The sequence below is a fragment of the Blastococcus sp. TF02-09 genome (genome assembly GCF_003319105.1).
Lineage (GTDB): Bacteria > Actinomycetota > Actinomycetes > Mycobacteriales > Geodermatophilaceae > Blastococcus.
Genome location: NZ_QOHH01000002.1, coordinates 1 through 56962 on the forward strand (window position 1 = coordinate 1; position 56962 = coordinate 56962).

53 protein-coding genes (1 of these 53 cut by a window edge) are annotated in these 56962 nt (G+C 74.8%); 15 read left to right on the top strand and 38 right to left on the bottom strand.

The annotated features are described in order from the left end of the window. Positions 1-415: 415 nt before the first annotated feature. Complete coding sequence (locus DQ239_RS20075; RefSeq protein WP_147251971.1) at positions 416-1522, top strand: hypothetical protein; 1107 nt, start codon at positions 416-418, stop codon at positions 1520-1522. 69 nt (positions 1523-1591) lie between these two features. Here the strand turns inward: DQ239_RS20075 and DQ239_RS02485 are convergent, their stop codons facing one another. The 9 genes from DQ239_RS02485 to moeZ all read right to left on the bottom strand — a co-directional run bounded on the left by DQ239_RS02485 (position 1592) and on the right by moeZ (position 12485). Next, positions 1592-2086 (bottom strand): GNAT family N-acetyltransferase, encoded by a 495-nt coding sequence (locus DQ239_RS02485; protein WP_113832704.1) that lies wholly within the window; start codon positions 2084-2086, stop codon positions 1592-1594. 21 nt (positions 2087-2107) lie between these two features. Then, positions 2108-5425: an ATP-dependent DNA helicase gene (locus tag DQ239_RS02490; RefSeq protein WP_113832705.1), complete on the bottom strand. Its 3318-nt coding sequence runs from the start codon at positions 5423-5425 to the stop codon at positions 2108-2110. Further along, positions 5422-8613: an ATP-dependent DNA helicase gene (locus DQ239_RS02495; protein ID WP_233488666.1), complete on the bottom strand. Its 3192-nt coding sequence runs from the start codon at positions 8611-8613 to the stop codon at positions 5422-5424. Before DQ239_RS02495 ends, DQ239_RS02490 begins: the two co-directional genes overlap by 4 nt. Before the next feature lie 85 nt (positions 8614-8698). Beyond that, positions 8699-8869 (bottom strand): hypothetical protein, encoded by a 171-nt coding sequence (locus DQ239_RS20525; protein ID WP_199582538.1) that lies wholly within the window; start codon positions 8867-8869, stop codon positions 8699-8701. 82 nt (positions 8870-8951) lie between these two features. Further along, complete coding sequence (locus tag DQ239_RS02505; RefSeq protein WP_113832707.1) at positions 8952-9449, bottom strand: GNAT family N-acetyltransferase; 498 nt, start codon at positions 9447-9449, stop codon at positions 8952-8954. A gap of 22 nt (positions 9450-9471) precedes the next feature. Continuing rightward, positions 9472-10215, bottom strand: a complete 744-nt coding sequence (locus tag DQ239_RS02510) for a biosynthetic peptidoglycan transglycosylase (protein ID WP_158544774.1) — start codon at positions 10213-10215, stop codon at positions 9472-9474. A 4-nt stretch (positions 10216-10219) separates the two neighbouring features. Then, positions 10220-10600, bottom strand: coding sequence for an MGMT family protein (locus tag DQ239_RS02515; RefSeq protein WP_233488667.1), 381 nt, complete (start codon positions 10598-10600; stop codon positions 10220-10222). A 32-nt stretch (positions 10601-10632) separates the two neighbouring features. After that, positions 10633-11214, bottom strand: coding sequence for a TIGR03086 family metal-binding protein (locus DQ239_RS02520; protein ID WP_113832709.1), 582 nt, complete (start codon positions 11212-11214; stop codon positions 10633-10635). A 110-nt stretch (positions 11215-11324) separates the two neighbouring features. After that, on the bottom strand, positions 11325-12485 hold the full coding sequence (moeZ, locus tag DQ239_RS02525) for an adenylyltransferase/sulfurtransferase MoeZ (RefSeq protein WP_113833272.1): 1161 nt from the start codon (positions 12483-12485) through the stop codon (positions 11325-11327). Between the two features lie 225 nt (positions 12486-12710). Between moeZ and DQ239_RS02530 the strand changes: the two genes are divergently transcribed. Further along, on the top strand, positions 12711-13595 hold the full coding sequence (locus tag DQ239_RS02530) for a hypothetical protein (protein WP_147251973.1): 885 nt from the start codon (positions 12711-12713) through the stop codon (positions 13593-13595). Between the two features lie 59 nt (positions 13596-13654). On the opposite strand, the gene DQ239_RS02535 is transcribed toward DQ239_RS02530, so the two are convergent. Together DQ239_RS02535 and DQ239_RS02540 are read right to left on the bottom strand one after the other, a co-directional pair. Further along, positions 13655-14590, bottom strand: coding sequence for a DUF3152 domain-containing protein (locus tag DQ239_RS02535; RefSeq protein ID WP_233488668.1), 936 nt, complete (start codon positions 14588-14590; stop codon positions 13655-13657). Between the two features lie 87 nt (positions 14591-14677). After that, positions 14678-15709: an alpha/beta hydrolase gene (locus tag DQ239_RS02540; RefSeq protein ID WP_113832711.1), complete on the bottom strand. Its 1032-nt coding sequence runs from the start codon at positions 15707-15709 to the stop codon at positions 14678-14680. A 70-nt stretch (positions 15710-15779) separates the two neighbouring features. On the opposite strand from DQ239_RS02540, the gene DQ239_RS02545 reads away from it, so the two are divergent. Beyond that, the gene (locus DQ239_RS02545) at positions 15780-16427 is read left to right on the top strand and encodes a TetR/AcrR family transcriptional regulator (RefSeq protein ID WP_113832712.1); all 648 of its coding nucleotides are present in this window, start codon (positions 15780-15782) and stop codon (positions 16425-16427) included. 96 nt (positions 16428-16523) lie between these two features. Further along, the gene (locus DQ239_RS02550; protein ID WP_113832713.1) at positions 16524-16766 is read left to right on the top strand and encodes a DUF3107 domain-containing protein; all 243 of its coding nucleotides are present in this window, start codon (positions 16524-16526) and stop codon (positions 16764-16766) included. 103 nt (positions 16767-16869) lie between these two features. Here the strand turns inward: DQ239_RS02550 and DQ239_RS02555 are convergent, their stop codons facing one another. Next, positions 16870-17520, bottom strand: coding sequence for a ferritin-like fold-containing protein (locus DQ239_RS02555; RefSeq protein ID WP_199582541.1), 651 nt, complete (start codon positions 17518-17520; stop codon positions 16870-16872). A 482-nt stretch (positions 17521-18002) separates the two neighbouring features. On the opposite strand from DQ239_RS02555, the gene DQ239_RS02560 reads away from it, so the two are divergent. The 4 genes from DQ239_RS02560 to DQ239_RS02575 are packed head-to-tail and all read left to right on the top strand — an operon-like array spanning position 18003 to position 22489. Continuing rightward, positions 18003-19535 carry a DEAD/DEAH box helicase gene (locus DQ239_RS02560; protein ID WP_233488669.1) on the top strand — a complete coding sequence of 511 codons (1533 nt, stop codon included), beginning with the start codon at positions 18003-18005 and terminating at the stop codon, positions 19533-19535. Next, entirely contained in the window at positions 19535-20659 is a 1125-nt protein-coding gene (locus DQ239_RS02565) for a PQQ-binding-like beta-propeller repeat protein (protein ID WP_233488670.1), read from the top strand. The genes DQ239_RS02560 and DQ239_RS02565 overlap by 1 nt, the downstream gene beginning before the upstream one ends. Before the next feature lie 49 nt (positions 20660-20708). Beyond that, positions 20709-21617: an alpha/beta hydrolase gene (locus DQ239_RS02570; protein ID WP_113832715.1), complete on the top strand. Its 909-nt coding sequence runs from the start codon at positions 20709-20711 to the stop codon at positions 21615-21617. Beyond that, positions 21614-22489 carry an oxygenase MpaB family protein gene (locus DQ239_RS02575; protein WP_113832716.1) on the top strand — a complete coding sequence of 292 codons (876 nt, stop codon included), beginning with the start codon at positions 21614-21616 and terminating at the stop codon, positions 22487-22489. Before DQ239_RS02570 ends, DQ239_RS02575 begins: the two co-directional genes overlap by 4 nt. Before the next feature lie 4 nt (positions 22490-22493). Here the strand turns inward: DQ239_RS02575 and DQ239_RS02580 are convergent, their stop codons facing one another. The 5 genes from DQ239_RS02580 to DQ239_RS02595 all read right to left on the bottom strand — a co-directional run bounded on the left by DQ239_RS02580 (position 22494) and on the right by DQ239_RS02595 (position 25887). Then, positions 22494-23360, bottom strand: a complete 867-nt coding sequence (locus DQ239_RS02580; RefSeq protein WP_113832717.1) for a PD-(D/E)XK nuclease family protein — start codon at positions 23358-23360, stop codon at positions 22494-22496. A 36-nt stretch (positions 23361-23396) separates the two neighbouring features. Beyond that, entirely contained in the window at positions 23397-24254 is an 858-nt protein-coding gene (locus DQ239_RS02585) for a PHP domain-containing protein (protein ID WP_113832718.1), read from the bottom strand. Between the two features lie 40 nt (positions 24255-24294). After that, the gene (locus DQ239_RS02590; protein ID WP_113832719.1) at positions 24295-24924 is read right to left on the bottom strand and encodes a PH domain-containing protein; all 630 of its coding nucleotides are present in this window, start codon (positions 24922-24924) and stop codon (positions 24295-24297) included. Between the two features lie 7 nt (positions 24925-24931). After that, entirely contained in the window at positions 24932-25090 is a 159-nt protein-coding gene (locus tag DQ239_RS20260) for a hypothetical protein (protein WP_233488672.1), read from the bottom strand. 173 nt (positions 25091-25263) lie between these two features. Next, the gene (locus DQ239_RS02595; RefSeq protein WP_113832720.1) at positions 25264-25887 is read right to left on the bottom strand and encodes a DUF6758 family protein; all 624 of its coding nucleotides are present in this window, start codon (positions 25885-25887) and stop codon (positions 25264-25266) included. Between the two features lie 96 nt (positions 25888-25983). Between DQ239_RS02595 and DQ239_RS02600 the strand changes: the two genes are divergently transcribed. Beyond that, the gene (locus tag DQ239_RS02600) at positions 25984-26397 is read left to right on the top strand and encodes an NUDIX domain-containing protein (RefSeq protein WP_113832721.1); all 414 of its coding nucleotides are present in this window, start codon (positions 25984-25986) and stop codon (positions 26395-26397) included. A gap of 30 nt (positions 26398-26427) precedes the next feature. Here the strand turns inward: DQ239_RS02600 and DQ239_RS02605 are convergent, their stop codons facing one another. After that, on the bottom strand, positions 26428-26937 hold the full coding sequence (locus tag DQ239_RS02605) for a MaoC family dehydratase (RefSeq protein ID WP_113832722.1): 510 nt from the start codon (positions 26935-26937) through the stop codon (positions 26428-26430). A gap of 216 nt (positions 26938-27153) precedes the next feature. Beyond that, the gene (locus tag DQ239_RS02610) at positions 27154-27447 is read right to left on the bottom strand and encodes a WXG100 family type VII secretion target (RefSeq protein WP_091766067.1); all 294 of its coding nucleotides are present in this window, start codon (positions 27445-27447) and stop codon (positions 27154-27156) included. A 154-nt stretch (positions 27448-27601) separates the two neighbouring features. On the opposite strand from DQ239_RS02610, the gene DQ239_RS21250 reads away from it, so the two are divergent. After that, entirely contained in the window at positions 27602-31774 is a 4173-nt protein-coding gene (locus DQ239_RS21250) for an FtsK/SpoIIIE domain-containing protein (protein ID WP_113832723.1), read from the top strand. A 6-nt stretch (positions 31775-31780) separates the two neighbouring features. Here DQ239_RS21250 and DQ239_RS02620 read toward each other — a convergent pair whose 3' ends face one another. From DQ239_RS02620 to DQ239_RS02635, 4 genes are all read right to left on the bottom strand, one after another. Beyond that, positions 31781-32293, bottom strand: a complete 513-nt coding sequence (locus DQ239_RS02620) for a hypothetical protein (protein WP_113832724.1) — start codon at positions 32291-32293, stop codon at positions 31781-31783. Positions 32294-32349: 56 nt separating this feature from the next. Beyond that, complete coding sequence (locus DQ239_RS02625; RefSeq protein WP_113832725.1) at positions 32350-33729, bottom strand: wax ester/triacylglycerol synthase family O-acyltransferase; 1380 nt, start codon at positions 33727-33729, stop codon at positions 32350-32352. A gap of 69 nt (positions 33730-33798) precedes the next feature. Next, positions 33799-35094, bottom strand: coding sequence for a chromosome partitioning protein (locus DQ239_RS02630; protein ID WP_113832726.1), 1296 nt, complete (start codon positions 35092-35094; stop codon positions 33799-33801). After that, positions 35094-35837 carry an SAF domain-containing protein gene (locus DQ239_RS02635; protein ID WP_113832727.1) on the bottom strand — a complete coding sequence of 248 codons (744 nt, stop codon included), beginning with the start codon at positions 35835-35837 and terminating at the stop codon, positions 35094-35096. The genes DQ239_RS02630 and DQ239_RS02635 overlap by 1 nt, the downstream gene beginning before the upstream one ends. 200 nt (positions 35838-36037) lie before the next feature. On the opposite strand from DQ239_RS02635, the gene DQ239_RS02640 reads away from it, so the two are divergent. Further along, positions 36038-36262: a helix-turn-helix domain-containing protein gene (locus DQ239_RS02640; RefSeq protein WP_113832728.1), complete on the top strand. Its 225-nt coding sequence runs from the start codon at positions 36038-36040 to the stop codon at positions 36260-36262. 36 nt (positions 36263-36298) lie between these two features. Here the strand turns inward: DQ239_RS02640 and DQ239_RS02645 are convergent, their stop codons facing one another. After that, a complete protein-coding gene (locus tag DQ239_RS02645; RefSeq protein ID WP_113833276.1) occupies positions 36299-36865 on the bottom strand; it encodes a hypothetical protein in 567 nt (188 codons plus the stop codon). 98 nt (positions 36866-36963) lie between these two features. Between DQ239_RS02645 and DQ239_RS02650 the strand changes: the two genes are divergently transcribed. After that, positions 36964-37695 (top strand): hypothetical protein, encoded by a 732-nt coding sequence (locus DQ239_RS02650; RefSeq protein WP_113832729.1) that lies wholly within the window; start codon positions 36964-36966, stop codon positions 37693-37695. A 46-nt stretch (positions 37696-37741) separates the two neighbouring features. Beyond that, complete coding sequence (locus DQ239_RS02655; RefSeq protein WP_113832730.1) at positions 37742-38287, top strand: Rv3235 family protein; 546 nt, start codon at positions 37742-37744, stop codon at positions 38285-38287. Between the two features lie 104 nt (positions 38288-38391). On the opposite strand, the gene secA is transcribed toward DQ239_RS02655, so the two are convergent. After that, entirely contained in the window at positions 38392-41373 is a 2982-nt protein-coding gene (gene secA, locus DQ239_RS02660; protein WP_113832731.1) for a preprotein translocase subunit SecA, read from the bottom strand. An 83-nt stretch (positions 41374-41456) separates the two neighbouring features. Between secA and DQ239_RS02665 the strand changes: the two genes are divergently transcribed. Together DQ239_RS02665 and DQ239_RS02670 are read left to right on the top strand one after the other, a co-directional pair. Continuing rightward, positions 41457-41849 carry a PPOX class F420-dependent oxidoreductase gene (locus tag DQ239_RS02665; protein WP_113832732.1) on the top strand — a complete coding sequence of 131 codons (393 nt, stop codon included), beginning with the start codon at positions 41457-41459 and terminating at the stop codon, positions 41847-41849. Between the two features lie 60 nt (positions 41850-41909). Then, positions 41910-42404 (top strand): GNAT family N-acetyltransferase, encoded by a 495-nt coding sequence (locus tag DQ239_RS02670; protein WP_113832733.1) that lies wholly within the window; start codon positions 41910-41912, stop codon positions 42402-42404. A gap of 90 nt (positions 42405-42494) precedes the next feature. Here the strand turns inward: DQ239_RS02670 and raiA are convergent, their stop codons facing one another. The 13 genes from raiA to DQ239_RS02735 all read right to left on the bottom strand — a co-directional run. After that, positions 42495-43175: a ribosome-associated translation inhibitor RaiA gene (gene raiA / locus DQ239_RS02675; RefSeq protein WP_113832734.1), complete on the bottom strand. Its 681-nt coding sequence runs from the start codon at positions 43173-43175 to the stop codon at positions 42495-42497. Positions 43176-43215: 40 nt separating this feature from the next. Then, on the bottom strand, positions 43216-44007 hold the full coding sequence (locus DQ239_RS02680; RefSeq protein WP_233488674.1) for a ComF family protein: 792 nt from the start codon (positions 44005-44007) through the stop codon (positions 43216-43218). Positions 44008-44093: 86 nt separating this feature from the next. Then, complete coding sequence (locus DQ239_RS02685; protein WP_113832735.1) at positions 44094-45821, bottom strand: LpqB family beta-propeller domain-containing protein; 1728 nt, start codon at positions 45819-45821, stop codon at positions 44094-44096. Then, the gene (mtrB, locus tag DQ239_RS02690; RefSeq protein ID WP_113832736.1) at positions 45818-47536 is read right to left on the bottom strand and encodes an MtrAB system histidine kinase MtrB; all 1719 of its coding nucleotides are present in this window, start codon (positions 47534-47536) and stop codon (positions 45818-45820) included. The genes DQ239_RS02685 and mtrB overlap by 4 nt, the downstream gene beginning before the upstream one ends. 59 nt (positions 47537-47595) lie before the next feature. Continuing rightward, the gene (gene mtrA, locus DQ239_RS02695; protein WP_091765714.1) at positions 47596-48312 is read right to left on the bottom strand and encodes an MtrAB system response regulator MtrA; all 717 of its coding nucleotides are present in this window, start codon (positions 48310-48312) and stop codon (positions 47596-47598) included. 154 nt (positions 48313-48466) lie between these two features. Continuing rightward, positions 48467-49963, bottom strand: coding sequence for an adenosylhomocysteinase (gene ahcY / locus DQ239_RS02700; RefSeq protein ID WP_113832737.1), 1497 nt, complete (start codon positions 49961-49963; stop codon positions 48467-48469). Positions 49964-50130: 167 nt separating this feature from the next. Continuing rightward, positions 50131-51021 carry an HNH endonuclease family protein gene (locus DQ239_RS02705; RefSeq protein ID WP_199582544.1) on the bottom strand — a complete coding sequence of 297 codons (891 nt, stop codon included), beginning with the start codon at positions 51019-51021 and terminating at the stop codon, positions 50131-50133. A 219-nt stretch (positions 51022-51240) separates the two neighbouring features. Further along, positions 51241-52416: a mannose-6-phosphate isomerase, class I gene (gene manA / locus DQ239_RS02710; protein WP_113832738.1), complete on the bottom strand. Its 1176-nt coding sequence runs from the start codon at positions 52414-52416 to the stop codon at positions 51241-51243. A 9-nt stretch (positions 52417-52425) separates the two neighbouring features. After that, complete coding sequence (locus tag DQ239_RS02715) at positions 52426-54270, bottom strand: glycerol-3-phosphate dehydrogenase/oxidase (RefSeq protein WP_113832739.1); 1845 nt, start codon at positions 54268-54270, stop codon at positions 52426-52428. A 19-nt stretch (positions 54271-54289) separates the two neighbouring features. Then, entirely contained in the window at positions 54290-55240 is a 951-nt protein-coding gene (locus DQ239_RS02720) for a DUF808 domain-containing protein (protein WP_113832740.1), read from the bottom strand. 61 nt (positions 55241-55301) lie between these two features. After that, positions 55302-56444: an SIS domain-containing protein gene (locus tag DQ239_RS02725; protein WP_113832741.1), complete on the bottom strand. Its 1143-nt coding sequence runs from the start codon at positions 56442-56444 to the stop codon at positions 55302-55304. After that, on the bottom strand, positions 56441-56629 hold the full coding sequence (locus DQ239_RS02730) for a Trm112 family protein (RefSeq protein WP_113833278.1): 189 nt from the start codon (positions 56627-56629) through the stop codon (positions 56441-56443). Before DQ239_RS02730 ends, DQ239_RS02725 begins: the two co-directional genes overlap by 4 nt. A 26-nt stretch (positions 56630-56655) precedes the next feature. Then, positions 56656-56962, bottom strand: the final stretch of a protein-coding gene (locus DQ239_RS02735; RefSeq protein ID WP_113832742.1) for a phosphomannomutase/phosphoglucomutase. The gene runs 1058 nt beyond the window's last position; only the last 307 of its 1365 coding nucleotides appear in the window; the start codon falls outside the window, past its right edge — the gene reads right to left on this strand; it ends in the stop codon at positions 56656-56658.

A 56962-nucleotide genomic window follows, 5' to 3' on the forward strand; every position in this document is an offset into this window, starting at 1 on the left:
GCTCGGACACCGTCGAGGCCTTCCGGTCGGGCAGCTTGGTCGCTTCCGATCTTGGAAGGCCTCGACCCGTTCCCGGCCTCAGCTCCCACGCGCGAGTCCCTCACACCCACCGCAGGTACGAAGAGCCGGAATGATGCACCTTCGACGCGGTGGCGACGTGGACGCTCTGAAGTTAACCGTGCGACACACTTGGACCCACGGTCCGCTCGAGGCGCAGACCCGACTCGCGGACGCCATAACTCCACCCCGCTGGACTCACAGTCTCGCGCGTATTGATCTAAGCATCTGGGAGCACGCAGGTGACTGCATATCGCCTGACTTGGCCGGCCAAGCCATTGACGCGTGCCTGCACATCCTGAAGAATCCCGACGAATTCAGACAGCGCGTTCGCCCTACATTCTTAGTGACTTCCGCAGTGATTGATGCGCTGACCGGTCTCGTGAGGGCGGGAGACCCGAACGACCGCGCCCGCATCCTGCATCACCTGTCGAACCTCCCCGACGTGGGCAACGGACTCGACGAGCAGCGTTTCGCACGACTCGCGGCGCGGCTAGTGCCGTTCGACCAAGAGGTTGCTTCAGACATCGCAACCAACTTGATCGACACCAGCCGCCGCCAAAGCGGGCGCCTCCTGTCGGCGGCGCTGCTGGAGTTATCGGGCACGCAATCTGCAACCGAAGAACTTCTTGCCAGGGCAGAACAAGGTGACGCAGAAGCGATGGACGCCCTCGGAGATGTCACGAAACTATCTCCGGCTACCGCCCGTTCTGCAATCCAACGTCATGCGCTACAGCTAGAGGAGAGCGTGAGGGACGCCCGCAAGCTCAGCTGGGGATTTGGCGGGCGCGACAGTGGCAGCATCTTGGCCGTCCTCAACTTTTACTGGCCGAGGGAAGCCAACTGGGATCCCATATTCACTCTTCTCGAGGAGCCTCTCGTTTCCGGCGAGGACAAGCGTGGGGTCGCGGACTTTCTGTCGCGCTACTACACCGAGCTACCGCCAATGGTCAAGGATTGGCTACGTGACCATGCGGAGTCCTTAGCAAGCCAACCGCAGATCCAACACGCGAAGTTCCAGCAGCCCGTCGGTGCAACTTTGACTGCTCTCGCCATACAGAGTGGCGGCCTGAGTGAACAGCAGTCGGCACGCGCGCTTGCCAACGCTTTCGCTCGGCCGTCGCAATCCCGAATTGACATGACCGGCTCCTTGCGCAACGGTTTGCACTCGAAGGATCCACTGATCTTTATTCCACTGTTGGGAGACGCCGACCCAAAGGTTAGGCGCCAGGCGGCGGAGGGTCTCATCGGCCTTGTCTCCGACGACCAACCTAGCGACACCGTGATGGCTGCGCTGGAAGTCGCAATTCTGGGAGAAGGCGCGTTGGTTGCGCTCACGGTCGCCGCTCGCCTTCGTCAGCGGGCGAGCGCTGGCGCGTCATGGCCGCTAACCCTCTTGGAGAACTGCGAACAACATCCATCCGCAGCCGTTAGGCTCGCTGCTCGCGTCGGCAGGACGCTGTAAAAGTGCACGTCTCTGCGCCCATACGTAGAGGGGACGCGGTCGTGAAGCGCATCGCCTCCAGCTAGCCGATTACAGCATCCGGTAGTAGCGAACCTGCGGGAACGGCCGGAAGCCGGCCTTCTCGTAGGCGGCCCGGGCAGGGGCGTGGCCGGGGTCGCCGCCCGTGCCGATGACCGCCAGCACGGAACCGTGGGCGCGCGCCTGCTCGACGGCGTGGGCGATCAGCGCGTCGGCGACACCTCGCCGCTGAGAGTCCGGGTCGACGGCAATCATCTCGATCTCGCTGCTGTTCGGCTCGCCGTGGCTCTCGTCGTGGTGCACGACGGCGACGAATCCGACCGGCCGACCCGCGTCGTCCGCGACCCAGGTGCGGGTCGCCTCGTCCCGGATGACGCCCTCGACCGCGGACGCCTGCATCGCGGCCCAGTCGGGGTAGAGGTGCCGGAAGACGGCCTCCCCCATGACGGTGCGGAACGACTCGAACACCGGTGCCCACGCGCGCAGCGAGAGCTCGACGACAGGGGCGATGTCGGACTCGGCGAGCGGTCGGATCGACGTCGGCACGGCCTCACTGTCCCGGCGCGGTCAACCGCTTTCCAGGTCAGCGCCGGCGCCGGTGACCAGGTCGAGGAGGGCCTGCTCGTCCAGCAGGTCGACGGGGCGGACGGTGAGCCCGTCGGCGACGTGGTGGAAGCCTGCGCTGACCTGCTCCACCGGGACGCCGGTCAGCCGCGACCAGCCCAGCCGGTAGGCGGCCAGCTGCACGCCCGCCGCGGCGAGCTCGCTCCCCGTCGGCAGCGGGCCGGTCTTCCAGTCGATGACCTCGAAGCCGCCGTCCTCCCGCACGAAGACCGCGTCGATGCGCCCACGCAGCGTCAGCGGGCCCAGCGGCGTCTCGAAGGGCACCTCGACCTCGAGCGGCTGGCGGTCGGCCCACTCGCTGGCGAGGAACGCGGCCTGCAGCGTCTCCAGGTGGGCGTCGGGGGCGGCCCCCTCGTCGCCGGAGCCGGGCAGTTCGTCGAGGTCGACCAGCCGCGCGGCTCCGAACCGCTCCTCCAGCCAGGTGTGGAAGGCGGTGCCCCGGCGTGCCTGGGGCGCCGGCGCGGCAGGCATCGGGCGGCGCAGCCGGCGGGCCAGCTCGGCCGGGTCGCGGCGCAGCGTCACCAGCGCGGAGACCGACAGGTGCGAGGGCAGCGGGACGTCGACCGTCGGCGCGGAGTGCCGGGCGCGCTCGCGCAGCAGCAGGTCGGCGTCGCGGACCCAGGAGGCGATCAGCGGGTCGTCCTCGCCGAGGGACAGCTCGCGGTCCAGCGGGTGCGGGGCGGCGGACTCCACCAGCTCGGCAGCGGCGGTGAGCGAGCGGCGGCGGCGGGCGGAGAGGGGGTCGGCCGGCCACGTCCCGATCGGCCACTCCTCGAGCGCGGGGTTCGTCGCGTCGTCGGCCGGAGCGGGCGCCCAGTGCACGACCTCGCCAGCGCCGTCCTCGCACGCCTGCCGGGCGGTGTGCAGCAGCACCGACGGCCCGCACGGCTTGACGCCGTCGCGCCACCAGCTGCCCGAGCACAGCAGCAGGTGCCGGGCCCGGGTCACCGCGACGTAGCCGAGGCGGATCTCCTCGTCCTGCCCGAAGTCCTTCCAGTCCTGCACGTACTGCTCGAGGGCGTCGCGCACCGCGGCCTGGTCGCCCGAACCGGGCACCGGGAGCTTCAGCGCGGGCAGCTCGGCACGGTCGGTGAGCCGCAGCTCGGCCGGCACGGCGCCCGGGTCCTTGATCCACGAGTCGCTGGCGTTGCTGCGCGCGGGGAACTGGTCGACGGTCATCCCGGGCACCGCGACGACGTCCCACTCCAGGCCCTTCGCGGAGTGCCCGGTGAGCAGCTGCACCGCCTCCGGGTTGACCGCCACCTCGCCCGGCTCGAGGCCGCGCTCGCGCTCCTCGGCGTCCCGCAGGTAGCCCAGGAACGCCGGCAGCGACGGCAGCTCGGCCAGCTGCGTGAACTCCGCGGCGACACCGTGCAGCGCATCGAGGTGGGCGCGGGCACCGGCCGGGCTCGCCTCGGGGGCGCTGGCCAGCTCGGTCTCCAGCCCGAGGGTGCGGGAGACCTCGTCGACCAGGTCGGGCAGCGACTCCCCCAGCCGGTTGCGCAGGTGCGCCAGCTCCGCGCCCAGGCGGCGCAGCCGGCGGTGGCCCTCCGAGGAGTAGCCGGCGGGGTCGCCGAGGTCGTCCAGCGCCTCGACGATGCTGCCCCGCTCCACCGGGGCCTCGACCTGCCCCTGCTCCGCGGGCCGGGCCGGGCGGCGCGCGTGCACCAGCGCCCGCGCCCGCGCCTCCAGCGCGGCGAGGTCGCGGGGGCCGATCCGCCAGCGGGCGCCGGTGAGCAGCCGGCCCAGCGCGTCGCCCGCGGTCGGGTCGACCAGCACGGTCAGCGTGGCGACGACGTCGGACACCTCGGGCACCTCGAGCAGGCCGCCGAGCCCCACCACCTCGACCGGCAGGCCCCGCTCGCGGAGCGCGGCGGCGATGCCGGGCAGCTGCTTGCGGGTGCGGGCCAGCACGGCGACCGTCGGGCGCTTCCCGTCCGCCCGCGCGACGAGCGGGTCCTCGCCGCGCCAGCAGGAGGCCAACCGGTCGGCCAGGGCGGCGGTCTCGTCGGCGATGGTGTCGTACAGGCCGACGGTGACGGCACCGCGGCCGGCCGTGGGCGCGGGCGCGAGGTCGGGCAGCGGGTGCTCGGGCGCCGGCAGCATCGCCGAGACGGCGTTGGCGACGGCGAGCACGCTCTCGTCGTTGCGCCAGCTCGTGGCCAGGGTGAGCCGCTGCGCACGCCGGGGACCGCGGCCGGGGAAGGTGCGGTCGAAGCGCTCGATGGTGCCGGCCGAGGCGCCCCGCCAACCGTAGATCGACTGCCGCGGGTCACCGACGGCGAGCACGGCGTGGCCGGTGCTCCCGCCGAACAGCGCCTCGAGCATCCGCAGCTGCCCGACGCTGGTGTCCTGGTACTCGTCGAGCAGCACGACCTTCCACCGCGCCCGCTCCCGGCGGCCCACCTCCGGCGCGGCGGTGGCGATGCGCGCGGCGTGCGCCACCTGGTCGGCGTAGTCGATGGAGCCCATCGCCCGCTTCCAGGCCTCGAACGCCTCGACGAGCGGCAGCAGCGCGACCCGGGCCCGCTGCCGGGCCAGCATCTCGCTCACCGCCGCGTAGGGCCCGCGCTTCTTCGGCGCGTCCGCGTAGCCGGCGATCTGCGCCTCGAGCCTCGCCGTCCACGCGCGCAGCGCGTCGGGGCTGACATCGTGCTCGCCCATCTCGGCGGCCAGGGCCAGCACGTCCTCGACGGTGGTCAGCGGGGTGAGCGGGACGTCGCTCATGTCGCCGGTCCACGCCGTCACCACGGTGGCCGCCTGCCCCCAGCACATCGCCGGGCCCAGCACCCCGGCACCGGGCTCCACGCCGATCCGCAGGCCGTGCTCGGCGACCAGCGCGGCGGCGTAGCCGTGGTAGGTCGAGACGGTCGGCTGGGCGACGGAGAGCCGCTCGCGCAGCGCGGGCTCGGTGTCCGGGTGGCGGGCCAGGGCGCCCAACCGCAGGTGGACCCGCTCGTTCAGCTCGCTGGCGGCCTTGCGGGTGAACGTCAGCCCGAGGATCTCCTCCGGCGCGACGACCTGGTTGGCCACGAGCCAGGACACCCGGGCGGCCATCGTCTCGGTCTTCCCGGAACCCGCACCGGCGACTACCACGAGCGGCCGGTCGGCAGGCGCCTCGACTACGCGGGCCTGCTCGGCGGACGGCGCGTAGGACAGCCCGCACCGGGCGGCGACCTCGGCCGGGGTGAGCAGCCGCCGCGGGCCGGCCGGTGCCTGCGCGGGCTCGGCCAGCAGGTCGTCGAACGAGAGCTGCGTCATCCGGTCACCTGCCGGCCGCGCTCGTGCATCGGGCAGCTGCGGCGGGCCGGGCAGCGGGAGCAGTGGCTGCCGGTGCGCACCTCGAAGGTGGCCGCGCCCATGCCCGCGCCGACGTCGGTGATCAGCTCGCCCGCCCAGGTGGCCGCCAGCGGGACGTCGTCCGGCAGCGGCTGCTGGTGCTGCTCCTTGGCCTTGGCCCCGCTGCCGACCTGGAGCAGCGCCGCCCCACCGGGCACCGCACCGTGGTCGCCGAAGCCGCCGGCGGCGACCGCCACCTGGTAGGCGGCGAGCTGGCCGTGCTCCTCGGTGTTCTTCGGGACCGTCTTCCCGGTCTTCAGGTCCACCACGACCAGCCGGCCGTCGGCGTCGCGCTCGAGCCGGTCGACCTGGCCGCGCAGCCGGGCACGGCCGACGACGACGTCGAAGTTCTCCTCCACGCCGACCAGCTCGCGGTCGTTCGCGGCGTGCCAGCGGAGGAAGCGGCCGAGCATGTCCTGCGCCGCCTGCCGCTGACGCTGGTCGGCCCAGCCCGGTCCCAGGTCCAGCTGGTCGAGCTCGCCGTCGAGGGCCGCGGGCGCCTCGGCCGGGGGCAGCCCCTCGGCGACCTGCTGGGCGACGGCGTGCACCGCCGTGCCCACCGTGCGGGTCGAGTCGGGCGAGGCCTCGGCCCCGACGGCGCCCAGCACCCAGCGCAGCGGGCAGCGCTGGAAGGTCTCGATGTGCGAGGGGCGCACCCGCACCTCGTCGTCCTCGGGCACGAGTGGGGCGTCATCGGACAGCGGGGCGAGCCCCCACCACGATCTCGGCGAGGCGCCGAGAACGCCCTCGTCGGCCAGCCGTCGCAGCACCGAGGCGGCGGCCGACCGGCGGGCCGACGGGGTGCCGGGGTCGGTGACCGCGCGGCGGAGCTCGGCGACCAGCGCCGGCAGGGTCAGGGAGCGGGGCAGCTCGGTGAGCGCCCGCCCCTCCTCCGGCGGCGGCTGGACGAGGTCGAGGAACCGCGAGGCGGTGGCCCCGGCGTCGGCACCGTCGAGGGCGCCCTGCACCGCGCTGACGATGAGCCGCCGGCGGGCCCGGGTGACGGCGACGTAGAACAGCCGGCGCTCCTCGGCCAGCGCCAGCGTGCGCCGGTCGACGACTGCGCCGTCGATACCGGCGGCCCGCTCCACCAGCACCTCGGCGCCCAGCAGCGAGGACCGCTCGCTCAGGTTGGGCCAGACGCCCTCCTGCACGCCGGCGACGCAGACGAGGTCCCACTCCAGGCCCTTGGACGCGTGCGCGGTCAGCAGCCGGACCGTCTCGCCCGACGCGGCGCGGGCGGCGCCGGTGTCGCCGGGCAGCTCCTGGGCGGAGAGGTGCGCCGCGAAGGCACGGACGTCGGCCGAGGGCAGCCGGTCCACGAACCCGGCGGCCGCGTCGAACAGCGCGACGACGGCGTCCAGGTCGCGGTCGGCGACGGCGCCCGTCGGCCCGCCTGCGGCGCTGGCGCGGGCCCACGTCGAGGCGAGCCCGCTGGCCTGCCACATCGCCCAGAGCACGTCCTCGGCGGTGCCGTCCTGCGCCAGCGCCAGCCGCCCGGCGCCGAGCACGGCGGCCACCCGCAGCGCGGGGCGGGCGACGTGCTCGGGCAGTGCCTCCAGCAGCGCGTCGTCCTCCAGCGCCATGGCCAGCGGGGCGCCGCGCTCGGCGGCGTCGACACCCTGCCGGGCCAGCGCCACGCGCACCGCGCGGCGCAGCCGGCGCAGGTCCAGCACGGTCGCGCCGCCCAGCGGCGAGGCGAGCAGGGCCTCGGCGGCGGTCTCGTCCAGACCGGTGGCGACGCCGTCGGCCGGGTCGCTGCCCGGCCGCGGGAGCAGCGCGGTGAGCGCACCGAGGAACGGGGCGACGGCGGGCTGGCCGGCCAGTGCCACGTCGTCGGAGGAGACGGCGAGCGGGACGCCGGCCGAGGCCAGCGCGCGGCGCAGCGGGCCGAGGGCCGCGGCGGCGCGGACGACGACGGCCATCTGGGACCACGGGATGCCGTCGAGCAGGTGGGCGCGGCGCAGCCGGTCGGCGAGGTAGGCGGCCTCGATCGCCGCGGACCCGAAGACGTGCACCTCGGCCGCACCCGGATCGGGCGACTCCCCCGCCGTCAGCCGGCGGTGCTCCCACGGACCGGGCAGCCCCTCGGCCACCTGCCGGCTGATCCGCAGCAGCTCGGCTCCCGACCGGCGGGAGACCCCCAGCGAGACGCGGGCAGCGGGGCGCCCGTCGGTGTGCCGGAACCGGTCGGGGAACTCGGTCATGCCGCGCGGCTCGGCCCCGCGGAAGGCGTAGATGGACTGGTCGGGGTCGCCGACGGCGACGACGTTGCCGCCCCGCCCGGCCAGCAGGGCGAGCAGCTCGACCTGCGCCGGGTCGGTGTCCTGGTACTCGTCGACGAACAGCCAGCGGGCGCGCTCGCGCTCCTGGCGCAGCAGCTCGGCGTCGCCGTCGAGCTCGGCGATGGCCTGCCGGACGAGCTCGGCCGGGTCGTACCCGGACGCGTCACCCCGGCCGAGGGTGGAGAAGGCGGTGACCGCCTCGTACTGCTCCTGGAACGCCGCGGCGTGCACCCAGGGCTCCCGGCCGCTCTCCCGGCCCCATGCGGCCAGCTGCTCGGGGGCGACCCCGCGCTCGGTGGCCCGCAGCAGCAGCTCGCGCAGCTCGGTGCGGAAGCCGGCCGTGCCCAGCGCGGGCGCCAGGTCCGCCGGCCAGCGGACCGCACCCTCCTCCTCGACGTCCCCCCGGAGCAGCTCGGCGACGACGGCGTCCTGCTCGGCGGAGGTGAGCAGCCGCGGCGGCGCCTCGCCCCGCAGCAGCGCGGCGCGGCGGAGGACGCCGTAGGCGTAGGAGTGCAGGGTGCGCGCCAGCGGCTCGCGGATGGTCTGCGCGACGCGGCTGGTGATGCGGGTGCGCAGCTCGGCGGCGGCCTTGCGGCTGAAGGTCAGGACGAGGATCTGCTCGGGGTCCAGCCCCGCCTCGATCCGGGTGGCGACCGCCTCGACGATCGTCGTGGTCTTCCCGGTGCCGGGACCGGCGAGGACCAGGAGCGGCCCGGCCGGGTGGTCGACGACGGCCTGCTGGGTGGGGTCGAGGCGCGGAGCCGCCACCTCCGGCCGCTCCGACTGCACCAGCCGGTAGACCGGCGCCGCGCCCCCCTGTGCCACCTCTCGATGGAAGCACGCCCCACCGACAACTCCGGGACGCCGGGGACGGACGGGCGGGACGGGTGGGTGGAGAAGGAGCAGGACCTCAGATCAGCGCGAGGGCCGCCTCGACGTGACCGGCCTCCAGCATCAGATCCGCCGCGGTGGTCAGCCACCCCGCGACCTGCAGCAACGGCCACTCCCCCTCGGTGTCGAGGGACGCCGTCGCGGCGACAAGCCCGGCCTGGGCGACAGCCCGGCACGCGATGGTGTTCATGCACTGGTAGTCGGCACGTCCGCCGCCGCGCTGTAGGCCGGGGCGGGAAATGGTGCGCACGGGTTCCCCGGACACGCCCCCGTCACGCGGGCGGTCGGTGCCCGACATCACGGAGCTCGAGCAGCAACGTGCCGGCTGCTGCATCCACCGGCCGGAACCCGAGGCGCTCGTACAGCCGGCGGGCCGGGTTGCCCTCCTCGACGCTGAGGCTCAGCGCCGGCAGGCCCCGATCTCGCGCCTCGCGCACCGCCGCCTCGACCAGCTCCAGGCCCAGACCCTCGCCGCGGTACCCCAGCAGCACGCAGACGCTGAGCTCCGGGACGTCGGCACGCACGAACCCGTACCCGGGGGCGTCGGCCGGGAAGCGGGTCACCCAGACCACGCCCGTCGGCTCGCCGCCGGCGGTGGAGACGGCGCCGAACTCCGGGGACGTCCGGTAGTAAGCGGCCAGGTGCGGATCGCCGTCCACCTGCGCGATCGAGAACCGGGGCCCGTTCCAGTTCACGTTGAACCAGGTGGCGAGGCGGAGCAGCAACCGGTCCTGCTCGTCCAGCGCGCGCGTCGTCCGCCGTCGGTCCACCCCTGGACCTTGCCCGGGCCGCTCAGCCCTGCGCCAGCCCCCAGGACGTCGCGGCGATCCGGTCGGCGTCCTCGCGCGCGAGGGTGCCGACGTCGACCAGCCGCTCCAGGACGTGCGCCTGCCGGGCCCGGGCGAGCTCGGGGTGCACCAGCGGGTCGTACGCGCTGGGCGCCTGCACGAGACCGACGAGCACCGTGGCCTGCGCCCAGTCCAGCTCGCCGGGGGCCGCGTCGAAGTAGCCCCGCGCGGCGGCATCCAGGCCGTAGAAGCCGTGCCCGAAGTAGGCGGCGTCGAGGTACATCCGCAACAGCTCCTCGTTGCTCCAGGCGCGGTCGAGCTTGAGCGCCAGGACGACGGCGCGGGCCTTGGCCAGCGGATCGGTGGCGCCGTCCTCGTAGACCACGCGGGCCAGCTGCTGGTGCACGGTCGAGCCGCCCCGGTCGGTGCCGCTGACCAGCCCGAGCGGCGCCCGCAGCGCTCCCCGCCAGTCGATGCCGACGTGGTCGGCGAAGTGGCTGTCCTCGGTGGCCAGCAGGGCGGCGGCGACGCGCGGCGGGATCTCACCCCCGAGCGCCGTCCCGGCGTGGGCGGCCAGCCGCGCGTCCACCCGGGTGCGGGCGTCGTCGACACCTGGGGTGGTGACCCACCCGGCGCCGAGCCCGAGGGTGGCGACGACGGCGAGGGCGCCGAACGCGCGGCGGGCGCGACGGAGCACGGGGGCCGGTCGCGAGGCGGGGAGGGTGCGCTGCTGCGTCAGGTCGGGCACCCCCTCATCCGATCGTCCGGGACCCCCGTCCGGCGTCGTCCCGGCGGTCGATCTTGCTGGATGGGGCGTCATCCCCGGGGAGGACGGCCGTGTCGCGGTCGGGCCAGCCGACGGCGGCCAGGTCGACGCGGCCGTTGCGCACCGGCACGCCCTCGCCGGCCAGCAGCTCCAGCTGCCGCACCCGCACCGCCTCGGCGGCCGTGCCGTCGGCGCGCAGCACCCGGTGCCAGGGCACCGCTCCCCCGCCGGAGCTCAGCGCCCGGGCGACCCGGCGCGGACCCACGCCGACCAGCCGGCCGATCGCGCCGTAGCTGGTGACCCGCCCCGGTGGGATCTGCTCCACCACGTCGAAGACGGCCTCGTCGACGTCCAGCGCATCGCTCACGTGCCCATGGTGGACCGTCGGGCGAGGCCTGTTCAGTCGTCCTTGCGCCCGAACCGGGCCAGCAGCCGGGTCTGCGGGCGCGCCGATGCGGGCACGGGCAGCGGCGGGTCGAAGAATCCGGGGACGCCGTCGTCGGGCAGCTGGTCGGCGAGCACCAGCGCCACGGTGACCAGGTCCTCGTCCAGCGTGCGGTCGCCACCGGTCGCCCGGGCGAGGTCCCACGAGTGCACGGTGAGGTCCGACGTCATCTCGAGGACGTACTGCGTGGCCGGCGTGGGCCCGCGCTGCAGGTGCACGGTGCGGGACAGGGCGTCGTCCTCCGCGACGGCGGCCAGCGACCCGTCCGCGGCGGTCTCCCAGCTGGTGAGCGGGTCGTCCCCGAGCAGCGTCGGGGTGTCGTCAGGCACCTGGATCCGGTCGTAGGGCTCCCCGGCCAGCAGCGGCGGCGCCCATAGGTGCTCACCGATCAGGTGCGCCACGAGGTCCGCGACCGTCCAGCCGGGCAGCGCCTCGTCCTCCCACTGGTCGGGGTCGACGGCGTCCACGCGGTCGGTGAACAGCGCCTGCGCGCGCTGGAACAGCTCGAGCAGCTCGACGGGCGAGTACCGGTCCATGCCGCCAGTAGACATGTCCCCAGTCAACAGCGGCCGACCCCGACCTGCCCGTCGGGGACGACGACGGCCCGGTCACCCACGAGGGGTGACCGGGCCGCGGTGGACTGCGTTCAGTAGGTCGGGAGCGTCTTGTCGATGCGCGTGGCCCAGGAGGTCACGCCGCCCTGCACGTGGACGGCGTCCTTGAAGCCCGCGGCCTTGACCGCGGCGAGCACCTCGGCCGAGCGGACGCCGGTCTTGCAGTGCAGCACGATCGGCTTGTCCTGCGGCAGCTCCGACAGCGCCCGGCCGGAGAGGATCTCGTCCTTGGGGATCAGCCGCGCGCCCGGGATCGAGACGATCTCGTACTCGTTGGGCTCGCGGACGTCGATCAGGTCAAACTCCTTGCCGGCGTCCATCATGTCCTTGAGCTCGTCGACCGTGATCGTCGAGCCGGCCGCCGCCTCCTGCGCCTCGACCGAGACCACACCGCAGAAGTTCTCGTAGTCGATCAGCCCGGTGATCGGCTCGCCCTCGGGGTCCTTCCGCACCTTGATCTCGCGGAAGGTCATCTCCAGGGCGTCGTAGACCATCAGCCGACCGAGCAGCGTCTCGCCGATGCCGGTGATCAGCTTGACCGCCTCGGTGGCCTGGATGGCGCCCACCGTCGCGCAGAGGACGCCGAGCACGCCACCCTCGGCGCAGCTGGGCACCATGCCGGGCGGCGGCGGGACGGGGTAGAGGTCGCGGTAGTTCGGCCCGTGCTCGTTCCAGAAGACCGACACCTGACCGTCGAAGCGGTAGATGGAGCCCCACACGTAGGGCTTGTTCAGCAGCACGCACGCGTCGTTGACGAGGTAGCGCGTGGCGAAGTTGTCCGTGCCGTCCACGATGAGGTCGTACTGGCTGAAGATCTCCAGCACGTTGTCGTTGTCCAGGCGCGTCTCGTGCAGCCGGACGTCGATCAGCGGGTTGATCTCCCGGATGGAGTCGCGCGCGCTCTGGGCCTTGGACCGGCCGACGTCGGACTGCCCGTGGATGATCTGGCGCTGCAGGTTCGACTCGTCGACGGTGTCGAACTCGACGATGCCGAGCGTGCCCACACCGGCCGCGGCCAGGTACATGAGCACCGGCGAGCCGAGGCCACCGGCGCCGACGGCCAGCACCTTCGCGTTCTTCAGCCGCTTCTGCCCGTCCATGCCCACGTCGGGGATGATCAGGTGGCGGCTGTAGCGGCGGACCTCGTCGATGGACAGGTCGGCGGCGGGCTCCACCAGGGGTGGCAGGGACACGATCGCTCCTCGTTCGGTGGACAGCGGCCGCGACGGGCCGTCGAACACGTGCGACAACAGCGTGCCAGCCAGGATCCTTCCCTCGGGACGCACCCGCCTCGGGCCGCCCCGTCGACCGCGGGGTTCGACACCTCACGCCGACGGGTGCGACGTGTCCTTCCCCGCGGTCGGTCGGCCTGTGGACAGTCGAGGCGGGCCTGGTCTCGCTGAGGGCAGGCTCCCCGGGTGCCTGCATCCCGCCCGCCGATCCTGCGGGGACGCGTCTTCCGCGGTCGGGACGCCGTGGCCGCCGGGCTGCTCACGAAGCGACAGCTCTCTTCCCGTGTCTGGCGGCCGCTGTTCCGCGGCGTCTACGCCGATGCGGAGCTCCCCGACACCCACGAGATCGCAATCGCCGGCGCCTCGTTGATCACTCCGTCGACCGCGGTCTTCAGCGGACGATCTGCGGCATGCCTCCTGGGCGCGGACCAGCTGGTCGACGCGTCGACCCCGGTAGAGGTGACCGTGCCCGAGGCCGACCGGTTCGGTCCCGTCGCGGGACTGCGGATACGTCGTGCCGTGGTGCCGGAATCCGACGTCCGCAGCGTGCGCCGGTACTCATGCACGACACCGGTCCGGACCGCCGTGGACATCGCCCGGCACGAGGAGCTCCCCGGCTCCGTCATCGCCCTGGACGTCCTGCTTCGCCGCGGTCTGGTCGACGCCGGGCGGCTGGCCGAGGCCGTCGCAGCAGTGCCGACCGGACGCGGATCCCGCCGTGCGCGCCTCGCCGAGGCATTGGCCGACGGCCGGGCCGAGTCCCCGCCGGAGACGGTGGTCCGGGTGCTGCTGCGGACAGCAGGGCTGGCTCCGGTGCCGCAGTTCGTGGTGCGCGACGAGCATGGCCGGTTCGTCGCCCGGGTGGACCTCGCCTTCCCCGGTCAGCGGGTGGCGGTCGAGTACGACGGCGCCTGGCACGGTCACCCAGGACAGCTGGCCCGGGACCGTCGGCGGCTCAATGCGCTGGTGGCGGCGGGCTGGCGGGTGGTGCACCTGACTGCGGCAGATCTGCACGACCCGGCCCGAGTACTCGCCGCGGTCGCGTCGGCGCTCGCCGAGCGCGGGCTTTGACACCTGCAGGGCGTCGTCGCGACGTGGCCTTCCCCGCGGTCGGCGAGGGGGCGGCGAGGCTAGGGGTAGGGCCAGGCGTTCTTGGCGCAGCCGTCCAGGCCGAGCGTCTGCTGCTGCATCACCGGCGCGAGCTCGCCGGGCCCCGGGCACGACTCGTGACCGTTGCCCAGCGCGTGCCCCACCTCGTGGTTCACCACGTACCGGCGGTACGTGGCGACGTCGCCCTTGTAGTCCGGGACGGCGGTGGCCCAGCGGGCCAGGTTGATGACGGCCCGCTCGCCGTAGCGGCAGGAGGTGTACCCGCCGGTGCCCACGCCGGGGCAGTAGGTCTCCATGCTGCCCGGGCTCACCAGCGACACCCGGAACTCGTACTCACCCGCATCCGCCTCCGCGGCACCCACCCGCTGGAAGGACATCTGCCCGCCGTTCCCCCAGGAGCGCGGGTCGCCCAGCGTCTCCTCGACGGCCTCGGCGAACCCAGCGCCGTCGACGTCGATGCCGTCCTCCACCTCGACGACGAAGCGACGCAGCGGGCCGGTGCCGTAGACGGGCGAGCCGCCGTCGACGACCGAGACGGTCCCGGCGCCGCGCTCGACGTAGATCGCGGCGTCGGCAGCCGGGGGCGGCACCTCGGTGGGTTCGGCGTCGCCCTGCGCGGGTGCGTCGGAGGGCCGGCCGTCGTCGGGCAGCGGGAGGACCGACGGCGTCGCGGCCAGCGCCGAGCTGCTCGCGCCGGCCGGATCGGTGCCGGCCGGCCGGTCGACGGCGACGTCGACGAGCGCGACGAGGGTCGCCACCGTCAGGAACGGGATGGCGTAGGCGCGCCACCCGTACCGGCGGACGAAGCCGCGCACGGGGCCGTCGGCCGGGCCCACCCGACGGCGCACCCGGTCGGGGTCGGCGGCGGCGACCAGCGGGCCGCTGCGCGGGCGGGTCCGCGTGCCTCCCGATCGGCTCGGGGAGTCGACCCGGCCGTCGGTGCGGCGTCCCGACACTCCCGACCTCCCTGGTCTCCCGATCGACGTCCGGCCCAGGGTCTCACGCTGCGTGGCGAGTCGGCTGCAGCCGGCAGCCGCCCGGCCCTACGTGGCGTCCAGCGCCTCGAGCATGCCCAGCACGGCCCGCGCCGTCGGCTCCGGCGCCTCGAGCATCGCCACGTGGCCGATGCCCTCGAACACCCGCAGCCGGGCGTCGGGGATGGCGGCCGCCAGCCGCGGGGCCATCGCCGGGTCGACGAGCTTGTCGCGGTCGCCCCAGATGACGAGCGTCGGCTGACGCAGGGCACCGGCCATGCGCCAGGCGTTGGCCCGGCCCACCCGCAGGTAGGAGGTGATCAGCGCGCGCATGTTGCCGGCCAGCGCGCGGTCGGCCCACGGCTGCTCGGCCCGGATGCGCATCTCCTCGACCGCCTGGTCCACCCGCTCCTCGGGCACCTGGTCGGGCCGGCCGAAGCACATCCGGATCATCGAGCGCACGTTCTGCTCCGGGGTGACCCCGGCGAGGCGGCGCTCGGCCAGCGTCGTGGCGCCCGGCAGCAGCAGGAGCAGCAGCGCCCGGCTGAACGCCGGGGGGACGCGGTAGACCGGCATGGCCGGTGAGATCAGCGTCAGCGTGCCGACCAGGTCGGGCCGCCGGGCTGCGACGACGACGCTGACCAGGCCGCCGAGGGAGTTGCCGAGCAGGTGCACGGGCCGGCCCTGCGCCTCGCCGGGCTGCTGCCGGATGTGCTCCAGGACGTCGATCACCGCCCGCACGTGCCCGCGGATCGAGTACCGCCCGCGGGGTGGCGGCGGGGACTGCCCGAAGCCCGGCAGATCCACCGCCCACCCCTCGACGCGGACCGCCAGCAGCGCCGCGAGATCGGTCCAGTTCGTCGAGGCGCCCCCCAGCCCGTGCACGTACAGCGCCCGCTCGTGCGGTGCGCCGGACGGGTCGCCGTCGACCGGTCCGGTCCACGGCGTGCAGCGCACGAAGACCTCACCCCCACCGGCCGGCAGCTGCCGGCCCGGCCACGGGGGCCGGAGGACGGCGGTGCCGGGCAGGGCGGTCGCCGAGTCGGGTGCGTCCCCGAGGGACGACGGCCCGCGGACGTCGGAGCTGGGCATCTCGGGCATCGCCGCGACGGTAATCCAGCGGTGGTGGTTGTGATGCCGCGCACGAACCCGTCGGTAACATCCCCGTGCCATGCAGCCGCCACCTCCCGCCCCCGCAGCGAACCGCCGCACGTCCCGCCTGCCCCGGGGCGCCCGCCGGCTGCAGCTGCTGCGCGCGGCCCAGGACGTCTTCGTCGCCCAGGGGTTCCACGCGGCCGCGATGGACGACATCGCCGACCGCGCCGGTGTCAGCAAGCCGGTGCTCTACCAGCACTTCCCGGGCAAGCGGGAGCTGTACCTGGCGTTGCTCGAGGAGCAGGTCTCCGAGCTGGCGGACCGAGTCGCCGAGGCCATGGCCGCCACCCACGACAACCGGTCGCGGGTGGACGCCGCCGTCGGCGCCTACTTCGACTTCATCGACGCCGACGGCGAGGCCTTCCGCCTCGTCTTCGAGTCCGACCTGCGCAACGACGCCGACGTCCGCACCATCGTCGACCGCGGCACCGGCACCTGCGTCGAGGCCATCGCCGAGGTGATCGCCGCCGACACCGGCGCCGACACCGAGCGGGCCCTGCTGCTGGCCTCGGGGCTCGCCGGCCTGGCGGAGTCCAGCGCCCGGTGGTGGCTGCCCCGCAAGGGCACCGTCTCCCGCGACGAGGCCGTGGCGCTCATGTCGGCGTTGGCGTGGCGGGGCATCTCCGGCTTCCCGCGGATCGACGGCGGGCAGCCGCTCGCCTGAGGCGTTCGCTGTCGGCGCACCCGCTCCGACCGTCCCCCGGCGCCGGGCTGGACTAGCGTTGGGGACAGTCGCGCGAACCGAGGAGGCATCGCCCACGTGGAAGTCAAGATCGGCGTCCAGCACTCCCCCCGGGAGCTGGTCATCGACAGCCCCAAGACCCCTGACGAGATCGCTGCGGAGGTGTCGGCAGCCATGTCCGGCACCACCAAGGACGGCCTGCTGACCCTCGTCGACGAGCGGGGTCGGCGCGTCGTCGTCCCGGTCGACCGCATCGCCTACGTAGAGATCGCCCAGGCCGATCAGCGGCGGGTCGGCTTCATCGCCGGAAGCACCAGCTGACGGAGGACCCCGCTGCCCCTCACGGCTCGCACGCTCGCCGTGGGGCCCTGCACCGGGGCCGGAGGGGGCGTTCCCGCATCGCGGGGACGCCCCCTCCGTCCGGTCAGGGGTTGAGGCCCAGGGTGGTCATGCGCTCGGTGTGCGCGCTGGTGATGCGGTCGATCAGCCGGCCGACGCCGGCCAGGTCACCGGTCCCGCTCATGATCAGGTCGGCCAGCCCGTCGTTCTCGGCGATGACCGCCTGCGAGCGGGTGATGGCCTCCCCGACCAGCCGCCGTCCCCAGAGCGCCAGCCGTCCGGCGAGCCGCCGGTCGGCCTGGATGGCCGCGCGGACCTCGCGCACGGCGAAGTCGGCGTGCCCGGTGTCGGCGAGCACCTCCAGCACGAGGTCCCGGTCGGGCTCGGGCAGGAACGCCGCGATCTCGCGGTAGAAGTCGGCGGCCAGACCGTCGCCGACGTAGGCCTTCACCAGCCCCTCGAGCCAGGTGCTCGGCCGGGTGCTCTCGTGGAAGGTGTCCAGCGCGACGGTGAACGGCGCCATCGCCGCGGCCGGGTCCGCGCCGAGCTCCGCGATCCGCTCGGTGAGCCGCACGTGGTGGCCGATCTCCGCCGCCGCCATCCGCGCGAGCGCGGCCCGGCCGGTCAGCGTGGGAGCCAGCCGGGCGTCCTCGGCGAGCCGATCGAAGGCGGTCAGCTCGGCGTAGGCCAGCACGCCCAGCAGGTCGACGACGGCTCCGGGCTCGGGCTGGCTCACGTGGTCTCCTCGGCTCGGGCGGGCGCAGGAACACTCCCCCCACGAGTGGGGCAGACCACATCATCCGTGCGGCGGGCCGAGGCTAGCCGGTGCCGGGCGCTACCATGGGCCCCGGTGGGCCTCACGGCCTGCCGTGCACTCGTGCGCTGACGACCGTCGGACGACGCCCCCTGCGGGCCGTCTCCCGGGCAGGTCCTCCACCGGACGCCCGGTCATGCTGGCCGCGTCGGCGCTGGAACCCGATCCCGCGACAACCGACCCGGGACAGGTCCGACGCCGCGGATCATCCGCCGCCGGAACCGGTCCCCCGCAGACCAGAGGCGAGACCCCTGACCTCCACCGAGAACGACACCCCCACCCCGGCCGTCGAGCTGGAGCACGCCGAGACCGGCGCTCCCGACCCCGAGCAGCTCGAGCAGTCCGTCGAGTCCCTCGGCGGCGCCCCCGTCGCGCCGGACAGCCCGCTGTTCAGCGACTTCGACGTGCACCCCGACATCGTGGCCGCGCTGGCCGACGCCGGGATCACCCGCACCTTCGCCATCCAGGAGCTGACCCTCCCGCTCGCGCTGGCGGGCAACGACCTCATCGGCCAGGCGCGCACCGGCACCGGCAAGACCCTCGGCTTCGGCGTGCCGCTGCTGCAGCGGGTCACCCCGCCGTCCGAGGGTGGCGACGGCGTCCCGCAGGCGCTGGTCGTCGTCCCCACCCGGGAGCTGTGCGTGCAGGTGGCCCGCGACCTCGGCGCCGCCGGCGCCAAGCGCGGCATCCGCGTGCAGGCCATCTACGGCGGGCGCGCGTTCGAGCCGCAGATCGAGGCCCTGCGCACCGGCGTCGACGTCGTCGTCGGGACGCCGGGCCGGCTCCTGGACCTCGCGCAGCGCGGCGACCTGATCCTGGGCAAGGTCAGGGCGCTGGTGCTCGACGAGGCCGACGAGATGCTCGACCTGGGCTTCCTGCCCGACATCGAGCGGATCCTGGCCATGGTCCCGGAGAAGCGGCAGACCATGCTGTTCTCCGCCACCATGCCCGGCCCGATCGTGACGCTGTCCCGCACCTTCATGACGCAGCCGACCCACATCCGGGCCCACGGCAACGACGAGGGCTCGACGGTCCCGCAGACCACGCAGTTCATCTACCGGGCGCACAACCTGGACAAGCCCGAGCTGCTCGCCCGCGTGCTGCAGGCCCGCGACCGCGGCCTGGTGATGGTCTTCTGCCGCACCAAGCGGACCGCGCAGAAGGTCGCCGACGAGCTGGTCGACCGCGGGTTCGCCGCGGCCGCCGTGCACGGGGACCTCGGCCAGGGCGCCCGCGAGCAGGCGCTGCGCGCGTTCCGCAGCGGCAAGGTCGACGTCCTGGTCGCCACCGACGTCGCCGCCCGCGGCATCGACGTCACCGGCGTCAGCCACGTCGTGAACTACCAGTGCCCCGAGGACGAGAAGACCTACGTGCACCGCATCGGCCGCACCGGCCGGGCCGGCAGCACCGGTGTCGCGGTCACCCTGGTCGACTGGGACGACATCCCCCGCTGGCAGCTGATCAACAAGGCGCTGGACCTGGGCTTCGACGACCCGCCGGAGACCTACTCCACCTCGCCGTGGGTCTACACCGACCTGGACGTGCCCGAGGGCGCGAAGGGCCGGCTGCCCCGCTCGCAGCGCACCCGCGAAGGCCTGGAGGCCGAGACCCTCGAGGACCTCGGCGAGACGGGCAAGCGCAACCGCCCGGCCGGCGGCTCGGATCGCGGCCCGCGCGGCCGCTCCGAGGGCGACCGCCAGTCCGGCGAGGGCGGCGGCAAGAGCCGGCCCCGGCGGCGCACCCGCGGCGGTGGCGCGGCGGCCCAGGGCGCGTCCGCAGCACCCGAGGGTTCCGGTGGCGAGGCCGCCCAGCAGCGGTCCGGCGGCGAGGGTGGCGAGGGACGGCCGCGTCGCCGTCGCCGCCGCCGTGGCGGTGCCGGCCGCAGCGGCGGCGAGCCGACCGCCGGTGGGGGCGCGGAGCCGGCCGCCGGCGCCTGATGGCCAGGTCGCTGTCCGGACCGCCCCTGCGGGTGTGGGTGTGGATCGCGGCCACCCTGGCCCTCGTCGTCGTCGCCGCCCTGCTGTGGCGGAACTCCGACGCGGCGGCCACCGAGAGCACCACGTCCGCACCGGCCGACGTCCCCACCGGGGCGCCGGCCGGTGCCGTCGAGGAGGCCTGGTCGGCCGAGGGTGACGTGCTGCCCGCCGACGTCGTCGAGCAGGGCCGCGTCGTCGTCGGCTCCGACCACGGCGTCCGGGCGCTCGACGTCGTCACCGGTGAGGTCGCGTGGTCCTACACCCGCAGCAACGCCCGGCTGTGCGGCGTGACCGTCGCCGACGGCGTCGCGGTCGCGGTGTTCCGCACCGCCGACGGGTGCGACGAGGCCGTGGCGCTCGATGCGGGCACCGGCGTGCGCGTGTGGACCCGCAACCTCAGCCTCCGCGGGGACGCCGTCATCTCGTCGACCACGTCGATCGTCCTGGCCGCCGGGCCCACCGGCGTCGTCACCTTCGACCCGCGCGGCAACAACATCCGCTGGCGGGCGGCTCCGGCCGACGACTGCCGCTGGCTCGGCGCCGTCGCCGGCAGCGCGGGGGTGGCCGTGCTGGAGCGCTGCGCGGACGACGCCGGGCGGCTGCGCCTGTACGACGGGTTCGAGGGCACCGAGCTCTGGACGACCGATCTGCCGGAGGTCGACGACGCGTCGCTGCTGGGTGCCGACGACCTGGTCGGCGTGCGCGCGGGAGCCGAGGTGCGGCTGCTCGCACCCGAGGACGGTGCCCTGCGCGCGACCCTGCCCGTCGAGCCGGCGGACGCGGCCGCGCAGACCTCGGCCGCCGGGCTGGCGCTGGTGCGCGCCGGAGGCGTCCTGTCGGCCATCGACCCGGCATCGGGCGGCGTCCGCTGGTCGGTGCCGGCCGACGGGCTGCCGGCCGCCGCCCCGGTGGAGACCGGGGAGGTCGTCGTGCCCACCGCGGAGGGCTTCGTGCGGATCGAGACGCCGAGCGGCGCCGAACTCGGGCGGTTCGCGGCCCCCGACCTCCCCTCCGACGGCGTGGCGACCGTCGTCGGGCCGGTCGTCGTCCTGCGGCTGGACGACGAGGTGCGCGGCTACCGCTGAGGCCGAGCCGGGCGGCGGTCCGGGCGACGTTCAGGGCACACTCGGGTACATGGTCCTGCCCGGTGCCCCCGACTCCCCTGCCCCGCCGGCCGTCGCGCCCACCGACCTGCGCCAGCTGGCCGATCACGACGCCTCCCCGCGCACGTTCGAGGGCGGGGCCGGCCCGCTCGCCGCGCTGGACACCGGCCCCGGCGCCGAGGGCACGGTGCTCATGGTCGCCGGCTACACCGGGAGCAAGGAGGACTTCGCCCCGCTGCTGGCGCCGCTGTCCGCCGCCGGCTACCGGGTCGTCGCGATCGACCAGCGCGGCCAGTACGAGTCGCCCGGGCCGGACGACCCCGCCCGCTACTCGGTGGCCGAGCTCGCCGAGGACGTCGTCGCCGTCGCGCGGGTGCTGCGCGAGGAGTCCGGCGCCCCGCTGCACCTGCTCGGCCACAGCTTCGGCGGGCTGGTCACCCGGGCCGCCGTCCTCTCCACCCCGGAGCTGTTCGGCTCGTTCACGCTGCTCGGCTCGGGGCCCGCCCAGCTCACCGGCGGCCGCGCCGAGCTGCTCGACCACCTCGCCCCGCTGCTGGACGAGGGCGGGGTGGAGCTGGTGCACCGGACGATGGAGCAGCTGGCGATGACGGACCCGAAGGCGCAGGCGGTGCCGGCACCCACGCGGGAGTTCTACGCGCGCCGCTTCCTGCGCAACTCCGGGGCGGGCCTGCGCGGCATGGCCGACGCGATGCTGGGCGAGCCGGACCGAGTCGAGGAGCTCCGGGCGACCGGCATGCCCGTGCTGGTGGCGCACGGCGAGGCCGACGACGCGTGGCTGCCGCACGTGCAGGAGGAGATGGCGCAGCGGCTGGGCGCCCGGCACGAGGTGATCGAGGACTCCATCCACTCCCCCGCGGTCGAGAACCCGGCGGCGACGGTGGCCGTCCTCTGCGACTTCTGGAGGTCGGTGACGGCATGACCCGCCTCGCGCCACTCCCCTCCCCCGACGACTGGACCGCCGAGGAGGACCGGCTGGGCTTCTTCGGCCCCGGCAGCGTGACCTGGCGGGTCCACGGGGATCCGGCCTACCACCTCGGCGCCATGCGCTCGCTGATGATCCAGGCCCTGCACCCGGTCGCCATGGACGGCGTGGCGCGCAACTCCGCCGGGTTCAAGGACGACTGGTGGATGCGGATGACCCGGACCGGCCAGTACATGGAGACCGCCGTCTACGGCACGCGCACCGAGGCCCGCCGGATGGCCGCCCGCGTGCGCGGCTACCACCGGAAGCTGTCGGGGGTCGAGGAGACGACCGGCCGGGCGTACCGCGTCGACGACCCCGACCTGCTGCTCTGGGTGCACACCTGCGCGGTCGACTCCATCCTGTCGACCGCGCGCCGGGCCGGTCTCGCGCTGTCCGACGAGGACGCCGACCGGTACGTCGAAGAGCAGGTGGCGTTCGCGCACCTCGTCGGGGTGCCGCTCGAGACGGTGCCGAGGTCGGTGGCGGAGATGGACGCCTACTTCGAGGCGATCCGGCCGTCGCTGGCGCTCACCCCGGCGGCCGTGAAGGGCGTGCGCGACCTGTTCCTCCCCCCGATGCCTGGGTGGCTGCAGGTGCTGACGCCGGCCCGGCCGGTCTGGGGCTCGCTCGCGGGGCTCTGCTTCGCGCTGCTGCCCGCGTGGGCGCGGCAGATGTACTCCCTGCCGGGCCTGGCGCTCACCGACGCCGCGGCGACGGCCGGGCTGCGCGCCTTCCGGGCCGGGTTCCTCGCGCTGCCGCAGCGGGCGTACCGGTCACCGATCGTCCGCGCCGGCTACGACCGGGTCGCCGCGGAGCGCGCCGCCTAGTGCGTCAGGCCGTCGTCTCGTCGTCCTCGGCGAGGAAGCTCCACGGCTCGCGGGCCGGCGTCGCCGCCTGACCGGTCGGGCAGGCGGGCCGGAAGTCGCACCAGCCGCACTGCCGCCCGGGCACGGTCGGGAAGGCGGCGTCGGGGTCCTGCCCGTCGTCCACCGCCTGCAGCGCGGCCGCGATGTCGATCGCGACGTCCTCGGCCCGGCGGGCGTGGTTGGCCAGCGACCGCTCGGTGTGCTCGAAGGACGCCACCGTCCCGGTGGGCACGTGGTGCAGCTCGACCCTCGAGCAGGGACGGCGCAGGGTGCGGCGGACGGCGAGCACGTAGAGGGCCAGGGCCTGGGAGCCGCGCGCCTCGTCGTCGGTGCTGGGGTTGCGCCCGGTCTTGTAGTCGACGACCACCAGTTCCTCGCCGCGCTCGTCGATCCGGTCGACCCGCCCCGACAGCGTCATGCGCTCGGTGGTGGTGCTCACCGTGCGCTCCCGGGCGCGCGGCTCCACCTCGGGGTCGAGGTCGGCGACGAAGTCGGTGAGCCAGCCGGCCGCCCGGGCCCGCCAGCGGTCGGACTGCTCGTCGTCGCGGAACCCCGCCGGCGTCCAGGTCGCGTACAGCAGCTGCCGGGCCGAGGCGGGCGTCCGGCGCTCGACGGGCAGGTCGTACCACTGGGTGAGCACCTGGTGCAGCGCCGTCCCCACCGTGTGGTGGGCGAACCGCGGCCCGCGGGGCGGGCTCGGCCGGTCGACGTTGGCGTAGCGGTAGCGCCGCGGGCAGTCGGAGAAGTCGGCCAGCGACTTGGGCGAGGCCCTCAGCAGCCGCCGCGGTATGCCGGGCAGGACCGACTGCCCGGCGTCCGAGGGGTTGCGCATGGCGCCACCGTAACGAGCGGGTCCGACGGTCCGTGGTCAGTCGCGGAAGAGCGCGGCGCCGGTCCCGGCGGCCACCAGTGCCTCGAACTGCGCGGGGTCGGTGGTGCAGGCGCCGATCGGCGTCGTCTTGTTCGTGCCGTGGTAGTCGCTGGACCCGGTGGTGAGCAGGCCGAGGTCGGCGGCCAGCCCGCGCATGTGGGCCCGTTCGGCGTCGCTGTGGTCGGGGTGGTCGACCTCCACGCCCAGCAGCCCGGCCTCGGCCATGGCCGCGACCGCGGCGTCGTCGAGCACCCGGCCCCGCTTGGTGGCCAGCCCGTGCGCGAACACCGGCACGCCTCCGGCGGCACGGACCAGCGCGATGCCCTGCCGGACGTCGGTGTCGGCCTTGGCGGCGTAGTACGGGCTGCGGGGGTGCAGCAGCGTGGCGAAGGCGGCGTCGACCGACTCGACCACCCCGGCGCGGACGAGGGCCCGGGCGACGTGCGGGCGGCCCACCACACCGCCGGCGGAGGCCTCGACGATCTCGGCCCAGGTCACCGGGTAGCCGTCGGCGGCCAGCGCCTCGACGATCCGTTCGCCGCGGCCCAGCCGCTCCTCCCGCAGCCGCGCCCGCTCGGCTGACAGGGCCGGGGCGTCGGGGTCGAAGAGGTAGGCCAGCAGGTGGACGCTGATCGGCGGCTGATCATCGGGGAACCAGCGGCAGGAGAGCTCCATCCCGGGGACGACGGTCAGGCCCTCGGGACGGGTGTCGCGGGCGGCGGCCCAGCCGTCGGTGGTGTCGTGGTCGGTGAGCGCGATGACGTCCAGCCCGGCGGCCCGCGCGGTCCGCATCAGCTCGGCGGGGGTCTCCGTGCCGTCGGACACCGAGGAGTGGGTGTGCAGGTCGATGCGCATCAGCGCCCAGCCTGCCGCACCGGGGGCCGGCGCGCCGGGCTCACGAGGTCGGGGGCAGCGGCGGGATGGGCGCCGTGTCGTGCCGCACCGGCGACGGCGGCGGCGGTGCTGGTGGGGGTTCGGGATTGCCCTCGTCGTCCCCACCGGCGGCGCCACCCCAGTCGGCGCTGAACAGCAGACCGCTGACCTCCCGGTAGACCTTCTTCGCGTCCGGCATGAACGTGATGTGCCGCAGCGCCTGGTCCTGGCCGGCGGACTCGAACCGGAAGCTGCCGTAGCCCAGGATCTGGCCGAGAAAGGTCTCCTCCCACGTCAGGTCGGTGATCCGGCGCAGCGGCAGCAGGGTGACGGTGCGGACGATGACGCCGGAGGTCAGCAGCACCCGGCGTCGGGTGACGATGAAGTGCCGCATCCACCACTCGCCGACGCGCAGCGCGTAGTAGACGAGGGAGCCGAGCAGCACGACCAGCCCGACCACGCTGGTGACGGCGTTGTCGGGGTCCACCAGGAACAGGACGGCCCCCACCAGGAACACCGGCAGGAACTTCACCGTCGGCTCGATGAGCACCGCCCAGTGCCGCCGGGTCGCCAGCACGACGTCCTCGCCGGGGAGCAGGTACTTGTCGGCGTCCTTGCTGGCGCGGCCGGGCAGCGCCGGGGACGCGGTCATGCCGTGCTCAGGCCAGCGAGCCGACGAACTCGGAGAGGGACGTCGCGGCGTCCCCGAGTGCCGTGCCGGCGGTGCGGACCATGTCCGCGGAGTCCTCCGGGTTCTGGATGACGTACCAGATCGCGAAGGCGACCACGAGCCAGGTGATGACCTTCTTCAGGTTCACCGTCACCTCCGAGGGTGCTGGAATGGGCAGGCCGGAGGAAGCGCCGGCGTGCGTGGGAAGTCCCGCCCGGGCGTGCGGCGGACGCGTTCGTCCCATGGGTAACACAGACCCCAGGGGCCACCACCGCGACGCGCCGGTCGTGGACCGAGGCGAGCCGGTCCGTCACGGAGCGGTCAGCTGCCGGGCAGCAGGTGCTCGCTGGGCGGACCCAGCGGGAGGACGGGGTAGATGCGTTCCCGCAGGTCCAGGAGGCGCGGTTCCTCGGCGAGCAGCCAGGCGGCGTTCATCGGCCAGACCACCAGCCACAGCCACACGCCGTAGGCCTCCCCCACGAACGCGGCGCGGTCGTCGGTGGTCGGCACCGCCCAGAGCGGGGCGCGCTGGCCGGCCGCCTCGACCGCGACCGAGGACGGGCCGGAGATGAACTCCCCGGGGTCCAGCCCGGGCAGGCCGGCGTACCCGCAGCCCACGCCGGTGCCCGGCTCCTCGGCGACGAGCACGAGCTCGGCCGAGCCACCCAGGGGTGCCGGGCCGGCGGTGTCGACGACGATGGCGCGGGCGCCCGGCTCCCCGCCCCAGGCCAGCCCGGTGACCGCCCAGCCGGCCGGCATGGGGTCGGGCACCCACGCCGGCACCCGGGCGTCGGCGGTGACGGCGGCGAGGGCGTCGTGGGCGACCAGCACGGTGTGGTGCAGCGGGGTGACGGCGCCGTGCCGGTGGCACCACGCCTGCGCCGTGGAGCCCGGCCGCACCTGCAACGGCTCGCCGCATCGGGGGCAGACCGGCGACACGCTCATCGGGCAATACCGTCCTGGGACCTACCGGAATCGTCAAGCACTGCCTCCGGCCCGGGTCGGGAACGGCCCGGGCGCGCGGCCCGTAGCGTGCCGGTCATGGCTGCGGAGCTCCCGGTGGTGCCGTGCGTGGGGGCGGTGGTGCTGGACGGCGCCGGCCGGCTGCTGCTGATCCGGCGGGGCCACGCGCCCTCGGCCGGGCTGTGGTCGGTGCCCGGCGGACGGGTGGAGCCCGGCGAGACGCTCGAGGACGCCGTCGTCCGGGAGGTGCGGGAGGAGACCGGCCTGCTCGTGCGGCCCGGTGCCGTGGCCGGGCGGCTGTCGATCCCCGGGGACGGCGTGGTCTACGAGGTGACCGACTTCGTGTGCACCCTGGTCGACCTCGCGGCCGAGCCGGTGGCCGGTGACGACGCGGCCGACGCGGTGTTCGCCGACGCCGCCACGCGGGAGGGGCTGGCCTGCACGCCGCGCCTGCTGGAGACGCTGCGCCAGTGGGGTGCGCTGCCGGCCTGAGGTCTCCCCCGGCCGGCAGCGCAGTGCGACTCAGCCGCGCGGCTTGGGCTCCGGGCGGCCGGGCTGCTCGCCGCCGCGGCTCTCGCCGTAGGAACGCTTGGGCACCATGACCTTGCGGCGGAAGATGCAGACGATCGTGCCGTCCTGCTTGTAGCCGATGGTCTCGACGTAGACGACGCCGCGGTCGTCCTTGGACTTGGACTCGGTCTTGTCGAGGACCGTCGTCTCGCCGTAGATCGTGTCGCCGTGGAAGGTCGGCGCGACGTGGCGCAGCGACTCGACCTCCAGGTTGGCGATGGCCTTGCCGGAGACATCGGCGACGCTCATGCCGAGCAGCAGCGAGTAGATGTAGTTGCCGACGACGACGTTCTTGCCGAAGTCGGTGGTGTTCTCCGCGTAGTTCACGTCCATGTGCAGCGGGTGGTGGTTCATCGTGATCAGGCAGAAGAGGTGGTCGTCGTACTCGGTGACGGTCTTCCCGGGCCAGTGCTTGTAGACCGCACCGACCTCGAACTCTTCGTAGTACCGACCGAACTGCATGAACCGCTCCCGACCTCGACGCGCGTGCGGATCGACCGCGGCAGGGCGGGGACGACCACCGGGGCCCGGCAGCCGACCGAACACCTGAGCTCCGGTGACCCGTCTGGACGGGTCGTGATCCTACGGACGCCCCTCTGGCACGCACGCCGAGTGCCCCGGACGGGCGACCGCGGGGCCGGGCCGGCGTCGCCACCGCCCGGCCGCCGCGGTCGGGCCTCAGAGCAGCGCGCCGATGCGGGCGGCCATGTCGGCCTCGTGCTGCTGGTACGAGCCGGCCACCCCGGTGAGCAGACCGCCCATGCCGTTGAGGGCGTCGCTCACCCCCTGGGCGGACCGACGCCACTGCTCGTAGAGCTCGGTGAACTGCAGCGCCGCCTGGCTGTCGGTCCAGCCGTCGAGCACCGACGTGTTGATGTTGCCGGACAGGGTGGCGTGCCGCGCCGTGCTCTCCGCGGCCTCGGCGCGGCACTGCCCCGCCATCGACTGGAGCGTGGCGATGTCGACCTTCACGCAGATCTCCTCCTCGTCCCGGGACCGTCCCGGTGGGGGCGAACGCTAGGACGACGGAGACGGTTCGGCGCCCGTCCGTCCACAGCCGGCACCGTTGTCCACAGTCTCGGACGGAGCGGCACCGCGGGCGGTCGCGTCCGGCGAGGATGCGCCGGTGACCCCACCTCCGTCCCCCGGCGACCGCCGCACGCGGTCGGCGCGCTCCTGGACGCTCCGCGGAGCCGAGGGCGCCGTCGACGTCGTCGTCACCGCGGACGACGGCCACCGCGTGGCCGACGTCCTGCCCGTCCTACGCCGCGCCCTCGGCGTGCCCGTCGGCGGGCTGTGGTCCGGGGCGGCCCGGCTCGACGCCGAGCTCCCGCTCAGCTCTCCCGCGGTGCGGCACGGAGCACTCCTCGGCCTGGAACCGCCGCCCGCTTCCCCGGCCCCCGTGGACGGGCCGATGGAGCTGCAGGTGGCCGGCGGACCGGACGCGGGGCGCCGCCTGCCGCTGGCGCGGGGAGTGCACGTGGTGGGACGCGCGGAGGGGTGCACCGTGCGGATCCGCGATCCGGACATCAGCCGGCGGCACCTGGAGATCCGGGTCGGCGACGGCGCCGTGGAGGTCCGTGACCTCGGGTCCACCAACGGCAGCCTGCTGGACGACGCCCCGCTGGACGACGTCTTCCGTCCGTGGCCGCCGGCCGCCCGGCTGCGGCTCGGCGCCACCTCCCTGGCGGTCAGCAGCAGCACCGATCCGCCGGCGGTCCTCGAACCGCACGTGGGTGGGCGCAGCGTGATCCGTCCTCCGCACCGGCTGCGCATGCTCCACGAGGAGTGCGAGGTGGCCCTCCCCCGGCCCCCGGCGGAGGCACCCCGTCGGCGCCTTGCCTGGGTCGCGGTCCTCCTGCCGGCGGTCGGGGGCGTGCTCCTGGCCTGGCTGCTGCGCACCCCGACGTTCCTGTTCTTCGCCCTGCTCAGCCCGCTGGTCGCCCTGGGCACGTGGGCCTCCGACCGCTGGACCGGTCGACGCAGCACGCGGCGCGAGCGGGCGGCCTACCGCGACGAGCTGGCCGCCGCCCACGGCCGGATCGAGGCGGCGGTCCGGGCCGACGTCCGGGCCGCGGAGACGGAGCACCCGGATCCGGCGGCGATCGCCGCTGCGGTGCGGCGTCGCTCCGTGCTGGTGTGGAGCCGCCGGTCGGCCGGCTCCGATCCGCTCGTGGTCCGCGTCGGCACCGGGCCGGGGCCGGTCCGGGTCACCCGCCGCGAGGAGGACGGGCGGGCGGAGCGGGAGATCGCCCAGCACGTGCCCGTGTGCGTCGACCTGACCGCTACCGGCGGTCTGGCCCTCGTCGGCCCACGAGAGCAGGCGCTCGGGGCGGTGCGTGCCGTGCTCGCCCAGCTCGTCACCCTGCATGCCCCGGACGGCCTGGGGCTGGTGCTGCTGACCCGCCACGACCGCGTCGCCGACTGGACGTGGGCCCGCTGGCTGCCCCACCTGCCCGCGGGCTGGGTGCACGTCGACGCGGAGGACACCACGGCCGCGTCCGGGGGTTCCCTGCGGTCCTTCCTCGCCCAGGTCGGTCACCCGCGGCCGGATGGCGCGGCCCGCCGGACCGTGGTGGTCGTCGACCGGCAGGTCGACGGGCGGACGGCGGCTCTCCTCCGCGCCGGCCGGGAGGCCGGCATCGCGCTCCTCGCGACCGCGGAGGCGTCCGGAGAGCTGCCGGTCGCCGTCGACGCCTCGCTCACCCTCGCCGGGGAGACAGCGAACACCGGCGTCCTCACCCAGGACCGTTGCGCCGACCGCACCGCCGTGCTCGTCGACCGGATCTCCGTGGACGTGGGCGCCGACCTGGCACGCGACCTCGCCGACCTGGTGCCGGCGAGCGCAGGCGCCGCGCTGGCGGACGAGGTGCGCCTGCTGGAGCTCCCCGGCTGCACGCTCCCCGAGGCGCCGGCCGACGCCACAGCCGGACGCTGGTCGGACGCACGCGACGCGCTCCGCACCACCCTGGGGCGCTCGGCGGACGGGCCGGTGGCCGTCGATCTGTGCCGGGACGGTCCGCACGCGCTGGTCGCCGGGACGACCGGCTCGGGGAAGTCGGAGCTGCTGCAGTCGCTGATCGCCGGTCTGGCGCTGAACCACCCCCCGGACCGGTGCACGTTCCTGCTGGTCGACTACAAGGGCGGGGCCGCCTTCGCCGAGGCGGCCGGCCTGCCGCACACGGTCGGCGTGCTCACCGACCTGGACGGCTCGACCACCGCGCGGGCGCTGCGGTCCCTGTCCGCGGAGCTGTCCCGCCGCGAGGCCCTGCTGGCCGCGCACGGCGTCTCCGACCTGGCCGCGCTGCCGGCGACCGTCGCGCTGGCGCGCCTGGTGATCGTGGTCGACGAGTTCGCCACGCTCGCCGAGGAGCTGCCCGGCTTCGTGCCCGGGCTGATCGGGATCGCCCAGCGCGGCCGCTCGCTGGGGATCCACCTCGTCCTGGCCACGCAACGGCCCGGAGGCGTGGTCTCCCCCGAGATCCGCGCCAACTGCACCCTGCGCATCTGCCTGCGCACCACCGACGAGGCCGACTCCCGCGACGTCGTGGGCACCCCCGCCGCGGCCCACCTGCCGGTGCACCTCCCCGGCCGGGCGCTCCTGCGCCGCGGCAGCGGCGAACCACGCGTGCTGCAGGTGGCGCGCGTCGCCGTCCCGGTGGTGACGACACCGGACGGGCCGGCGGCCCATCGCTGGTCCTGGCCCGCAGCGACACGTCCCGGACGACGGTCGGCCGCCGGACCCACCGACCTGTCCCGCCTGGTCGACGCCCTGTCCCGGGCGGCGGCGGTCCGCGGCACCCCCGCGCCGCACCGCCCCTGGCAGCCGCCGCTGCCCGACGTGCTCGCGCCGACCGACCTCGACGCGACCGCGTCCGGCCGTGCGGCCGAACGGGGCAGGACCGTCCTCCCGATCGGCCTGGTGGACCGACCCGACCGGCAGACCCGCGAACCGCTGCACCTCGACCTGGCCGTCGGCGGCGGCATCCTGGCGGTGGGTGGTCCGCGCAGCGGGCGGACCACGCTGCTGCGCTCGGTGCTGCGAGCGGCGACGGCCCGGCTCGGCCCCGGAGAGCTGCACGTCCACGTGCTGGAGACCGCGGGTGGCGGGCTCAGCGCCGAGGCCGCGGCGCTCCCCCACGCCGGCACGACGATCGGCGGCGGCGACGCGTTCCGCACCGTGCGGCTGCTCGATCGCCTCTCCCGCGAGGTGGAGGCCCGACGGGCCGCACCGCCGGGGCCGCCCGCGCCCCTGGTGCTGCTGCTGGTCGACGGGGCCGAGGCGGTCGGGGCGCTGCTCGACGAGGCCGAGCCCGGCCGGGGATCGGACGGGCTGCTGCGGCTGGTCCGCGACGGCGCCGCGGTGGGCATCACCTGCGTGCTGACCGCCGACCGGGCGCTGCCCGGTGGGCGCCTCGCGGCGGCGGCACGGATGCGGCTGCTGCTGCCGCTCCCCGACCGGGCCGACTACGCGGTCGCCGGCGTTCCGGCGCGTGCCGTCCCGGCGCATCGGCCGCCCGGCCGCGCCCTCCTCGGCGAGGACGCGCTGGAGTGCCAGCTGGCGCTTCCCCCGGCGTCGGCACCCCGCCTCGTCGACCGGCAGGGAGCTGGAGCAGGGACCGAGCCGGTGCGCGTCGTCGACCTCCCGGCCGCTCCCGTCCTCCCGGCGGAACCGGTCCGGGCGGACGAGGCTCCTGCGCGGGAGTGGCGGGTGACCATCGGGCCGGGGGGCGACGACGGCTCCCTGCTCGCCCTCGACCTCGACCGCACCGGTGGGCTGCTGGTCGTCGGACCACCGCGGAGCGGCCGGACGACGGCGCTCGAGTCGATCGCCCGGCGGCTCGCCGGGGACGACGGCGAGGTCGCCCGGTTGTCGCCGGCCTACGGCGCGCCGGCGGAGAGCGGGCCGGAGCGCCGGCTGGACGCGGCGGATCCGACCGCGGTGCTGGCCTGGGCGGAGTCCCTGCGCGGCCGGCGCGGCATCCTGGTGGCCGACGACCTGGGCCCGGTCTCCGAGTACGCCGGGCTCGCCGCCCTGCCCCGGACCGGTGCCGGGACGGGGATCGTGCTCCTGGCGGCCGGCAGTCCCGGGATGCTGACCGGCCACTACCAGGGCCCGGTGGCTGCGCTCCGCCGCGCCCGGACCGGTCTGCTGCTCTGCCCGGGACCCGCCGACGCCGAGGTTCTCGGGATCCGCCTGCCGAGGTTGCCGCTGCCCGAGCGGCCGGGCAGCGGCTGGCTGGTCGTCGACGGGGTTCCCCAGCGCGTGCAGGTGGCCCGGACAGCGCCGGATCGATGACCGGCCTCAGAGCAGCTCGAGCGCCGGCCCCAGCTCCTGCGTCGCGTACCAGGCCAGCTCGTGCCCTTCGGCCTGGTCGACGACGAACTGCGCGTCCTCGCTGCCGAGGTCGGCCTCCAGGACCACGTTCACCGCGGCCCGCACGTCGTCCTCGGCCTCGCTGTCGTCGATGTGCGCGCTGGCGACGTCCCGCATCCGGATGTCGGCGCGGACCCGCACCGCGCCCCGCTCCACGTGCGGGTCGTCCATCACCTCCACCTGGTCGTCCGGCACGTCGGCGGCGAGGACGACCCGCCGTCGGACGGCCGTGGGATCCACGTCGAGCAGCCGGAGGCTGGCGCGCGCCGCGGTCAGCAGCGCGGCGTACTCCAGCTCCTCGAGGTCGGCGGAGGGGTCGCTGCGCTCGTAGAACTCGCGCAGCTGCGGGGTGACGGCGAACGCCGTGTGCGGGCCGGTCAGCAGGCCCTCGTCCAGCAGCGTCCGCAGCACGGACGTGGTGGTCGGCAGGTACACGCGCACGCCGGTTGCCTCCTGTCGTAGATGGAACGGCGACGGTATCCCGGACGCCGGGTCCGTCAGCCGGCCGCCTCCAGCAGCTCGGCCACCTGCTGATGGGTCATGTCCGCGAGCACGTCCACGTCGCCGACGCTGTCCCGGTCGGCGTTGAAGCCGAAGAACACCGTGCCGTTGTAGCTCGTCATCCCGATGGACAGCCCTTGCCCGCGCGCCAGGGGAACCACGGGGAACACCTCCTGCATCTGCGCGCCGGCCGCGTACAGCGGCACCTGCGGACCGGGGACGTTGGTGATCACCAGGTTGAACAGCCGCCGCGACAACCCCCGGGCCGCGCGCGCTCCCAGTGCGTGCAGGGTCGGCGGTGCGAACCCGGTGAGCGCGATCAGGCCGTCCGCGGTCACCGAGCGGCCCGGGTCCCCGATGCTCCGCATCGCGTAGCCGAGCCGGGCCAGCCGCACCCGGGGGTTCGGCTCGCCCACCGGCAGGTCGACCAGGTGCGAGGTCACGCGACTGCCCGACCCCCGCTCGTCGTCCTGCAGCGAGACCGGCACCAGCGCGCGAACCGTCGTCCCGGCGACCACCGGCTCCCCGCGCGAGAGCAGCCACTCACGCAGGGCCCCGGTCAGCACCGCCAGCAGGACGTCGTTGACGGTGCCGCCGTGCGCCGCGCGGATCCGCGTGAGGTCGCCGAGCCGAGCCCGCGCCACCGCCACCCGCCGCTGCCGGCTGACCGGCCCGTTGAGCGGGGTGCGCGGGGCCGGGAGGAGCGTCGACCGCACCGCGCGGAGCAACCCGCCCGCGACGCCCCCGATCCGCACCGCGGCCGAGCGGAGGTCGGTCGCCGCGGCGTGCCGCACGGCCACCAGCGAGGAGGGCCGCCGGACGTACTCGTCCAGGGCCTGCAGGACCAGTTCCGCGTTCCCCGGCGCCCGGGCGGGGTGCCACTCCACCGGCTCGGGCGGCACCGCCTCCGGGTCGACGTCGAGGAGCACCTGCCCGATGTCGATCGCGCTGAGCCCGTCGACCAGCGCGGGGTGCGTCTTGGTCATGACGGCCACGCGTCCGCCGCTCAGCCCCTCGATCAGGTAGGCCTCCCACAACGGGCGGTTGCGGTCCAGCGGCCGGGACTCGAGCCGCGACACCAGGTCCAGCAGCTGCGCCTCGGTACCCGGCCGCGGCAGCCGGGAGCGCCGCAGGTGGAGGGCGAGATCGAAATCCCGGTCGTCGACCCACACCGGATCGGCCAGGTGCCCGGGCACCTCGGCCACCCGCTGCCGGTAGCGGGGCACCAGCGGGAGCCGCGCCTCGACCAGCGCCGCGAGCGCGTCGAGGCCGCCGGGGGGCGCGTCCAGGATCAGCAGCCCACCGACGTGCATGGGCGTGGCCGGCTCCTCGAGGTACAGGAACGAGGCGTCCAACGGGCTCAGCCGCTCGACCATCGAGCTCCTCACGGGTCGGGGGCGAGCGTCCACGCTACGACGAACCCCTGCGGCCCGACACCGCACGGATCACCCCACCCGGCGGATCCCCCGCAGACCCCGCCGGCCCGACACCGGCTCCGGCACCTGCGCGAGGACCGCGGCCATGCTCCGGAGCCCCGCGCGCAGGGCCGATCCCGGTCCCACCTCGGCCAGCGTGCGCCCGGCGGCGAGGGCGGCGTCGGTCGCCCGGCGGTCGGCCGGGAGGAAGAAGGCGACGTCCCGGCCCGAGAAGCGCTCCAGCGCCGCGGAGATCTCCCGCTCCGGGTCCCCGGCGACCGGGCCGCGCCGGACCTGGTTCACGACCAGCACCGGCGACACGTCGGGCAGCACCTCGCGCAGGTCGTCGAGCGCCCGCACGCAGCGCTGCAGTGCCACGGGGTCCGCGCCGCTGACGCACAGCACCGTGTCCGCGGCCTCGAGCACGGCCAGCGTCGCCCCGTTGCGGCGCGGTGCCGCCGTGTCGAAGGAGAGCTCCTCGTCGTCCTCGAGGTTGAAGGCGCAGTCCACGACCGTCAGCTCCGCCAGCCGGCGGGCCTCCTCCAGCACCGTGGTGACGGCACGGGGGCGCAGCTCCGGCCACCGGTCGGCCCGCGCCAGTCCGGTCAGCACCCGCAGCTGCGGACGCACCGACCAGGCCAGTCGGACCAGGGCCGCGGAGTCCAGCGTGCCCGCTCCGGCCTGCCGGGCCGCACCGGCCAGGCCCGGGGAGTCGTCGAGCAGACCCAGCACCTGGGCCACGACCCCGCCGTAGACGTCGGCGTCGACCAGCAGGCTGGAGACACCCAACCGGGCCGCCTCGTCGGCGAGACCGACCGCCACCGTCGTCCGCCCCGGTGCACCCGTCGGCCCCCAGACCGCGACGAGCCGGCCCCGTCCGACGGGACGCTCCTCGTCGGGCGCCGGCAGGCCCAGGGCCGGCAGGGCGGACTGCGGATCGGCGATGTCCCGCGGCGCTCCAGGGGCACCCGCCACCGCCTCCCGCAGCGCCTGCGCGATGACCTCCGCGTCGGAGTCTGCGGGGAGCACGTGGGGCACCCCGAGCTGGCGCAACCGCTCCGCCGCCTTCTCGTCGCCCGGCTCCACCAGGCCGACGACGGCGACGCCGGCAGCCGCGAGCCGGGCGACCGCGTCACCGTCCAGCCGGCGCAGCTCGGCGGACAGCAACGCCGCCTGCCCGGTGCCGGTCGCCGCGGCGGCGAGCAGCTCCGAGACGTCCACGCAGCGGCGCACCACCGTGACGCCGTGGTCGGACCGGTCCAGCGCACCGACCAGCGAGGACTCCCACGCGGCCCCGGTGACCGCCGTGAACACCTGGACGGCCATCAGCCGGCCGGCCTCGTGGACGGCGTCGCGCCGGACGGACCGCTGCCGGCCTCCGCCGATGCGGACTCCACCGAGTCGTGCACCACGACGACGAGCGGTCGGCCGCCGATCGCGGCCAACACGTCGGCCGCCTCGTCCCGCGGCACCGACACGACCACCTGGACGGTCGTGGTGGGCGTGGAGAGGACGCCCTCGGTCCGGCCGGAGAGCGCCTGCACCGGCGCCCGCTCGACGACAGCGGTCACCGTGCCGCCGGTCGCCTTCGTGTCCCCCACCGCCGGGTCCGCCACCGCGTAGACGTCGACCAGACCGCCGCGCCGGAGCCCCGGAGGCACGTACCCGGCCTGCACCGGCAGGGCCACCTGGACCAGGTCCTCCGGCTCGTCCAGGACGGAGCCGGGGACCAGCTCACCAACCCGGACGGCCCGCGCGAGGGTGCGCCCCTCGGGCCGGGTCGCGGTGGACAGGTAGGCGTCCGCGGTGTCGTCCAGGCGCACCTCGACGGCGACGAGGTCGTCCGCGTCGAGCTCCGTGCCCGCGGCCAGGTCACCCGAGGCCGCCCACACCGGGACCGTGGCATCGGCGGCACCGACCACCCGCGCGCCGAGCAGCACCGAGCCCAGGACGAGCAGGACGCCGAGCAGGAGCCGGAGGTCCAGCCACCGCGGTGGGCGGACCCGGCGCGGCGCCGGCCCCGGCGGGAGCGCGGTCGTGGCGGGCGGAGCTGGACGGACGGCGGTCACAACGCGCTCACCTCTCCTGCGCGTCGACCTCACGACGCGGCGCGTCGCCTGCTGTCGACGCGACATGACGGCATTCGGGTGCAGATGATGCGTCATGGATGCGTTCGCCCGCTCGCGTCATCCACACGTTCGGGTGTGGACAGCCGCTCCGGGTCACCGGTGCGGCTGACAGACTGGCGGCACCGGATGGAGAGGACCCCATGCCCACGCCCCGCTTCCTGACGCTGGACGACGTCGCCGAGATCCTCAACGTGTCGTGGTCGCAGGCCTACGCGCTGGTGCGTCGCAAGGAGCTCATCGCGATCCAGATCGGTGGGCGCGGCCAGTGGCGCGTCGAGGTCGACGAGCTCGAGCGCTTCATCCAGCAGAAGTACGCCGAGGCCCGCGGCAGCACGATCCCGGCCGAGAACGCGGACGCCGAGTAGCCGCCCTCGCGCCCGGCAGCACCGGCCGGGCGACGCTCAGCCCAGACCCGGCTGCGCCGTCCGGACCACCACCACGGCGTCGATGAGCACCGTCCGGACGCCCTGGACCGCCGCGGCACGGCGGTGCAGATCGGCTGGGTGCTCGGCCAGCTCCAGGTAGTCCGCTCCGACCCGGTCGATCGTCCCGTTCAGCGACGTGCCCTCGTCGAGGACGATCCGGACCGCTGCCCGGTCGCGGGCCAGGCCGCGCAGGGCGCGGCGCAGGTCCAGTCGGCCCGCCACCCATCCCGGCTCCTCCGGCGCGGCGGTGCGCCGGCCCACGCCGCCGACCGCACGAACCGCCGCCGTCGCCACGAGGAGCTCCCGGCCCGCGTCGTCCAGGAGCAGCCAGTCGCTGCCCACCTCGCTCACCGTGCCCGAGACCTGGCCGGCACCTCGGCAGAGCAGGACGACCGGCGAGCCGACCGCTCCCGCGAGCCGGTCGACGAAGCGCACGCTCCCCAGTTCGTGCCGCGCCCGCGACGACGTCTCCGCCCGCTCGGCCGCCTCCTGCTCGGCGTCGAACCGGGCCTCCAGATCGGCGAACAGCTGCTGCCAGCGCACCGCGACCACCTCCATCCACAGCTTAGATTGCTGCTTTGACTTGCGTTTGCTTGCATTTGGTTGCTTTCATGGCCGCTGACCAACGTCGAGGAGGCCGCATGTCCCTGCGCCGATTGCTGAGCACCACCGCCGCCATGGCCGCCGTGGCCTGGGTGCTGGCGGTGCTGACGCCACCCCTCGCCGACATGGCGGGTGACCTCCTGGACGCCCAGCGCACGGCCGACTCCGCCGGGCCCGAGGCCCTCGTGCTCGCAGGCGCGGGCCTGGCGGCCTGGGGCGTCTGGGCCTGGGGGGCCGTGGGGCTGCTGCTCACCGCCGCGTCCGCGCTGCCCGGGATGGCCGGGCAGGCCGCCGACGTGCTCACCGGGGTCGTCCTCCCCCGCGCCGCCCGCCGCAGCGCAGCCCTGGCACTGGGCATCGGGCTGGGGGTCACCGCCCCGATCGCGGGCACCACGCTCGTGGTGGTCACCGCACCCGCCGCGGCAGCGGAGACGGCGCCGGTCCCGGACTGGCCCGGCGCCCACCCGACCACCGGCGCGCTCCCGGACTGGCCGGGGGCTGCCGGCGATCCCACGGCGCCCGCGGCGTCCGCGGCGTCCGCGGTGCCCGACTGGCCGGCGCCTCCCGCGACCGGCGACCACGTCGTCGTGCGCGGCGACTGCCTGTGGGACATCGCCGCGGCCCACCTGTCCGGCCGGCTCGGCCGGACCGCCACCGCCGCCGAGACCGCCCGGGCCACCTCCGCCTGGTGGACCGCCAACGCGGCAGTCATCGGTCCCGACCCCGACGTCCTCCTCCCCGGGCAGGTGCTGCGCCCACCACCCGCGTGACGCCGCCCGCCCCCTCCTCGACCGCCGTCCCCCCTCCGGAGAAACCATGACCGCGCCCGTCCACCCGACCGCCACGCCCGCCGCGCCCGCCCTGCGCCTCGTCCGCGTCCCCACCCCGCAGCCCCCGCTACGGGACGACCGGCCGCCGTTGCGCCTGGTCCTCCCCGGCGTCGCCGTGCCCCGGCCTCCCCACCGGCCCGGCCCACGCCCCCGCCTCGTGGGCCCGGGGCCGCGGACCGACGAGTTCGGGCCGGCCTGGACGCTGCGGGCCGATCTCCCCGACGCCGGTGTCGCCGGCCGGCGCGTGATCACGCTGGCGCTGGAGGTGCTCGCCGGCCGCCGTCCGGTCGGTCAGCTCCAGGCCCTCACCTCACCCGGCGTCTTCGCCGCCGTGGCGGGAGGCCGCCGCCCGCGGTGGTGCGCCGAGGGGACCGCCCCGCTCCTGGTGGGGCCGCTGCACGTGTGCGAACCCGTGGACGGCGTGGCCGAGGTCAGCGCGGTCGCCCGGCGCGGTGGGCGGGCGCACGCCGTGGCCGCCCGGCTCGAGGGCATCGACGGCCGGTGGCGCTGCACCGCCCTGCAGATCGGCTAGGCCCCGTCCGGAGGCTCGGCCCGAGCTTGCGAGGGTCGAGGGGGACGGGGTCCTTCTGGCCCCGCCGACCGGGTGGTCGGCGGGGCGTTCGTCAGGTCAGCGGGTCAGGCACCCGCTGCTCCGTGGCACTGCTTGTACTTCTTGCCCGACCCGCACGGGCAGGGCGCGTTGCGCGGGGTCTCCTTGGTGCCGCTCACCGTCGCCGTCTTGGCCGCCTTCGCCCGGCCGGAGTCCTTGGCCGAGGCGTCGAGGCTCGGTGCGGAGTAGGTCAGGTTCTCCGGCGGGCGTACCTCGTCCAGGCCCTTGACCTGCAGCTCCGGCCCGGTGCCCGACGGAGACACGGCCGGAGCCGCCGTGGCGGCCGCCGGCTGCGCCGTGCGCGCGGCGCCCGAGCGCCGGGCCGTCGGTGCGGCCGGAGAAGGAGCAGCGCCGGCGGAGTGCGCCTGATGGGCGGCCTCGGCAGCGGCAGCCTTCGCCTTGGCCTCGGCGGCCTGGCGGGCCAGCACCCGCGCCGTCCCCTCCTGCGCGGCGGCGAGCGCCTTGGCCTCGGCCTCGTCCTGCTTGGCCTTGGCCTCGGCCTCCTGCTCGTCCTTGGTCTTGACCTCGAGGTTGAACAGGAAGCCGACCGACTCCTCCTTGATGCCGTCGAGCATCGCGTTGAACATGTCGTAGCCCTCGCGCTGGTACTCCACGACCGGGTCGCGGTTGGCCATCGCGCGCAGGTGGATGCCGGCCCGCAGGTAGTCCATCTCGTAGAGGTGCTCGCGCCACTTGCGGTCCAGGACCGACAGCAGCACTCGCCGCTCCAGCTCGCGCATGACCTCCGAGCCGAGGGCCTCCTCGCGCGCGTCGTAGGCACGGTGCGCGTCGGCGAGCAGCTCGGCCTTGAGCGCCTCGGCGCCGAGCTCGGCCTGGTCGCCGCCGCCCAGCCGCTCGACGACGTCCTCGATGGTCACGCCCACCGGGTACAGCGCCTTGAGGCCGGCCCACAGCAGCTCGAGGTCCCAGTCCTCGGCGTACCCGGTCTCGGTCGCGCCGTCGACGTAGGCGGAGACGACGTCGTCGACCATCGCCCGCAGCTGCTCGTGCAGGTCGGCGCCCTCGAGCACCTTGCGCCGCTCGTCGTAGATGACGGTGCGCTGGCGGTTGAGCACCTCGTCGTACTTGAGGACGTCCTTGCGGACCTCGAAGTTCTGCTGCTCGACCTGGGTCTGCGCGGACTTGATCGCCCGGCTGACCATCTTCGACTCGATCGGCTGGTCGTCGGGCACCCGCAGGGTGTTCATCATCGACTCGAGCATCGGGCCGTTGAAGCGGCGCATCAGGTCGTCGCCCAGGGAGAGGTAGAACCGCGACTCCCCCGGGTCGCCCTGACGGCCGGACCGGCCGCGCAGCTGGTTGTCGATGCGGCGGCTCTCGTGCCGCTCGGTGCCCAGCACGTAGAGCCCGCCGGCCTCGACGACCTGCTCGTGCTCGGCCTTCACCTGCGTCTGCGCGGCCTTCAGCGCGGCGTCCCAGGCGGCCTCGTACTCCTCCGGCGTCTCGGCCGGGGACAGCCCGCGGGCCCGCAGCGCCTCGTCGGCGATGAACTCGGCGTTGCCACCGAGCTGGATGTCGGTGCCTCGGCCGGCCATGTTGGTGGCGACGGTGACCGCACCCGGACGCCCGGCCATCGCGATGATCGCGGCCTCACGGGCGTGGTTCTTGGCGTTGAGGACCTCGTGCGGGATGCCCCGCTTGAGCAGGAACTTCGACAGCACCTCGGACTTCTCGACGCTCGCGGTGCCGACGAGGACGGGCTGGCCGTGCTCGTGCCGGTCGGCGATGTCGTCGACGACGGAGTCGAACTTCGCCGTCTCGGTCTTGTAGATGACGTCGGCGCGGTCCTCGCGGATCATCGGCCGGTTCGTCGGGATCGGGACGACGCCCAGCTTGTAGGTCTGGTGCAGCTCGGCGGCCTCGGTCTGCGCCGTACCGGTCATCCCGGAGAGCTTCTCGTAGAGCCGGAAGTAGTTCTGGAGGGTGATCGTGGCGAGCGTCTGGTTCTCGTCCTTGATCTTCACCTTCTCCTTGGCCTCGATGGCCTGGTGCATGCCCTCGTTGTAGCGACGGCCCGACAGCACGCGGCCGGTGAACTCGTCGACGATGAGGACCTCGCCGTTGGTGACGATGTACTGCTGGTCCCGCTTGAACAGCTCCTTGGCCTTGAGCGCGTTGTTCAGGTAGCCGATCAGCGGGGTGTTGACCGCCTCGTAGAGGTTGTCGATGCCGAGCTGGTCCTCGACGAACTCCACGCCCTCCTCGGTGACGGCGACCGTGCGCTTGGCCTCCTCCACCTCGTAGTGCACGTCGCGCTTCATCAGCGGCACGATGCGGGCGAACTCGCCGTACCACTTGGCGCTGGACTCGGCCGGGCCGCTGATGATCAGCGGGGTGCGGGCCTCGTCGATGAGGATCGAGTCGACCTCGTCGACGATCGCGAAGTGGTGGCCGCGCTGCACCAGGTCGGCCTTGCTCCACGCCATGTTGTCGCGCAGGTAGTCGAAGCCGAACTCGTTGTTCGTGCCGTAGGTGATGTCGCAGGCGTACTTCTCGCGGCGGGTGGCCGGCGGCTGGCCGGAGACGATCGTGCCGACGGTCAGCCCCAGGAACCGGTGCACCCGGCCCATCCACTCGGCGTCGCGGGAGGCCAGGTAGTCGTTCGTGGTGACCACGTGCACGCCCTTGCCGGTCAGGGCGTTGAGGTAGGCCGGCAGCACGCCGGTGAGGGTCTTGCCCTCACCGGTCTTCATCTCGGCGATGTTGCCCAGGTGCAGCGCCGCACCGCCCATGAGCTGCACCCGGAAGTGCCGCTGGCCCAGCGTGCGGGTGGCCGCCTCGCGGACGACGGCGAAGGCCTCGGGAAGCAGCTCGTCGAGGGACTCCCCGTCGGCGTACCGCTGCTTGAACTCGTCGGTCTTCGCGCGCAGCTCGGCGTCGGTGAGGTCGACGTAGTCGTCGGCCAGGGAGTCGACCGCGTCGGCGATCTTGGAGAGTCGTCGGACCTGCTTGCCCTCGCCGGCGCGGAGGATCTTCTGGAACACCACGACCCCAGCGTAGGCGGCCGACCTGGCAAGGCGGTCCCGAAAGCGGCCCGAGCCGTCGCCGCGCCTCCTCTAGCCTCCCGCACGTGTCCAGGAATCCCGCAGACCTCCCTCCGGCCACGCTCGCGTTCCTCACCGAGCGGCACCTGGCGACGCTCACCACGCTGCGCACCGACGGCAGCCCGCACGTCGTCCCGGTCGGGGTCACCTACGACGCGGCCACCGCCACCGCGCGGGTCATCACCTCGGGCACGTCGGCCAAGGCCCGGCACGTCCGCGACGGGCAGGGGCGCGTCGCGGTCTGCCAGGTCGACGGCGCCCGGTGGCTCACCCTCGAGGGGACGGCGGTCGTGAAGGACGACGCCGCGTCGGTGGCCGACGCCGTCGAGCGCTACGCGCAGCGCTACCGGCAGCCCCGGGAGAACCCGGCCCGCGTGGTCATCGAGATATCGGTCGACCGGGTGCTTGGCAACGCCTGAAACACCCCCTGCCCCCCGCCACTCGCGGGCTCGCGGCGGGCCCCTGCAGGGGGCCGGCTCGTGCTGCGCCCCTACCGGCCCGACGACGCCGATGCGGTGTTCCGCGCCTGCCAGGACCCCGACATCCAGCGCTGGCTGCGGGTGCCGTCGCCCTACACCGAGGCCGACGCCGTCCGGTTCGCCACCGAGACCACCGTGCAGGCGCGCGCCGAGGGGCACGGGCTGCTCACCGCGGTCGAGGCCGACGGGGAGTTCGTCGGGTCGGCGGGCCTGCACTTCACCCCGGGACACCTCGGTCCGGGGGTCGGCTACTGGATCGCACCCTGGGCACGGGGTCGGGCGTACGCGGCGGAGGCCGCCCGCGCGCTGGCGGACTGGGGTCTGGGCCGGGGCGCTCCCCGGGTGCACCTGCTGGCCGACGTCGAGAACGTCGCCTCCCAGGCGGTGGCCCGGCGAGCGGGATTCGTGCGGGAGGGCGTCGTCCGCCGGTGCCTGGACTACCGCGACGGCTCGTGGGGCGACGCGGCGCTGTTCTCCCGACTGCCGGACGACTGAGCCCCGGTCGTCGTCGTCCGCGTGCACGGTGCTGCGGCAGGTCCTGCCGTGTCCGCGCACGCGGACGACGATCCGCCCCTCCGGCGGGTGTCAGACCGTGGCGGTCTGCGGTTCGGCGACCTGCTGCGCCGTGGCGCCGTCCTCGGCCACCGGCTCCAGCCGGATCAGGCCGTAGTCGAAGGCGTGCCGGCGGTAGACGACTGTCGGCTGCCCGGTGTCGGCGCACAGGAAGAGGTAGAAGTCGTGGCCGACCAGCTCCATCTCGTGGAGGGCCTGGTCGACGTGCATCGGCGTGGCCGGGTGGTGCTTCTCGCGGACGATCTGTCCGGGGAGGTGCTCGTCCGGCTCGGTTCCCTGCGGAGCGTCGGCCCCGTTCAGGTCGGGCGCCGGCCCGGTGACGTCGCCGGCTCCGAGGACGACGTTGTCGGCCATCCGCAGGCTGGCGGGGGTGCGCCGGCCGTGGTGGACGCGCCGGCGGTCGGCCGCGCGGCGCAGGCTGTTGTCCAGCTTGGCCGCCGCGAGGTCGAGTGCGGCGTAGAAGTCGGGGCCGGACGCCTCGGCGCGGACCACCGGCCCCTTGCCGCGGAGCGTGATCTCCACCCGCTGGCAGTTCGCGGACTGGCGTGGGTTCTTCTCGTGCTGGAGCTCCACGTCGATCCGGAGGATCTTCAGCTTCCCGTCGAACCGGTCGGTGGACCCGACCTTGTCCTCGACGTGCTGTCGGTAGTGCTCGGGAACTTCGACGTTGCGGCCGCGAACGACGATCTCCATGGGACCTCCCGGTGAACATCCGGCGTTGGTCGCTTCGACGCTAGTCCCTCCACCACCGTCCCGACAGTCGATCAGTGCCCTGGCCGGAGGGGCCGCCGGACGGGCGCGGAACACCGTCGGATCGGGCCCGCGCGGGGGTCCGGGGCGTGGCCGCGACGACCGCCCCGAGCACCGGCGGACCGCCCGGACGGGTCAGTGCGGCGAGCACCGAGGCCGCCTCCGTGAGCGTCGCGCCACTGGTCACGACGTCGTCGACGAGGACCAGGAGGCCCGGCGCCGCGGCGGCCTCCGGGGCGAGCCCGAAGGTGCCCGCGAGGTTCGCCCGCCGCTGCCCGGCGGAGAGCTCGGCGGAGTCGCGCACCCGGCCGTGCCGGCGCAGCAGCCGGTGCTGGGACGCCGGCAGCCCGGCCACCCGCAGCTCGCGGACGGCGCGGCCGGTCAGCTCCCGCACGTGGTCCCGGCCCCGGGTGCGCAGGGCGGCGGCCGAGCTGGGCACCGGCACCAGCACCACCTCCCCGGGCGAGCCGGGGACGGCGGAGACGACGGCGGCCACGGCGAGGGCCAGCGCCGTCCCCAGCGGTCGGGCCAGCTCGGCGCGGCCGCGCTCCTTGAACGCCAGGACGGCGGGCCGCACCGCGCCGTCGTAGGCGCCGGCGGCGACCGTGGGCGGAAAGCCCTCCGGGAAGCGGCGCGGAGCGGCCAGGTGCGGGCGGGCGAGCAGGGCGGCGCAGCGGCGGCACAGCAGGTGGCCGGGCAGCCCGCAGCCGGCACAGGTGCGCGGCAGGACGAGGTCGGCGAGCGCGGACCCGACATCGCGCAGCACCCCGGTCACACCGCACCGTAGGCCCCGTCCCGACGCTCACCCGGGCGTACGGGGCGGGCGGTGGACGGGGTCGGCCTGCTGTGGACGGGGTCGGCCTACAGGGGGTAGAACGGCGCCGACCCGGCCAGCGGCTCCCGCCCGGGGACGAGGGTCACCCACGAGCCGCGCGCCCACTGCCAGAGCCGGCCGTCGGCGACGACCAGCGGCTCCCGCCCCGGGGCGGCTCCCAGAGAGGTCGGCTGATCCGGCAGTCCCGCGCTGCTCAGCTGGGCGAGCCCCCAGCCGTCGACGCCCAGCGAGTACGGCGCCTCCTCCCCCGGGTCGCCGGCCAGCACCCACAGCTCGCCGTTGGACCGCCAGGCCACGTCCACCACCGGCGAGAGCGTGGGGGCGACCTGCGGGAGGTCGCGGACGGCGACCCCGCCCTCCTCGCTGCGGACCACGGTGCCCACGTGCAGGCGCGGGACGCCCTGCGGGTCGGTGACCACGACCGCGACGCGCACGCCGTCCGGCGACAGCTCGATCAGCTGCGCCCGACCCAGCCCCGCCAGCGTCGGGGCGCTGACCGCCTGCGGCCGGCTGCCGGCCGGGACGCGGACGATCTCCACGCCGTCGCGCACCACCCACACCTCCGGGCGGATGGCCGCCACCGTGGGGGCGCTCAGCGTCCGCGCGGTCAGCACCGGGGCCAGCTCACCGCCGTACGGCCCGGCCAGCAGCGTCGCCTGCCCGGCCTCGGGGCGCACCCCCGCGAGGAAGGTCAGCTCACCGGTGCGGGCGTCGGCCGACACCGCGGCCGACGAGAGCCCGTAGCCGCTGCTCCCGGCCGGGCCCGGGGCCGGCGCCCCGTCCTCGACGGTGCGCAGCAGGCCGGCGTCCAGGTAGTGCCCGACGGTCTCCAAGGGCGTCGCGTCGGGGTCGAAGGCGGTCCAGTCGTCGGTCGTCTGCTCGAGGGGGACGCCGTCCAGCGGCAGCGGTTCGCCGTCGAGGGTGATCACGACGGAGCGGATGACCAGGTCGTCGAGCCGCGTCAGGCTCCACACCAGCTGCGCGCTGAGCTCGCGCAACGGGGTCGTGGCGTCGATGTCCAGGTCGGTGAGGTCGACGGTGGCGACCTGGTCGTCGACGGTGACCGTGCGGGCGAGCCCCGCACCGGCCATCGGGTTGCTCACCCCGGCCGCCAGCGCCGCGGACGGCCCCTGGACCAGGCGCTCCACCAGAGCGGTGGGCTGGGCCTCCCCGCCGATGAGGTAGCGCGGGTCGGGGACGAGCTGCCGGAGCGTGGGATCGAGGAAGTAGGCGTCGACGGGGTCGTAGAGCCGCTCGAAGTCGGTCTCGAGGATGACCAGGCCCTCGGGAGGGTCGCTGATCCGCCACTCGCCGTCGACCTCGACCAGCGGGAAGACGTAGCTGAACGGTTCGGTGCCGGCCACGGTGAAGATGCCGCGCTGGTCGACGGTGCCCACGAGGTCCGCGGTGACCACGACCGACCCGGTCTCGCTGGCCGCCGTCGCGAACCCCGGACTGATGATCGTGATGCCGCCGGCGTCGGACCACGTCTCCGCGGTCTCGGGGGTCAGGTACTCCTTGGCCACCGGGCGTTCGCTCACGCTGCTGGCCGCCGCGTCGATGAACCCGCGGACGACGTCCTCGGGGGCGGCTCCCCGGGCGGGGGGCAGCGGCTCGCTGACGAAGTCGGGCGCCGGGCGCTCCGGCGCCTGGGTGATCTGCACCGTCGGGGAGCTGGTGGGCACGATCGAGCAGGCGGTCCCGCCCAGCAGCAGCGCGGCGGCCAGGGCCGGCGCACCGGTCCGGCGGCTCACGACGGTCTCCCCGGGCGGAGGACGGCGGGGCGCAGCGGCAGCGGCGAGCCGGTGAGCTCGCCGCCGGCGGCCAGGGGCACGGTCAGCCGGAACTGGGCGCCGGAGCCCGGCTGCCCCCACACCTGCAGCCAGCCCTTGTGCAGCCGGGCGTCCTCCAGGCTGATCGACAGGCCCAGCCCGCTGCCCCCGACGCTGCGAACCCGGGAGGGATCGGCCCGCCAGAAGCGGTCGAAGACGTGCTGCGCGTCGGCCGAGGTGAGCCCGACCCCGTGGTCGCGCACGGTCACGGCGGCGGCCGTGGGGTTCGCGGCCAGGGTGATCTCCACCGGCTGCCCGGCGCCGTGCTCGATCGCGTTGCCGACGAGGTTGCGCAGGATCCGCTCGACCCGTCGCGCGTCGACCTCGGCGATGACGTCCTCGTCGGGGCGGTCGACGACGAGCTCGCAGCCGTGCCGCTCGGCCAGGGAGTACATCCCGGCGGCCACGCGGGCGACCAGCGCACCGAGGTCCGTCGGCTCGGCGTCGAGCACCGCGACCCCGGCGTCGTAGCGGCTGATCTCCAGCAGGTCGGTGAGCAGGCTCTCGAACCGGTCCAGCTCGGCGCGCAGCAGCTCCGCCGAGCGGGCCACGTGCGGCGGGAAGTCCCCCCGCGCCTCGTGCAGCACCTCGGCGGCCATCTGGACGGTGGTGAGCGGGGTCCGCAGCTCGTGCGAGACGTCGGAGGTGAAGCGCTGCTGCAGCTGGGAGAGCGCCTCCAGCTGGGTGATCTGCCGCTGGAGGCTGTCGGCCATGGCGTTGAAGCTGGTGGCCAGCCGGGCGAGGTCGTCCTCGCCGCGGACGAGCATGCGCTCCTCGAGCTGACCCTCGGCCAGCCGCTGGGCGGTGCCGGCGGCCTGCCGGACGGGGTCGACCACCAGGCGGGTCACCAGGACGGCGATGCCGACGACGAACATCGTGAGCGCGAACCCGCTGATCACCACCGTGCTGCGGATGAGCGAGAGGCTCTCGGCCTCCTGGCTCAGCGGGAAGACGTAGTAGAGCTCGATCTGGGCGCTGCCCGCGGTGCCGCCCTGCACCGGGGCGCCGACGACCAGGGACGCCCGGGGTTCGCCCGCGGCGTCGGGGATCTCGGCGTAGCGGTAGGACTGGTTGCCGCCGTCGACGTCGGCCCGGAGGTCCACGGGCAGCGCCGCGTAGATGAACGCACGGCTGGCACCGGGGACCTCCCGGTCCCCCGTCCGGTAGGTCATGACGACGTCGAAGTCGCCGGCCGCGCCGCCGCGCTGCTGGAGGGCGCTGACCGTCCGGTCCAGCGTGGCCCGCACGCTCGAGGCGTCCCCGGTGGCGATGCCGCCGGTGATCTCCTCCTGCGCGTACAGCACGCCGGCCTGCGCCTGGTCGACCGCCGCCTGCCGCTTCACGCTCAGCAGCTGGTCGCGGATCTGGCTGAACAGCACCAGGCTCACGATGATCACCACGGTGCCGGCCACGACCATCGTGATGGCGCCGATGCGCACCTGCAGCGAGGACCGCCAGGCGTGCACCGCGCGGCTGGCGGCACGGCGCGTGGTCAGCCGGACCCGCCGGCGGAGGACGCCGGCCCGGCGGCGCAGCGCCCGCCGGATGCGCGCCGCGTCCGGCGCGCGCCGGGGACGCCCGGGCTCCGGTGTCCCGGGCGTGCCGGTGTCCACCGGAGGCGTTCGGGTGGCGGTCACGCGGCCATTGTCGCCGGAGCGGCGGTGCTACGCGGGGACGCCGGCCCCGGCGGGACCGGTCACGGCGGGCCCGCCTTGTAACCGACCCCCCGCACGGTGAGCACGACCTCGGGCTTCTCGGGGTCCTTCTCGATCTTGGCGCGCAGCCGCTGCACGTGGACGTTGACCAGCCGGGTGTCGGCGGCGTGGCGGTAGCCCCACACCTGCTCGAGCAGCAGCTCGCGGGTGAACACCTGGCGGGGCTTGCGGGCCAGGGCGACCAGCAGGTCGAACTCCAGCGGGGTCAGCGCGACCGGCACGCCGTCGCGGGTGACCTGGTGGGCGGGCACGTCGATCTGCACGTCGCCGATGGCCAGGCTCTCGGCCTGCCCGGTCTCCCCGCGGCGCAGCTGGGCGCGCACCCGGGCGACCAGCTCGACGGGCTTGAACGGCTTGGTGACGTAGTCGTCGGCGCCGGCCTCCAGCCCCTGGACGACGTCGATGGTGTCGCCCTTGGCGGTGAGCATGACGATCGGCACCGTGGACTGGGTCCGGATGTCCTGGCAGATCTGCAGGCCGTTGCGGCCGGGCAGCATCAGGTCCAGCAGGACCAGGTCGGGCCGGGTCTGCTGGAAGACCCCGAGGGCGCGGTTGCCGTCGGAGACGAACGCCGGTTCGTACCCCTCCCGGCGCAGCACGATCCCGAGCATCTCGGCGAGGGCGGCGTCGTCGTCGACGACGAGGACACGGCCGCGGCTGGGCCCGTTCTGCGGAGCGGTGGGTGGCACGGCGACCATTCTGCGCTGTCGGTCCAGGAAAGCGGCCCACCCGTCCGGGTGAGCCGCTTTCCTCATGCTTCTGACGTGCAGGTCCAGCCCTGGTGTGGGCTGGAAGGCCACCCTTCAGGGGCCCGGGCCGAGCGTGCGAGGTCCGGGGGGAAGGGTGGTCCTTTCAGTAGCGGTAGTGGTCGCTCTTGTAGGGGCCTTCGACCGGGACGCCGATGTAGTCGGCCTGCACCTTGGTGAGCTCGGTGAGCTTCACGCCCAAGGCGTCGAGGTGGAGCCGGGCCACGTGCTCGTCGAGCTTCTTCGGCAGCACGGTGACGCCGGGGGTCTGGCCCTCGTAGGCGGCCCGGTTGGTCCACAGCTCGATCTGCGCCAGCGTCTGGTTGGAGAACGACGCGCTCATCACGAAGCTGGGGTGCCCGGTGGCGTTGCCCAGGTTCAGCAGCCGGCCCTCGGAGAGCACGATGATCGTGTGGCCGTCCTCGAACCGCCACTCGTCGACCTGCGGCTTGATGTTGGTCTTCACGACGCCCGGGGTGCGGGCCAGGCCGGCCATGTCGATCTCGTTGTCGAAGTGGCCGATGTTCCCGATGATCGCCTGGTGCTTGGTCGAGGCCAGCTGCTCGGCGGTGATGATGTCCTTGTTGCCGGTCGTGGTGATGACGATGTCGGCCTTGCCGATCACCTCGTCCAGCGTCGTGACCTCGTAGCCGTGCATGGCGGCCTGGAGGGCGCAGATCGGGTCGATCTCGGTGATGATCACGCGCGCGCCCTGGCCGCGGAGGGACTCCGCGCAGCCCTTGCCGACGTCGCCGTAGCCGCAGACGACGGCGACCTTGCCGCCGATCATGACGTCGGTGGCGCGGTTGAGGCCGTCGATGAGCGAGTGGCGGCAGCCGTAGAGGTTGTCGAACTTGCTCTTGGTGACCGAGTCGTTGACGTTGATCGCCGGGAAGAGCAGGCGCCCGTCGCGGGCGAGCTCGTAGAGCCGCATGACGCCGGTGGTGGTCTCCTCGGTGACGCCCTTGATGCCCTGGCCGATGCGGGTCCAGTAGCCCTGGTCCTCGGCCAGCGTGCCGCGCAGGACGTCGAGGATGACCGCGTACTCCTCGGAGTCCGCGTCGGTGGTGTCGGGGACGACGCCGTCGGCCTCGAAGCGGGTGCCGAGGTGGACCAGCAGCGTGGCGTCGCCACCGTCGTCGAGCAGCATGTTCGGGCCGACGACCTCGCCGCTCTCGTCGCGGAACTCGAACAGGCGCTGGGTGCACCACCAGTACTCGGGGAGGGTCTCGCCCTTCCAGGCGAAGACCGGCACGCCGGCGGGCTCCTCGGGGGTGCCCTCGCCGACGACGATCGCGGCGGCGGCGTGGTCCTGGGTGGAGAAGATGTTGCAGCTGACCCAGCGGACGTCGGCGCCCAGCGCGGTCAGGGTCTCGATGAGGACGGCGGTCTGCACGGTCATGTGCAGCGAGCCGGCGATGCGGGCGCCGGCCAGCGGCTGGGCGTCGCCGTACTCGGCGCGCAGCGCCATGAGGCCGGGCATCTCGTGCTCGGCGAGCTGGATCTCCTTGCGGCCGAAGCCGGCCAGGGAGAGGTCGGCGACCTTGAAGTCGGCCTCGCCGGTGGGGGTGGACAGCGTGCGGGTGCCGGTGCTGGCGGTCATGTGAGCTCCAGGTGGGCCCGGCGCGGCGGCCGGGCGGTGCAGTCGGATGCAGGGTCGCTTCGATCCCCGTTCCCCGGGAGAGCGAGCATGCCGAGGCTTCGGCGGGGCTCGTGCCGGAACCCAGGGTACCGGCAGGGCGCGGTCCCGGGGACCGGTCTCCCCCGGATTCAGGAGTCGCAGCCCACGCCGTCCCCGTCGCCGTCGAACTTCTGCTCCCAGCCCGGGTCGCCCGTCCGGATCGGTGCCGCGCCCGCAGCGCGCACCGCGGCGCAGTCCGCGAAGGACACCGGGACCGCGGCGTCGGGTGCCGGAGCGGGGGCGGGTGCGGAGGCCGGGGCGGCCTCTCCCCCGGGCAGCGGCTCGGCCGGGCAGCTGCTGAGCACCGTGGCCATCGTGTTCTTCTCGGCCGCGGTCACCCACGCGCCGTAGCGGATCTTCACCGCGATCTGGCGGGCGACGTACGTGCAGCGGAACGAAGTCGTGGGCGGCAGCCAGGTGGCGGCGTCCCCGTCGCCCTTCTGCATGTTCAGCGGACCGTCGACGGCCAGCAGGTTCAGCGGGTCGTTCGCGAAGGCGGTGCGGCGGCCGGCGTCCCACTGCTGGGCGCCCTTCTGCCAGGCGTCCGACAGCGCGACCACGTGGTCGATCTGCACGTCGTCGCTGGTGTCCTGGCCGCGCCGGAACTCGATGGTGCGGCCGGAGTAGGGGTCGGCCAACGTGCCGGTGAGGACGACGCAGTCGCGGGTGCCGGGCTTGAACGTCTCGCCGGTCAGGTCACGGGCGAGCACGTCGTTGCGGGTGTCGCAGCCGTTGCGGTCGGTGTCCACCCAGCCGGAGCCGAACTGCTCCCGGTCGTAGCCGGTGCGCGGGGCCCGGCCCTTGACCTCCAGCGTGGCGAGCGCGGCGAGGGCCGACGTCGGCGCGGCTCCACCGATGGCGGCGTCGGCCGACTCGTCGTCCAGCGCACCGCCCGCGGTGGCGAGGCCGTCGGGCGGGAGCGTGGCCTCGGCGGTCTCCTGCTCGACCACGGCCGCGTCCGCGGCGGTCTCCGTCTCCACAGGCCCGGTTCCCCGGGCCCCCGTCGTGACGGAACAGCCGGTCAGGACGAGAGCGGCCAGCAGCGGGGCGAGCGCCGCACGAGCGGCGTGCCCGGTGCGCGGCGGACGAGCGGACACGGTGATTCCCCCAGGCGCAGACGACGGCGCCGCGACCGTAGGCAGGTCCGCCCGCTCCCCCGGTGCTCCGACACGCGCCCCGGTGGCCGGAGCGCGGATCGGTCAGGAGAGGTTGGTGGTGACCCGGTAGAGGACGGCGGGGCCGCGGGCGCTGACGGGGGTGCCGGCCGGCACGAACGCCGAGGTGCCCTTCGGCAGGGTCAGCTCGTCGCCGGCCGTGGACAGCACCGCGGTGCCCTCGGTGCAGAGCACCAGCTGCGGTCCGCGGGTGGTGAGCGTGCCGACCTGGTCGCCGAGCTGGCAGTGGGTGAGGTCGAACTCCTCGACCGGGACGGGGTAGCGCAGGCCGCCGGGGCCGAGCACCGGGCGCAGCACCGGCACCCGCCCGTCGCTGAAGTCGAGCACCTCGATGAGCGCCGCGAGGTCGACGTGCTTGCCGGTGAGTCCGCCCCGGAGCACGTTGTCCGAGCTGGCCATGACCTCCACGCCCGCGCCGCACAGGTAGGCGTGCAGGTTCCCCGCCGGCAGGAACACCGCCTCGCCGGGCGCCAGGCGCAGGTGGTTGCACATCAGCGAGATGACCACGCCCGGGTCACCGGGGTAGGTCTCGGCCAGCGCCGCCGCCCAGCGGTAGGTGTTGATGAACTCCGGGTCGTGCGCCGCGACGAACCCGGCCGCCGCGCGGGCCACCTCGGAGACGAGCACGTCGCGCTGGTCCGCCGGGAGTGCCAGCAGCTGCGGGATGACCGACCGGAGCCCGCCCCTGGCCAGAGCGGCGATCGTGGGCTTGAGCTCGGGCACCTGGAGCTTGGCCAGGCAGTGCAGCGACTCCTCGACCGGGCGGAAGCCGCACAGCGCCTCGACCTCGGTCAGCGCCACGAGCATCTCGGGCTTGTGGAACGGGTCGCGGAAGGTGCGCGTCGGGTCGTCGCGCGGCACCCCGGCCGCCTCCTCGGCGGCGAACCCGGCCTCGGCCTGCTCAGCCGTCGGGTGGGCCTGCAGGGACACCGGCTTCTCGGCCGCGAGCACCTTCATGAGGAAGGGCAGCCGGACCCCGAACCGCTCGAGCACCTCGGAGCCCAGCAGGAGCTCGGGCTCGCCGGCGATCGCCTTGTCCAGCGGCACCCCGTCGGAGCGCACGCTGGGCTCGTCGGGATGGGCGCCCATCCACAGCTCGGCGTGCGGCCGGTCAGCCGGGGACGGCGAGCCGAGCAGCTCCGGGATGACGGTGTGCGAACCCCACGGGTAGTGACGCACCGCATTCTGAAGCTGCCACATCGGCTCAGGCTAACGCGCCGGTCCCGCTGATCGACCCCCCGTCACCACCCGCCGGTCCTCCGAGGAGGCAGGTTCCCCTCGACGGGGTGACATCACGCCGGCGCGGACGTCGGCAGCACCCAGCCGCGCCGCGTCGGCGGTCCGGTCGTCGGGCATGCGCTGCGACTCGCGCTCCGCGTCGACCCGCGCGGTGTAGTGCGCGACCTCCCGGGTGGTGCGCTCCTCGTCCCAGCCCAGCTCGCGGCTCATGAGCTCGGCGACCCGAACGGCGGTCTCCACACCGCGGTGCGCCGTCTCGATGGAGATGCGGGTGCGCCGGGTCAGCACGTCGTCGAGGTGCAGGGCGCCCTCGGCGGTGACCGCGTGCACGACCTCGGCCGCGAGGTAGGCGGGCGCACCCGGCAGCGGCCGGGCCAGCTCGGGGTCGTCGGCGGCGAGGGCGAGCACGTCGGGGGTGCGGTCGCCGTGCCGGTGCAGCAGCCGTTCGACGGCGTCGACCGGCACGCCGGCACCGGCGGCCAGCTGCGCGGCGCGGTCGCGCACCTCCGTCCAGCGGTGCGCGCCGACCAGCGGGAGGTGCGCGGTGCGCGACGCCGGCACCCCGGGCAGCCCCGCGACGGCGGCGTCGACGGCGTCCTCGGCCATGACGCGGTAGGTCGTGTACTTGCCCCCGGCCACCAGGACCAGACCCGGCACCGGGGTGACCACCGCGTGCTCCCGGGACAGCCGGCTGGTGTCGTCGGACTCCCCCGCCAGCAGCGGGCGCAGGCCGGCGTAGACGCCGAGGATCTGCTCGGGAGCGATCGGGCGGACGAGGACCCGGTTGACCTGGTCGAGCAGGTAGGCGATGTCGGCGCTGCTGGCCGCGGGGTGGTCGCGGTCGAGCTTCCACGGGGTGTCGGTCGTCCCGACGATCCACTGCTCGCCCCAGGGAATGACGAAGAGCACGCTGGTGGGGGTGCGCAGGATCAGGCCGTCGGACGTCCCGCCCGCCGCGGCGAGCGAGCCGCCGTCGATGGCCGACCGCGGCACCACCAGGTGCACGCCTTTGGAGGCGCGCACGCGGAGGTCGGGCGCCGCGTGGCCCAGCATCGCCCCGATGTCGTCGCTCCACACCCCGGTGGCCGCCACGACGCTGCGGGCCCGCACGGTGAACGAGGAGCCGTCGGTGAGGTCGGCGACCTCCACCCCCACGACCGCGGCGTCCGGCTGGTCGCCGTCGCGCAGCAGACCGGTGACCCGCGCGCTGGACAGGACCCGGGCGCCGTAGCCGGCGGCGGTGCGGACGACGGCGAGCGTGTGCCGGGCGTCGTCGACCTGGGCGTCCCAGTAGCGGATGGCGCCGCGCACGACGTCGGGGCGCAGCCCGGGGAACGCCTCGAGCGTCGCCGTCCGGGACAGGTGCCGGTGCCCCGGGATCGGCCGGTGCGAGGTGAAGGCGGCGCCGAGCACGTCGTACAGCGCGACACCGGCGCCGAAGTAGGCCCGCTGCCAGACGGGCGCGGTCAGCGGCAGCAGGAAGGGCAGCGGCCGGACCAGGTGCGGCGCGATGGTCTGCACCAGGCGGGCGCGCTCGTGCAGCGCCTCGTGCACCAGGGGGAAGGCGAACTGCTCCAGGTAGCGCAGGCCGCCGTGGATCAGCTTGCTCGACCGGCTGGAGGTGCCGGCCGCGAAGTCCCGCGCCTCCAGCAGCGCCACGGTCAGGCCACGGCTGGCCGCGTCCAGGGCGGCCCCGGCGCCGGTGACGCCGCCGCCGATGACCAGGACGTCGACGACCTCGTCGGCGAGCCGGGCGCGGTCCGAGCGCCGTCGGGCGGGTGAGAGCAGCGTGCGGTCGGTGGTCCCCGAGTGCATGGCTCCTACTGTCCCCCGCTCAGTGGCCCGATGCGTCGCTCCCGGCCTTGCGGCGGTGCACCGTCAGTGTCATCACGACCACGATCACCGCGCCGACCACCAGCCCCAGCAGTGCGCTGCCCAGCGTGTTGACGATCCAGCCCACCACGCCGCCGAGCGCCCCGGTCGCGTCGTGCGCGGCCTCCTCGAGGTGGTGGACGACGTCGTAGAGGGCGTGCAGGCCCAGCTCGTCGGTGCCGACCAGGAGGATGTGCCCACCGACCCAGAGCATGGCGGCGGTGCCGACCACGGTGAGCACGCTGAGCAGCTTCGGCATCGCCTTGACCAGGCCGCGGCCGAACGCGGCCACCGCCTTCCCCGACCGCTGGGCCAGGTTGAGGCCGATGTCGTCCATCTTCACGATGACGCCGACCACGCCGTAGACCAGCACGGTGATGCCCAGTGCGACCAGGACGAGGATGACCGCCCGCGCGACGAACGCCTCGTCCGCGACCTCGTTGAGCGAGATGACCATGATCTCGGCGGACAGGATGAAGTCGGTGCGGACGGCGCCGGTGACGATCGTCTTCTCGTCCGGCATCGCCTCCTCCACCGAGGCGTGCTCCTCGGCGTGGCCGCTGATCCGGTGCCAGATCTTCTCCGCGCCCTCGTAGCAGAGGTAGGCCCCGCCCAGCATCAGCAGCGGCGTCAGCAGGAAGTTGAGGAACTCGCTGAGCAGCAGGATCGCCGGCAGGATGATCAGCAGCTTGTTGCGCAGCGAGCCCAGCGCGATCTTCCGGATGATCGGCAGCTCGCGGTCGGCGTTCAGGCCGTGCACGTACTGCGGCGTGACGGCGGTGTCGTCGACCACCACGCCGGCGGCCTTGACGCTCGCGCGTCCGGCCGCGGCGCCGATGTCGTCGATCGAGGCGGCGGCGGCCCTGGCCAGCACCGCGACGTCGTCCAGCAGGGCTACGAGTCCACCCGCCACGGGAGGTCCTTTCCGTCGATCCGTTCGCGTGCTCTACCCGGGCAGGGGGTTCCGCCGAACGTCACCGGCCCGGCCCCCGCTGGGTGTCCAGCGCCAGGGCCAGGTAGACGGCGCTGAAGTCGGCGACGGCGAGCTGGCGGGCCAACCGCGGCAGCCGGCCGTCGGACCCGGCCTGCCCCTGCGCGGCCAGGTCGCTCACCGGGACGGTGTGGGTCGCGGCGGTGCGGAGCACCTCCTCCATGGCCTCGCCGGCCGACCGCGGCTCGCGCTCCCCCGCGCCCTCGTCGTCGACGGCCGCGGCGTCGCGGATGGTGAGCAGCCGCAGGCGCCGTTCGGCGTCGTCGGCGCGGTCGCGGAAGAAGTCGTCGGCGTCCTCCGGTGCCAGCGGGCCACCGAGGACGGCGCAGGCCGCCACCCGCTGGTCGGGCAGCCGGAAGTCGGGCGCGGGCAGGCCGGCGAGCGTGGCCAGCTGGTCGGCGATGCGGCCGGCAGCGGCGGCGGCCAGCGGCCCCTCCGCGGCGATCACCGGCAGCGAGTCGAGCAGCTCGAGGGCCAGCGTCTTCGCCGGGTTGGTGAAGGTCGGCGCCGCGGGGCCGCACTCCTGCGCGGCCGCGTCGAGCGCCGCCGCGGTCGTCTCCGGGTCGGCGACGTCACCGCGCAGCAGCCCGAGGTCGGAGGCCAGCAGCAGCATCGGGGTGAGCAGCGACCACAGCGTCGTGTGCCGCACCCGGGCGGCCGGCAGGGCCACGTACGGCGCGCGGGCGATCGAGCAGGCCGCGGCCAGGGGCGCGTCCTCGGCGCCGACGCCCAGCAGCGAGACGCCCCGGCGGGCCGCCTCGTAGGCCGGGCCGACGGCGTAGGCGCCCGCCCCCGTGCGGGTCGCGACCACGACGACGTCGCTGGGCCCCGTCCACACCGGCAGCGCCGGACCGGGGACGACGTCGACGGTCACCGGGCTAGCCGGTCCGAGCAGCGCCCGCAGCACCGAGGCGGCCACCGCCCCCTCGCGCCGGGCGACGATGACCAGCCCGCGCGGCCGGCCGCCACCGGTGATCCGGTCCAGCCCGGCCTCGCGGGTCAGCCGCGCGGTCTCCCGGACCTGCGCACCGGCGCCCGCGACCGCCAGCAGCAGGCCGTGCGGGTCACGGGCCCGCATGACCTCGAGGTCGTCGAGGACCTCCTCGGCGAGCTCGGGCGGGATCATGCGCTGCTGCTTGCTCCCCGATGGCGCGCCTCGTCCAGCAGGAGCACCGGGATGCCGTCGCGCACCGGGAAGGCCCGGTCGCAGGTGGTGCACAGCAGCTCGCTCGCCGCCTCGTCGACGGTCAGCGGGCTGTGGTGGGTGTCCGGGCAGGCCAGGATGGACAGCAGCTCGGGGTCCAGCCCCAGCGGTCCACCGGTCGTCGTGTTGCTCGTCATGCCCGCACCATCCCCAGTACCTGATCCCGAAGTTCGGTCATCCGCGCCTCGTCCGGCGCCTCGACGTTCAGCCGCAGCAGCGGCTCGGTGTTGCTGGCGCGCAGGTTGAACCACGCGCCGTCGGTCAGCTCGACGGTGAGCCCGTCCAGCTCGTCGATCCGCGCCTCGGGCCGGTCGGCGAACGCCGCCCGCACCTCGGCCATCCGCGCCGCGGCGTCGTCCACGGTGGAGTTGATCTCTCCGGAGGCGGCGTAGCGCGAGTAGGCGGCGGTGAGCTCCGACAGGGTGCCGGACTGCTCCCCC

Bases quoted from the DNA above. Each gene is read 5' to 3' on its own strand.
- DQ239_RS02490 (WP_113832705.1), bottom strand. From the start codon at position 5,425: ATGACGCAGCTCTCGTTCGACGACCTGCTGGCCGAGCCCGCGCAGGCA.
- DQ239_RS20525 (WP_199582538.1), bottom strand. From the start codon at position 8,869: ATGAACACCATCGCGTGCCGGGCTGTCGCCCAGGCCGGGCTTGTCGCC.
- DQ239_RS02520 (WP_113832709.1), bottom strand. From the start codon at position 11,214: ATGGACCGGTACTCGCCCGTCGAGCTGCTCGAGCTGTTCCAGCGCGCG.
- DQ239_RS02540 (WP_113832711.1), bottom strand. From the start codon at position 15,709: ATGCCCGAGATGCCCAGCTCCGACGTCCGCGGGCCGTCGTCCCTCGGG.
- DQ239_RS02545 (WP_113832712.1), top strand. From the start codon at position 15,780: ATGCAGCCGCCACCTCCCGCCCCCGCAGCGAACCGCCGCACGTCCCGC.
- DQ239_RS02565 (WP_233488670.1), top strand. From the start codon at position 19,535: ATGGCCAGGTCGCTGTCCGGACCGCCCCTGCGGGTGTGGGTGTGGATC.
- DQ239_RS02570 (WP_113832715.1), top strand. From the start codon at position 20,709: ATGGTCCTGCCCGGTGCCCCCGACTCCCCTGCCCCGCCGGCCGTCGCG.
- DQ239_RS02575 (WP_113832716.1), top strand. From the start codon at position 21,614: ATGACCCGCCTCGCGCCACTCCCCTCCCCCGACGACTGGACCGCCGAG.
- DQ239_RS02580 (WP_113832717.1), bottom strand. From the start codon at position 23,360: ATGCGCAACCCCTCGGACGCCGGGCAGTCGGTCCTGCCCGGCATACCG.
- DQ239_RS02585 (WP_113832718.1), bottom strand. From the start codon at position 24,254: ATGCGCATCGACCTGCACACCCACTCCTCGGTGTCCGACGGCACGGAG.
- DQ239_RS02590 (WP_113832719.1), bottom strand. From the start codon at position 24,924: ATGACCGCGTCCCCGGCGCTGCCCGGCCGCGCCAGCAAGGACGCCGAC.
- DQ239_RS02595 (WP_113832720.1), bottom strand. From the start codon at position 25,887: ATGAGCGTGTCGCCGGTCTGCCCCCGATGCGGCGAGCCGTTGCAGGTG.
- DQ239_RS02600 (WP_113832721.1), top strand. From the start codon at position 25,984: ATGGCTGCGGAGCTCCCGGTGGTGCCGTGCGTGGGGGCGGTGGTGCTG.
- DQ239_RS02605 (WP_113832722.1), bottom strand. From the start codon at position 26,937: ATGCAGTTCGGTCGGTACTACGAAGAGTTCGAGGTCGGTGCGGTCTAC.
- DQ239_RS02625 (WP_113832725.1), bottom strand. From the start codon at position 33,729: ATGGTCGAGCGGCTGAGCCCGTTGGACGCCTCGTTCCTGTACCTCGAG.
- DQ239_RS02630 (WP_113832726.1), bottom strand. From the start codon at position 35,094: ATGGCCGTCCAGGTGTTCACGGCGGTCACCGGGGCCGCGTGGGAGTCC.
- DQ239_RS02640 (WP_113832728.1), top strand. From the start codon at position 36,038: ATGCCCACGCCCCGCTTCCTGACGCTGGACGACGTCGCCGAGATCCTC.
- DQ239_RS02650 (WP_113832729.1), top strand. From the start codon at position 36,964: ATGTCCCTGCGCCGATTGCTGAGCACCACCGCCGCCATGGCCGCCGTG.
- DQ239_RS02655 (WP_113832730.1), top strand. From the start codon at position 37,742: ATGACCGCGCCCGTCCACCCGACCGCCACGCCCGCCGCGCCCGCCCTG.
- raiA (WP_113832734.1), bottom strand. From the start codon at position 43,175: ATGGAGATCGTCGTTCGCGGCCGCAACGTCGAAGTTCCCGAGCACTAC.
- mtrA (WP_091765714.1), bottom strand. From the start codon at position 48,312: ATGGTCGCCGTGCCACCCACCGCTCCGCAGAACGGGCCCAGCCGCGGC.
- ahcY (WP_113832737.1), bottom strand. From the start codon at position 49,963: ATGACCGCCAGCACCGGCACCCGCACGCTGTCCACCCCCACCGGCGAG.
- manA (WP_113832738.1), bottom strand. From the start codon at position 52,416: ATGTGGCAGCTTCAGAATGCGGTGCGTCACTACCCGTGGGGTTCGCAC.
- DQ239_RS02715 (WP_113832739.1), bottom strand. From the start codon at position 54,270: ATGCACTCGGGGACCACCGACCGCACGCTGCTCTCACCCGCCCGACGG.
- DQ239_RS02725 (WP_113832741.1), bottom strand. From the start codon at position 56,444: ATGATCCCGCCCGAGCTCGCCGAGGAGGTCCTCGACGACCTCGAGGTC.